This window comes from Lelliottia wanjuensis, from assembly GCF_030238365.1.
GTDB classification, from domain to species: domain Bacteria; phylum Pseudomonadota; class Gammaproteobacteria; order Enterobacterales; family Enterobacteriaceae; genus Enterobacter; species Enterobacter wanjuensis.
In genome coordinates this window covers 1-45,733 of record NZ_JASSOT010000072.1, presented here as the reverse complement: position 1 = coordinate 45,733, position 45,733 = coordinate 1, and the positions used below count along the sequence as shown (strand labels likewise).

Annotated in this window: 31 protein-coding genes and 2 pseudogenes; 21 read left to right on the top strand and 12 right to left on the bottom strand. The window is 56.7% G+C overall.

Going from position 1 to position 45,733, the window contains the following annotated elements; all coding sequences use genetic code 11:
• The 10 genes from QQF33_RS25820 to nepI form a co-directional block, all read left to right on the top strand.
• A partial coding sequence (locus QQF33_RS25820) for an RHS repeat-associated core domain-containing protein (RefSeq protein ID WP_350319016.1) occupies nt 1-948 on the top strand: 948 nt, incomplete at its 5' end.
• Nucleotides 915-1,388: a hypothetical protein gene (locus QQF33_RS22315; RefSeq protein ID WP_285158625.1), complete on the top strand. Its 474-nt coding sequence runs from the start codon at nt 915-917 to the stop codon at nt 1,386-1,388. The genes QQF33_RS25820 and QQF33_RS22315, both read left to right, overlap by 34 nt.
• Before the next feature lie 804 nt (nt 1,389-2,192).
• A complete protein-coding gene (locus QQF33_RS22305) occupies nt 2,193-2,591 on the top strand; it encodes a DUF4019 domain-containing protein (RefSeq protein ID WP_285158624.1) in 399 nt (132 codons plus the stop codon).
• Between the two features lie 256 nt (nt 2,592-2,847).
• On the top strand, nt 2,848-3,441 hold the full coding sequence (uhpA, locus tag QQF33_RS22300) for a transcriptional regulator UhpA (protein ID WP_285146259.1): 594 nt from the start codon (nt 2,848-2,850) through the stop codon (nt 3,439-3,441).
• Nucleotides 3,438-4,937, top strand: coding sequence for a signal transduction histidine-protein kinase/phosphatase UhpB (gene uhpB, locus QQF33_RS22295; protein WP_285158623.1), 1,500 nt, complete (start codon nt 3,438-3,440; stop codon nt 4,935-4,937). The genes uhpA and uhpB overlap by 4 nt, the downstream gene beginning before the upstream one ends.
• Before the next feature lie 9 nt (nt 4,938-4,946).
• The gene (gene uhpC, locus QQF33_RS22290; protein WP_285158622.1) at nt 4,947-6,275 is read left to right on the top strand and encodes an MFS transporter; all 1,329 of its coding nucleotides are present in this window, start codon (nt 4,947-4,949) and stop codon (nt 6,273-6,275) included.
• 137 nt (nt 6,276-6,412) lie between these two features.
• Entirely contained in the window at nt 6,413-7,804 is a 1,392-nt protein-coding gene (uhpT, locus tag QQF33_RS22285; RefSeq protein WP_285158621.1) for a hexose-6-phosphate:phosphate antiporter, read from the top strand.
• A gap of 196 nt (nt 7,805-8,000) precedes the next feature.
• Nucleotides 8,001-9,539 (top strand): phosphoethanolamine transferase, encoded by a 1,539-nt coding sequence (locus QQF33_RS22280; protein ID WP_285158620.1) that lies wholly within the window; start codon nt 8,001-8,003, stop codon nt 9,537-9,539.
• Nucleotides 9,540-9,630: 91 nt separating this feature from the next.
• Complete coding sequence (locus QQF33_RS22275; RefSeq protein ID WP_103950148.1) at nt 9,631-10,083, top strand: DUF1198 domain-containing protein; 453 nt, start codon at nt 9,631-9,633, stop codon at nt 10,081-10,083.
• A gap of 186 nt (nt 10,084-10,269) precedes the next feature.
• Nucleotides 10,270-11,460 carry a purine ribonucleoside efflux pump NepI gene (gene nepI / locus QQF33_RS22270; protein WP_285158619.1) on the top strand — a complete coding sequence of 397 codons (1,191 nt, stop codon included), beginning with the start codon at nt 10,270-10,272 and terminating at the stop codon, nt 11,458-11,460.
• Here the strand turns inward: nepI and QQF33_RS22265 are convergent.
• The 6 genes from QQF33_RS22265 to QQF33_RS22240 form a co-directional block, all read right to left on the bottom strand.
• Entirely contained in the window at nt 11,454-12,356 is a 903-nt protein-coding gene (locus tag QQF33_RS22265) for an EamA family transporter (protein ID WP_285155689.1), read from the bottom strand. The two genes, nepI and QQF33_RS22265, sit on opposite strands and share 7 nt — an antisense overlap.
• A 132-nt stretch (nt 12,357-12,488) precedes the next feature.
• Nucleotides 12,489-13,868: a carbohydrate porin gene (locus tag QQF33_RS22260; RefSeq protein WP_095280046.1), complete on the bottom strand. Its 1,380-nt coding sequence runs from the start codon at nt 13,866-13,868 to the stop codon at nt 12,489-12,491.
• Nucleotides 13,869-14,012: 144 nt separating this feature from the next.
• The gene (locus QQF33_RS22255; protein WP_142503674.1) at nt 14,013-14,315 is read right to left on the bottom strand and encodes a PTS lactose/cellobiose transporter subunit IIA; all 303 of its coding nucleotides are present in this window, start codon (nt 14,313-14,315) and stop codon (nt 14,013-14,015) included.
• A gap of 6 nt (nt 14,316-14,321) precedes the next feature.
• Nucleotides 14,322-15,710 carry a glycoside hydrolase family 1 protein gene (locus tag QQF33_RS22250; RefSeq protein ID WP_285151087.1) on the bottom strand — a complete coding sequence of 463 codons (1,389 nt, stop codon included), beginning with the start codon at nt 15,708-15,710 and terminating at the stop codon, nt 14,322-14,324.
• Nucleotides 15,711-15,731: 21 nt separating this feature from the next.
• Nucleotides 15,732-17,054, bottom strand: a complete 1,323-nt coding sequence (locus QQF33_RS22245) for a PTS sugar transporter subunit IIC (protein ID WP_282492104.1) — start codon at nt 17,052-17,054, stop codon at nt 15,732-15,734.
• 12 nt (nt 17,055-17,066) lie between these two features.
• The gene (locus tag QQF33_RS22240) at nt 17,067-17,381 is read right to left on the bottom strand and encodes a PTS sugar transporter subunit IIB (protein ID WP_285158618.1); all 315 of its coding nucleotides are present in this window, start codon (nt 17,379-17,381) and stop codon (nt 17,067-17,069) included.
• A 294-nt stretch (nt 17,382-17,675) separates the two neighbouring features.
• Here QQF33_RS22240 and QQF33_RS22235 point away from each other — a divergent pair, with 294 nt between their 5' ends.
• Nucleotides 17,676-18,626 carry a LacI family DNA-binding transcriptional regulator gene (locus QQF33_RS22235; RefSeq protein WP_107702567.1) on the top strand — a complete coding sequence of 317 codons (951 nt, stop codon included), beginning with the start codon at nt 17,676-17,678 and terminating at the stop codon, nt 18,624-18,626.
• A gap of 28 nt (nt 18,627-18,654) precedes the next feature.
• Here QQF33_RS22235 and QQF33_RS22230 read toward each other — a convergent pair whose 3' ends face one another.
• From QQF33_RS22230 to QQF33_RS22210, 5 genes are all read right to left on the bottom strand, one after another.
• Nucleotides 18,655-18,951, bottom strand: coding sequence for a YicS family protein (locus tag QQF33_RS22230; RefSeq protein ID WP_282492102.1), 297 nt, complete (start codon nt 18,949-18,951; stop codon nt 18,655-18,657).
• 158 nt (nt 18,952-19,109) lie between these two features.
• The gene (locus QQF33_RS22225; RefSeq protein WP_285158617.1) at nt 19,110-20,474 is read right to left on the bottom strand and encodes an efflux transporter outer membrane subunit; all 1,365 of its coding nucleotides are present in this window, start codon (nt 20,472-20,474) and stop codon (nt 19,110-19,112) included.
• 2 nt (nt 20,475-20,476) lie between these two features.
• Nucleotides 20,477-23,584, bottom strand: coding sequence for an efflux RND transporter permease subunit (locus QQF33_RS22220; protein WP_285158616.1), 3,108 nt, complete (start codon nt 23,582-23,584; stop codon nt 20,477-20,479).
• Nucleotides 23,584-24,705: an efflux RND transporter periplasmic adaptor subunit gene (locus QQF33_RS22215; RefSeq protein ID WP_285158615.1), complete on the bottom strand. Its 1,122-nt coding sequence runs from the start codon at nt 24,703-24,705 to the stop codon at nt 23,584-23,586. Before QQF33_RS22215 ends, QQF33_RS22220 begins: the two co-directional genes overlap by 1 nt.
• A 145-nt stretch (nt 24,706-24,850) precedes the next feature.
• Entirely contained in the window at nt 24,851-25,420 is a 570-nt protein-coding gene (locus QQF33_RS22210; RefSeq protein WP_282492098.1) for a TetR/AcrR family transcriptional regulator, read from the bottom strand.
• 274 nt (nt 25,421-25,694) lie between these two features.
• Between QQF33_RS22210 and QQF33_RS22205 the strand changes: the two genes are divergently transcribed.
• The 6 genes from QQF33_RS22205 to QQF33_RS22180 all read left to right on the top strand — a co-directional run bounded on the left by QQF33_RS22205 (nt 25,695) and on the right by QQF33_RS22180 (nt 42,037).
• Nucleotides 25,695-26,024, top strand: coding sequence for an antitoxin (locus tag QQF33_RS22205; protein WP_324723281.1), 330 nt, complete (start codon nt 25,695-25,697; stop codon nt 26,022-26,024).
• Between the two features lie 2 nt (nt 26,025-26,026).
• Nucleotides 26,027-26,425 carry a type II toxin-antitoxin system VapC family toxin gene (locus tag QQF33_RS22200; protein ID WP_282492097.1) on the top strand — a complete coding sequence of 133 codons (399 nt, stop codon included), beginning with the start codon at nt 26,027-26,029 and terminating at the stop codon, nt 26,423-26,425.
• A gap of 151 nt (nt 26,426-26,576) precedes the next feature.
• Nucleotides 26,577-27,386, top strand: a complete 810-nt coding sequence (gene nlpA, locus QQF33_RS22195; RefSeq protein WP_285158614.1) for a lipoprotein NlpA — start codon at nt 26,577-26,579, stop codon at nt 27,384-27,386.
• 340 nt (nt 27,387-27,726) lie between these two features.
• On the top strand, nt 27,727-29,376 hold the full coding sequence (locus QQF33_RS22190; RefSeq protein WP_285158626.1) for a ShlB/FhaC/HecB family hemolysin secretion/activation protein: 1,650 nt from the start codon (nt 27,727-27,729) through the stop codon (nt 29,374-29,376).
• 14 nt (nt 29,377-29,390) lie between these two features.
• Complete coding sequence (locus QQF33_RS22185; RefSeq protein ID WP_285158612.1) at nt 29,391-41,537, top strand: hemagglutinin repeat-containing protein; 12,147 nt, start codon at nt 29,391-29,393, stop codon at nt 41,535-41,537.
• Nucleotides 41,537-42,037, top strand: coding sequence for a contact-dependent growth inhibition system immunity protein (locus QQF33_RS22180; RefSeq protein ID WP_285158610.1), 501 nt, complete (start codon nt 41,537-41,539; stop codon nt 42,035-42,037). The genes QQF33_RS22185 and QQF33_RS22180 overlap by 1 nt, the downstream gene beginning before the upstream one ends.
• A 54-nt stretch (nt 42,038-42,091) precedes the next feature.
• Here QQF33_RS22180 and QQF33_RS22175 read toward each other — a convergent pair whose 3' ends face one another.
• The gene (locus QQF33_RS22175) at nt 42,092-42,544 is read right to left on the bottom strand and encodes a SymE family type I addiction module toxin (protein ID WP_285158609.1); all 453 of its coding nucleotides are present in this window, start codon (nt 42,542-42,544) and stop codon (nt 42,092-42,094) included.
• Nucleotides 42,545-42,846: 302 nt separating this feature from the next.
• On the opposite strand from QQF33_RS22175, the pseudogene QQF33_RS25900 reads away from it, so the two are divergent.
• The 4 genes and pseudogenes from QQF33_RS25900 to QQF33_RS22160 all read left to right on the top strand — a co-directional run.
• Nucleotides 42,847-43,701, top strand: a pseudogene (locus QQF33_RS25900) (hemagglutinin repeat-containing protein); the annotation flags it as partial.
• A 36-nt stretch (nt 43,702-43,737) separates the two neighbouring features.
• The gene (locus QQF33_RS25895) at nt 43,738-44,610 is read left to right on the top strand and encodes a VENN motif pre-toxin domain-containing protein (RefSeq protein WP_390888487.1); all 873 of its coding nucleotides are present in this window, start codon (nt 43,738-43,740) and stop codon (nt 44,608-44,610) included.
• Entirely contained in the window at nt 44,607-44,873 is a 267-nt protein-coding gene (locus QQF33_RS22165; RefSeq protein ID WP_285146248.1) for a hypothetical protein, read from the top strand. Before QQF33_RS25895 ends, QQF33_RS22165 begins: the two co-directional genes overlap by 4 nt.
• Before the next feature lie 67 nt (nt 44,874-44,940).
• A pseudogene (locus QQF33_RS22160) lies at nt 44,941-45,733 on the top strand (hemagglutinin repeat-containing protein); the annotation flags it as partial.

Below are 45,733 nucleotides of genomic sequence, written 5' to 3'. Positions count from 1 at the left end.
AATCTGGAATGCGAACTGCAGACCGGCCAGCTCAGCGACCACAGCCACCAGTGGCTGGCACAGTGCGGCCTGACGCCGGAGCAGATGAAAAATCAGATGGAGCCGGAATACACCCCGGCCCGGAAAACCCATCTGTACCACTGCGACCACCGGGGGCTGCCGCTGGCCTTAATTAACGAAGACGGCAGCCTCGCATGGAGCGGGGAATTTGATGAATGGGGGAGTCTGCTGCACGAAGAGAACCCGGACAATCTGCAACAGCTGATACGGTTGCCGGGGCAGCAGTACGATGCTGAGACGGGGCTGTATTATAACCGGCACCGCTATTATGACCCGCGGCAGGGACGGTATATCACACAGGATCCGAGTGGGCTGACCGGGGGATGGAATGGGTATCTTTATCCGTCAGATCCACTTTCAGGGATTGATCCATTGGGATTAGTAGAATTTGGCAAGTGGGCCGGTTCTGCAGTAAATGCCGCATCGGAGGGTAATATGTCATATGAAGATACAGCGGCCGCAATAGAGGTGGCTAATGGGCCTCACTATTCTCCTCCTTTATTTTCAATGTCTGTTGATGGTGGTCTTTCTGCATATGGAATTTTTGGTGGTTCAGTATCCGCTGGTGTTACGACGGGAAATGGGGACAAGGGATTAGACCTTTGTACATACTTCACAGCTTGTCAGGGGGCTGGAGCCGGTGCTTCTGCAGGAGCATCAGTTTCAGCTTCTGTTAGTAATGCACCTCCAGGCTCAGGAGTATCATATTATGGTGGTGCAACAACTGATGTTGGGTTTATTGCTAATGGGACAGCAACAGTGTTGAGTGAGATAAATAAAAAGGAAGATCCGACCCATATATCTTTGGGCGTTGCTGGAGGTATTGGTGGCGGTTCATTTAGCGGTGTGGTTACGTGTCAACAAAATACCAAGTGCGTGGTGAATTGAAAATGATTTTTTATAAAAAAAGAGCTTTAGTATTGATGTTTTTTTGTGTTTTAGTGAGTGCGTGCGATGATGCTAAAGTTCAAGAGGCAACGCATGAAGTTGAAAGCTTTCATGAACAATACAACAAAGGTAATTTCAATTATATTTACCAGTATATGGCTTCAAAGGAATTTAAAGATTCAACATCAGCATCTGATTATGCTTCATTCATGGAGAGGAATAAGCAGATACTAGGAATGTATAAATTTGGAAGGCTAATAAAATCAGAAAAAGTTCAAGTACTCATAGGTTACAATAACATTAGATTGACGTACCATGCGACGTATTCAAATTATGAATTGGATGAATTGTTTGTAATAAGGAAAGAAAATGGTAAGAATAAAATACAGCAAATTGTTTATGACATGATGAATGCGGTAAAAATAAAAAAAGATGAATGATTTTACAGTGTTGAATAGGGAATCCAGACGGTGTATCAGCCGGGGCCTTCACCCCGCTGCTGTGTGTCGAAACCGCCACGAATGAACTGACTAAAGCCCTGCGCCGGACGCTGGCAGATTAACTCCAGTAGGACGAAGGGGTAGAGTTTGTTCCGGAACTGATCCCGATGCTGGATAACCTCGGGTTGGAACTGAGGCGCGAAAGACTAAGCGAACACAGCCAGTAGTGGCTGAATTTGTGTGGCCTGACACCAGGGCAGATGAAAAACCAGATAGAGCCGGAATACACCCCGGAGTGAAAACTTCACCTGTACCACTGCGACGACCGGGGACTGCCGCTTGTGTTAATTACTGAAGATGCCATGCCGCCTGGCAGGCTGAGTTTGATGAATGGGGAAATGTGTTGCGGGAGTATAATCCGGACACTTTGCAAAAGCTTATTCGCCTGCTTGGACAGCAGTAGGATGCTGAGACGGGGGCTGTGTTATAACCGGTACCGGTATTATGACCCGCAGCATGGACTATATACGTAGGGTCCGGTTGGGCAGGAAGGGGGGATCCTAGGTCTTTTCAAGTACCAACTGTATTAAATGTTATGTTTGAGCCTCGTTATGCTCGGATAGAAAATGCCGCATCTGTGGATACAAGTATCTCTTCGGATGATATGGGGAGGTTTTACCGGATTAATGACATGTCAAACTTATACCAAGTGCCTAATTAATTGATTGTGATGATATATTAAATTGGTAACTTGGAGTTATAACGTTTTGGTCATGGGATTAACTTTTTACAGGGTTTGGAAGCATGAAAAATATAATATATGTAGTTTTGTTTATTTTTTTATTATCAGATTGCAAAGGTGACAACGTTGATATTGCAAAAAAACAAGTTGGCACTTTCAGGTACATGTACGATATTAATAAATTTAATGATATTTATAAAAACTCAGCGGACAAAATGAAGAGAAGTGTATCCCATGATGATTTTGTAGCATTCATAGTTTCTGAAAAAGCTGAGATTGGGCAGTTAAATAAAGCACAGTTAACAAATTCCAATTCAATTTCCTATGTTATTGGTGAACCTGCCGTAGTATTAACGTACTCATCAGAGTATTCTAAAAATAAGGTCAGGGAAGTATTCAGCTTTGTAAGTGAATCTGGAGAGTTGAAACTATCTGGGTATAGTTATACAACAACAAATTGAGCTGGGTGAGTGAATGGCTTTTGATGCGGTCAGATTAATTTCATAACAAATGTGGTTTTATAGTGGTGTGAAAATAATATAACGTTATATGGTCAAATAGTTAAAAATAGAAAGATGAAGTATGGTGTTGAGAACTATCACAGCGCAGCGTGTTAATTGAGTAACGTCATATCCCAACGAATAACTTGCTCACAGCTTGAACACCTCCGCGCTTATCGTTAAGGTAAGCGCGTTTTCTACCCGCCAGGACACCCACATGACCACCATCGCCCTTATCGACGACCATCTTATCGTCCGCTCCGGTTTTGCCCAGTTGCTGAGCCTGGAGTCCGATTTTCAGGTGGTAGCTGAATTCGGTTCAGGCCGCGAGGCGCTGGCCGGACTGCCGGGGCGTGGGGTGCAGGTGTGTATTTGCGATATCTCGATGCCGGACCTTTCCGGGCTTGAGCTGCTCAGCCAGTTGCCGAAAGGGATGGCGACGATCATGCTCTCGGTGCACGACAGCCCTGCGCTGGTCGAACAGGCGCTCAACGCCGGAGCGCGCGGGTTTCTCTCCAAACGCTGTAGTCCCGACGAACTCATTTCCGCCGTGCGCACCGTCGCCACGGGCGGGTGCTATCTCACGCCCGATATCGCCATAAAACTCGCAGCCGGACGTCAGGACCCGCTGACCAAACGCGAGCGGCAGGTGGCGGAAAAACTGGCGCAGGGGATGGCGGTGAAAGAGATCGCCGTCGAGCTGGGCCTGTCGCCGAAAACCGTTCACGTTCATCGCGCCAATCTGATGGAAAAACTCGGCGTCAGCAACGACGTCGAGCTGGCCCGCCGTATGTTTGACGGCTGGCAATGAGTCCTTACTTCTCGCGGCTGGTCTCCGTCGTCGCCAGCTTTTTTATCTTCTCCGCCGCCTGGTTTTGCCTGTGGAGCATCAGCCTGCATCTGGTCGAGCGCCCGGAGCTGGCGGTGCTGCTGTTTCCGTTTGGCCTGCGTCTGGGGCTGATGCTGCAATGTCCGCGCGGCTACTGGCCAGTATTGCTCGGCGCCGAGTGGATCATGCTGGTGTGGCTGGCGCAGGAAGTGGCGCTGGCGCATCTCCCCTTATTGATGATCGGGGGCGTGCTGACGCTGCTCCCGGTGGCGCTGATCTCCCGCTATCGCCATCAGCGCGACTGGCGCACGCTGCTGCGTCAGGGCGCAGCGCTGATCGCCGCCGCGCTGCTGCAATCCCTGCCGTGGATCGGCAAACCCGACACTCTCACGGCCCTGCTGCTGACCCTCACCGGCGGGCTGACGCTGGCCCCGACCTGCCTCGTGATCTGGCACTATCTCACCAGCACCGTCTGGCAACCGCTCGGCCCGGCGCTGGTCTCCCAGCCGGTGAACTGGCGCGCGCGGCACCTCATCTGGTACCTGCTGCTGTTTGTGGTCAGCCTGTGGTTACAGCTGGGGCTGCCTGCGGAGCTCTCCCGCTTTACGCCGTTCTGTCTGGCGCTGCCGATTATCGCCCTGGCCTGGCACTACGGCTGGCAAGGGGCGCTGATCGCCACCCTGATGAACGCCATCGCCCTGATTGCCAGCCAGACGTGGCACGATCACCCCGTCGACTTACTCCTCTCGCTGCTGGCGCAGAGCCTCACCGGGCTGCTGCTGGGGGCGGGGATCCAGCGTCTGCGCGAGCTGAACCAGTCCCTGCAAAACGAGCTGGCCCGCAACCGCCGTCTGGCGGAGCGATTACTGGAAACCGAAGAGAGCGTGCGCCAGGAAGTGGCGCGCGAACTGCACGACGATATCGGCCAGACCATCACCGCCATTCGCACTCAGGCGGGGATTGTCCAACGCCTGGCCCCGGAAAATATCGGTGTCCGCCAGGGTGGGGCGCATATCGAACAGCTTTCGCTTGGGGTGTACGATTCCGTGCGTCGTCTGCTGGGCCGACTGCGCCCGCGCCAGCTCGACGATCTCTCCCTTGAGCAGGCGGTGCGTTCCCTGATGCGCGAGATGGAGCTGGAAGATCGCGGCATCGTCAGCCACATCGACTGGGCGATCGACGAATCTGGGCTGAGCGAAAGCCAGCGCGTGACCCTGTTCCGCGTCTGCCAGGAAGGGCTGAACAATATTGTCAAACACGCCAGCGCCAGCGCGGTCACGCTCCAGGGCTGGCAGCAGGACGAACGCCTGATGCTGGTTCTCGAAGATGACGGATGCGGCCTGCCGCCCGGCTCCGGCCAGCAGGGTTTTGGCCTGGCGGGCATGCGTGAGCGCGTCACGGCGCTCGGTGGAACGCTGACGATCTCCTGCACTCACGGCACCCGCGTCAGCGTGAATTTGCCGCTGCGTTACTCGTAAGGACCGACGATGTTTACCTTTCTGAAAACGCCCGCCAGCGCCACGCCGATCGGCGACAAGCATGAGATCGACGCGCGCTACCGCTACTGGCGACGCCACATCCTGACCACCATCTGGCTGGGCTATGCCCTGTTCTATTTCACCCGTAAAAGTTTCAACGCCGCCGCGCCGGAAATCCTCGCCAGCGGCGTAATGACGCGCACGGACATCGGCCTGCTGGCGACGCTGTTTTACATCACCTATGGCCTGTCGAAATTCTTCTCCGGGATCGTCAGCGACCGCTCCAACGCCCGGTATTTCATGGGGCTGGGGCTGATCGCCACCGGGGTGGTGAATATCCTGTTCGGTTTTTCCACCTCGCTCTGGGCCTTCGCCCTGCTGTGGGCGCTGAACGCCTTTTTCCAGGGATGGGGCGCGCCCGTTTGCGCGCGTTTGCTCACCGCCTGGTACTCCCGCAACGAGCGCGGCGGCTGGTGGGCGATCTGGAACACCGCCCATAACGTCGGCGGAGCGCTGATCCCCATCGTGGTGGGCGCGGCGGCGCTGCACTACGGCTGGCGCGCCGGGATGATGATCGCCGGAACGCTGGCGATTTTCGCCGGGCTGTTCCTGTGCTGGCGTCTGCGCGATCGCCCAGAAACCGTCGGTCTGCCGCCGGTTGGCGACTGGCGTCATGACGAGATGGAGATCGCCCAGCAGCAGGAAGGCGCAGGCCTGACGCGCAAGGAGATCCTCACCAAATACGTGCTGCTGAACCCGTACATCTGGCTGCTTTCTCTGTGTTACGTGCTGGTCTACGTGGTGCGCGCGGCGATCAACGACTGGGGCAATCTGTATATGTCCGAGACCCTGGGCGTCGACCTGGTGACCGCCAACTCGGCGGTGACGATGTTTGAGCTGGGAGGATTTATCGGCGCGCTGGTGGCGGGCTGGGGATCGGACAAACTGTTTAATGGCAACCGCGGCCCGATGAACCTGATTTTTGCCGCCGGGATTTTGCTCTCCGTCGGCTCCCTGTGGCTGATGCCGTTCGCCAGCTACGTGATGCAGGCGGCGTGCTTCTTCACCACCGGATTCTTCGTCTTCGGCCCGCAGATGCTGATCGGCATGGCGGCGGCGGAGTGTTCGCATAAAGAGGCGGCGGGCGCGGCGACCGGGTTTGTCGGCCTGTTTGCCTATCTCGGCGCGTCCCTTTCCGGCTGGCCGCTGGCGCGGGTGATCGACACCTGGCACTGGAGCGGCTTTTTCGCGGTGATCGCCATCGCGGCGGGGATTTCTGCTTTGCTGTTGCTGCCGTTTTTGAACGCCCAGGCGCCGCGCGAGACTCACGAAGCGTGATACGCCTCACCTTTTTGCCCCGAGTGGGGCAAAACTAGGAAATTTTCCCGGTTTCGCCTGGACGCTGTCTCAGGCCAACGCGACTGCTGATTTTTACAATGCCTGCCATTCGCAGATATTCCTATCAGGAGTTTTTGATGCTGGCCTTTCTCAACCAGGTGCGCAAGCCGACCCTGGATCTGCCGCTCGAGATGCGGCGCAAAATGTGGTTCAAGCCGTTCATGCAGTCCTACCTGGTGGTCTTCATCGGCTACCTGACCATGTACCTGATCCGCAAAAACTTCAACATCGCCCAGAACGACATGATCTCCACCTACGGGCTGAGCATGACGCAGCTGGGGATGATTGGCCTCGGTTTCTCGGTAACCTACGGTGTCGGCAAAACCCTGGTCTCCTATTACACCGACGGTAAAAACACCAAGCAGTTCCTGCCGTTTATGCTGATCCTCTCCGCCATCTGTATGCTCGGCTTCAGCGCCAGCATGGGCGCGGGCTCCGTCAGCCTGTTTATGATGATCGCTTTCTACGCCCTGAGCGGTTTCTTCCAGAGTACCGGCGGGTCGTGCAGCTACTCGACGATCACCAAATGGACGCCGCGCCGCAAGCGCGGAACCTACCTCGGCATGTGGAACATCTCCCACAACCTCGGCGGGGCGGGTGCGGCAGGCGTGGCGCTGTTCGGCGCCAACTTCCTGTTCGACGGTCACGTGATCGGCATGTTTATCTTCCCGTCGATTATCGCCCTGATTGTTGGCTTCATCGGCCTGCGCTACGGCAGCGACTCCCCGGAATCCTACGGTCTGGGCAAAGCGGAAGAGCTGTTTGGCGAAGAGCTGAGCGAAGAGGATAAAGAGGCCGAAGACGAGTCGATGACCAAATGGCAGATCTTTGTTGAGTACGTGCTGAAAAACAAAGTCATCTGGCTGCTGTGCTTCTCCAACATCTTCCTGTACGTGGTGCGTATCGGTATCGACCAGTGGTCCACCGTGTACGCCTTCCAGGAGCTGAAACTCTCCAAAGAGGTGGCGATTCAGGGCTTTACCCTGTTTGAAGTCGGCGCGCTGGTGGGCACGCTGCTGTGGGGCTGGCTCTCGGATCTGGCGAACGGGCGTCGTGCGCTGGTGGCCTGCGTGGCGCTGGCGCTGATCATCGCGACGTTAGGGGTGTATCAGCACGCCAGCAACCAGTACGTCTACCTCGCATCCCTGTTCGCGCTCGGTTTCCTGGTGTTTGGCCCGCAGCTGCTGATCGGTGTTGCGGCGGTTGGATTTGTGCCGAAAAAAGCGATCGGCGCTGCCGATGGGATTAAGGGCACCTTCGCGTATCTGATCGGCGACAGCTTCGCCAAACTGGGTCTCGGGATGATCGCCGACGGCACGCCAGTCTTCGGCCTGACCGGCTGGGCGGGCACCTTCGCCGCGCTGGACGCCGCCGCTATCGCCTGCATCTGCCTGATGGCGATGGTCGCAGTGATGGAAGAGCGCAAAATTCGCCGCGAAAAACGGATTCAGAAATTGAAAGTAGCTTGATGGATTGTGCAGGTAACTTTTTGCCCGGCTTAATGCCGGGCTTTTTTGGATCAGGAGTCTGGGAAATACCAACGAGCTATGAGGTATTTAATAAATAGCAATATCTCCAAATCTTCAATAAAATTAAAAATTCAAGGAAGAACCTTATTGGCTTTAGTTTGGTCAGAGGTTTTCATTATCTCTGGGGCGAGTCTCGATGTCGTTGCGTGGCAATATCAATTCTACAGGCATGTTCATTCTTGCGAGCATGGTGTTTTCGTTTCTTTTCAACTCCGCTTTCGGATATGGCCCGGCGGTGGCATATAGTTTTTTTACATTTATTTTAACCCTGACATTCAGGAATGAAATTGTATATTTCTCAGCAATTACATTAGGGGCAGTCATAGCCTTCCTGTATTGTCCAGTTGGCTTAACCTTTGGTCCTCCAGATCTGAATGCCATGACCTCTGTGGCTTACACAGATAAAGCCGAAACCTTAGAGTTTCTCATGTCTATTTCGGTGTGGAAGTGGTTGATTGCGGTGTCAATTCTGTTCTCTGCAGCATCGTGTTGTCTGCTAAGAAAAAAAACAACATTTGTACTGCCACGCATCCTTTCGCTACTGAGTATTATTTGTTTTTTCAGCATTCCTATTAAGGCTGCATATCAGGAAAGTCAATTCTCACTTCTTGATTCACATTACCCGCCGATCAGATTCGTCAGTGATGCTCGCAATGCTTACAATCAGGTCAATGCGGATAAAGCGTTTTATCAACACAACATGAAAATACCTGATGATTGGGGTGATGATATTCATGGGGGGAATTATAATACGGTGGTGATTATCATCGGGGAAAGCGTGCGGCGTGATTTTATGTCAGCATATGGTTTTCCGATAAATGACACATCATTTATGCAAACAAGACCCGGAATCATTTTTACCAACTATATTTCAAGCGGTCCTGCCACGGTATTATCTTTAACCCATTCATTGTATCGATTTAAAAATGGGAAAATAGAATACAACAACAGCATTGTCAGATTGCTCAGTAAACGCGGTTATCACACTAACTGGATTTCCAACCAGGGGATATATGGTGGCGCTGACAGCCCTGTCTCGCTTGCAGGAAAGCAGGCGGATGAGTTCCATTTTGTGAAGAATGGTTCTTCGAACAAGTTTCTTTACAGCCCGGATGAGAAGATGCTCCCTCTGGTGTCAGAAGCGCTAAACCATAAAGGGAAAAAAGCGATATTTATACACTTGATGGGTTCACATCCAATGGCCTGTGTTCGTACCTCTGGCCAGTACGATACGTTCTTCCGGTCGAAAGAAGAATCCTGCTACGTCCAGAGCATCAAGAATACCGACGCGTTGCTCAGCCACGTTTATGGGATGCTCGGCCAAAATTCTCAGAGTTGGGCAATGATGTACTTTGCCGATCATGGGCTTAGGGTTGTGGATAAAGGGACAAACGAGGAGCGTCAGCAGCACTCGGACAGGTATCAAAATGATTATGATGTCCCGCTTTTCGTGACGACTTCAGGCAGTAAACAGAGTGAGAAAATCACCGCGCCGCGCTCAGGTTTCGATCTGATCCCCCTTATTACGCAGTTGGTGGGTATCAATGAGACTTCTACTGATGTTCAGTGCAATTTGTACTCGGAAGAGGTTTGTCGAAAAGAGCGTCTTGTTTTGAAGAAAGACGGAACACGCGTTCCCTATAACGCACTGCCCAGAGAAGAAGCACTGTATTAGCGGGCTATTTTGCGACTGAGTTTCTCGCGTTGTCCGCTGTCAGCCCCACGCGTTTCCCGATATCATGAGCGGCTTACATTAAGGAGAGCGCATGGTCTGGATAATGCTGGCCACCCTGGTTGTGGTGTTTGTTGTCGGGTTTCGCATTCTGACGTCCGATTCGCGCCGCGCGATCAAGCGACTGAGCGAACGCTTAGGGATTACGCCGGTGCCGCTGGAGTCGATGATTGACCAGTTTGGCAAAACCGCAGGCAATGAGTTTATCCGCTATCTGGAGCGACCGGACGAGGCCCATCTGCAAAACGCCGCGCAGGTGCTGCTGATCTGGCAGGTCTGCATCGTCGATGGCAGCGAAGAGAACCTGCACGCCTGGCACCGGATTTTGCGCAAAGCGCGCCTGGCGGCACCTATCACCGACGCGCAGATCCGCCTGACGCTGGGCTTTATGCGCGAGATGGAGCCGGACCCGCAGGAGTTCAACGCCTTCCAGCTGCGCTATAACCAGCTCTTCCTGCCGGAAGGTGGCGTGTTCTTCCTGCACTAATTCACCACATTGCTATTTTCTGCCGGGCGGCGCTGCGCTTGCACCGGCCTACAAGTCCTGTAGGCCCGGTAAGCGCAGCGCCACCGGGCACAAAAACCCACAAAAGTTGTCAAAACGTTAAATCCGTCACAGTTATGATGATAAACTGCGCGACTTTCCCGCACGTTTTTATCCTCAGGTGACGCCATGACAGAACAGATCCACTCCACGCCCACGATTCACACCAGTGAGGTGCTGCGACCAAACTGGTCGGCGGTTTTCGCCGTGGCGTTTTGCGTCGCCTGCCTGATTACCGTGGAATTTCTGCCGGTGAGCCTGCTGACGCCAATGGCCCAGGACCTCGGGATTTCCGAAGGCGTGGCGGGCCAGTCCGTCACCGTCACGGCGTTTGTCGCCATGTTTTCCAGCCTGTTCATCACCCAGGTCATCGGGACCATCGACCGCCGCAAGGTGGTGATCCTGTTCGCGGTGCTGCTTACCCTCTCCTGCGTGTTGGTCTCCTTTGCCGATAACTTTACTCTGTTGCTGCTGGGTCGCGCCTGTCTGGGGCTGGGGCTGGGCGGGTTCTGGGCGATGTCGGCCTCGCTGACCATGCGCCTGGTGCCTGCGCGCAAAGTGCCGAAAGCGCTCTCGGTGATTTTCGGTGCGGTGTCGATTGCGCTGGTGATCGCCGCGCCGCTGGGCAGTTTTTTGGGCGGGATTATCGGCTGGCGTAACGTCTTCAACGGCGCAGCGATCATGGGCATTCTGTGCATTTTCTGGGTGTGGAAAGCGCTGCCGTCCCTGCCGGGCGAAGCGGCGCATCACAAACAGAATATGTTCAGCCTGCTGAAACGCCCCGGCGTGATGGCGGGGATGACCGCCATCTTTATGGCGTTTGCGGGTCAGTTCGCCTTCTTTACCTATATCCGCCCGGTGTTTATGACCATGGCCGGGTTTGACGTCGATGGCCTGACGCTGGTGCTGCTGAGCTTCGGTATTGCGAGTTTTGTCGGCACGTCGCTCTCGGCACAGTTCCTGAAACGCTCGCTCAAGATTGCTCTGGCGGGTGCGCCGCTTGTGCTGGCGGTCAGCGCCGTGGTGCTGATTTTGTGGGGCAGCGATAAGTGGGTGGCGTCGGCGATTGCAATTATCTGGGGCTTTGCGTTTGCGCTGGTCCCGGTGGGCTGGTCAACGTGGATCACCCGCTCTCTGGCCGATCAGGCGGAAAAAGCGGGTTCCATTCAGGTGGCGGTGATTCAGCTGGCGAACACCTGCGGGGCGGCGATCGGCGGCTACGCGCTGGATAATCTGGGGCTGCTGTCGCCACTGGTCTTATCCGGCACGCTGATGCTGCTGACCGCGCTGCTGGTGGCAGGGAAAGTAAAGGCTCAATGAGCCTGAACGCGTCTGCGTGAATCCATCGAAATCAGCACTACCGACGACACAATCAGTAGCGTCCCCAGCCAGTCCGGCAGGGTAAAGGCCACGCCCAGCAGCAGCACCGACAGCAGGGCGCTGCTCAGCGGTTCGGCGCAGCTCAGGATGCTCGCCTTTGGCCCACCAATCATCTGCGCGCCCTTCAGATACAAACTGAAGGTCAGCGCCGTGCCGATCACCACCAGATAGAAGAAGGCCAGCAGCAGGCTGCCGTCAATCACGAAGGTGGTGCCGCGCCCGGCGTAGAACGGCGTCAGCATCAGTCCTGCAATCAACATACTCCAGCCGACAATCGGCAGCGTGCCGTAGCGGGCGATCAGCGTCGACGGATAGGTGGTGTAAAACGCGGCGGCGAAGGCCGAGGCGATACCGAAGAATAAAGCCTCCGGAGAGATGGACAGCGACGTCGGATCGCCGTGGGTCACCAGTAAAAATGTGCCGATAAGCGACGTCAAAATCGCCGCGAGGACAAAAATCCCAGGCCGTTTTTTTCGCGCCAGCGCGAACCAGGCCACGATAATGGTCGGGGAGAGAAACTGCAGGACCGTCGCGGTGGCGGCGTTGGATTTTTCAATCGTCAGCAGGAAGGTGAGCTGCACCGTGAGTGCGCCAACCAGTGAGAAAATCAGCAGGCTGATGGCGTCTTTGCGATGCCTGATGACCGAGAAAATTTTGTCGCCGTGGACGAAAGAGAGCGTCAGTAAAATCACGCCGGTAAACAACAGACGAATCATGGTCAGATAAGGCGAGGAAATCTGACTCTTCTCCATGATGTACTGCGCGCAAACCCCTGAACTGCCCCATAACACGGCGGCGATCAGGACATTCAGCATCCCTCTTTTTGTGGAACCCATGTTCTCCCCTGCATGCTCGTTTTTTTTCTAGCATATCATGGGAGCATTGCCCGGCGGCGCTGCGCTTGCACGGGCCTACGAAAATAGTAGGCCGGGTAAGCGCAGCGCCACCCGGCAAATGAGAGCACGGTTTTAGAACCACGCCTCCCACATCGCCCCAACGTTAAAGTCGTCGAACGTCTGGTCGTCGGTGCCGTTCACGCGCGCAGTGCGTTCGTTATCCACCTTGCCGCCGGTCACGTAGAAGCGCAGCATCGGACGGAATTCCGGACCCATCGCGATAGACATGTTCTGCGACAGGGTCAGCTTCCAGCCTTTGTTATCGCCGCCGTTGTCGTAATCAACATGCTGCCAGCCCGCTTCCAGCCAGGTCGAATGAACGTCGTTCCACCAGTGCATTGGGCGCACAATCGCGTTGTAGTTTTTGCGATTGTCGGTGCCGTCGCGACTGTTGTCATAGTCGTGGAAGGCGAGGATGTACTCCACCTGGGTCTGCTGGGTGAACTTATGCAGCCCTTCGAAGCTGGCGTAAACCGTGGTCAGGTCTTCGGTTTTGTTGAACACGCTGTTGTCTGAGTTATCCGAGTAGCGGGCGATCACTTTGTTCACGCCGCTGTCGTTGGTGTGGCTCAGGACCACGCCGCCCTGCCAGGCTTTCAGGCGATCGTCGCTCTCGATGGCTTTCGAATCGAAGCCGTAGTTGGCGTAGATTTCCAGATCCAGCGGCCCGACTTTCATGCCGTGGATTTTAGAGGTCGCCGCGTAGTTGCCCTTATCGCCGGTGCCGGAGCCGCCGGTACAGGAGATGCGCGACGGGTTAGAACCGTCGTTTTCCACTTCCGGGTTACAGGACTCCACCGCCGCGACGGTCGCCACATCAAACTGCACGCCGCCGATGTCGAAGTTTTTCACCCCGGCACCCTGGCCGTCGTGGTTCATCCAGAAGTAGTCGTTGATGCCCTGCTGCGGACGCTGGTGGAAGTCACGCCCGGCCCAGAAATAGGCGTTCGGGTTGGAGGCCACAATGTTGGTCACCCCGGCGTAGGCCTTTTTCAGGTTAACTTCGTCGCCCCAGTGGTCGATCATCACGTTGATGTCCCAGATCGCGCCGTTGTCGCCCTTGAAGGCTTTGGAGAGCTGGAATTCGCCGCCGTTGCCTTCGTTACCCAGACGACCAATCGCCGAGCCGCCGTTGTAGGAGCCATCGACCGCGACATATTTCTGATCGCCCGCCTGGAAGTGCGCGCCGTAGCGGGCATAGCCGGTAAATTTCACGCCAAACGGAATCGCCAGATCCGGGGACTGCGCGGCGCTTTGCGGTTCGGTCACCACGTCCACTTTTTTCGCCACCGCGGCGTCCATTTTTGCCTGACGATCGGCCAGGGCTTTATCCACCGCTTTAGCCACAATGGCGTCAATTTGCTCCTGCGTAAAATCTTGTGCGAGGACAGAAATTGGGCAAAGCGCGGCGATAACCGCCATTGTTAATGGAAGTTTTTTAATAATATTCATTGTCATCTCTATTAATTTAAATTTTATTCAGACAATAACCAGCCCGTTCCGATTTGACAGAATATGTCGCTATCATCAGAAGAAGTTGATTTATATTTTTAGTGGTACAGAGGGTTTAATTTAACGTAACGGTATCTCCCTTTATTATCTCTGGTAGAGATGAATAATCTCTTCGGACAATTCACGGGCTAACAGTGAATTCATTAAATGATCCTGGGCGTGCACCATAATTAAGGTCATCGGCTGGCGGGCTTCGCCCGCGTCCTGTTCGATGAGTTTGGTCTGCATATGGTGCGCCTGGCGCGCGTAGCCATCGGCTTCGCGCAGCAGGCTTTTGGCTTCGTCGAGGTTGCCCTGCCGGGCCGCGTGCAGGGCTTCAAAGCACAGGCTACGCGACTGACCGGCGTTGACGATAATTTCCATTACGGCGTCTTCTAATGCAATCATCATTCATTACTCTTTATCAAAGCTGTTATTTAACGAGGTGGCGGCGAACCACTCCCCGCTTTTCTTAATGGTGCGTTGCTGCGTGGTTAAATCCAGCTGGATAAATCCGTAGCGGTTTTTATACGCATTACACCATGACCAGTTATCAATAAATGTCCACATATGGTAGCCAAGGCAATTTGCGCCTTCGCTAATGCCTTTGTGGACCCATTTGAGGTGCTCGGAAATAAAGTCGATACGGTACTGATCGTTAATTTGGCCGTTTTCAATAAAACGCTGCTCGTTTTCGACGCCCATGCCGTTTTCAGAAATAAAACAGCGCGGGTTGCCGTAATTTTCGCGCAGATTAACCAGAATATCGTAAATACCCGGCTCGTAGATTTCCCACCCGCGGTACGGGTTCATTTTGCGCCCTGGCATCTCGTAATTATCAAAGAACCACTCCGGCATAAACGGCGCCTGAGGATTCACCGCGCTGTCGCGACACTTCACGCGGCGCGGCTGATAGTAGTTGATGCCGAGCAGGTCGATAGTCCCTTCGGCAATCAACGCGCTGTCTTCGGGCTGACAGGCAGGCAGCTGATCGTAGGCTTTCAGGAGTGCCACCAGATCCGCCGGATACTCACCGCGAAGAACCGGGTCGAGGAAGCTGCGGTTGAACATCAGATCCGCATAATGCGCGGCTTTCCGATCCTGTGGACTTTGCGAGCGCGGATAGGACGGTGTCAGGTTCAGCACGATGCCGATCTCCCCCGCGTGATGCCCGGCGCGGAAGGCGCGCACCGCCTGAGCATGGGCCAGCACCGTGTGATACGCCACGGTCGCCGCACGGCGGAAATCCACCACGTTCGGATAGTGGAAGTCGTACAGATACCCGCCTTCCACCGGAACGATCGGCTCGTTAAAGGTAAACCAGTGCAGGACGCGATCGCCGAACAGCTCAAAGCAGATCTGCGCGTAGCGGGCGTAGGCCGCCACCACGTCACGGTTTTCCCAGCCGCCGATCTCCTGCATCGCCATCGGCATGTCGAAGTGGAACAGGGTGATGAACGGCGTGATGCCCTGCTCGAGCAGTTCGTCGAAGACCTGATTGTAGAACTCCACCGCCTGCGGATTCACTTCACCGACACCGTCGGGGATCAGGCGCGCCCAGCTAATCGAGGTGCGAAAGCTGTTGTGGTTCAGCTGCTTAAGCAGCTGAATGTCCGCTTTCCAGTTCTGATAAAAGGTCGAGGTATCCTGCGGCCCCACACCCTGATGGAAACGGTTTGGCTGATGGGCGAACCAGTGATCCCAGGTGGTCACTCCTTTGCCGCCGCCCAGGCTTTCCCCTTCGGTTTGCAGCGCCGAGCTGGCGCTGCCCCACCAAAAGTGTTCGGGAAATGAATACTTCATCATGCGTCCTCTTTGACTTAATTAACGTGCTGTTTCAGCGTTACCGACGGTCGCCTGGGCTTTTTGCTCTTCGGTTTTCATCAAAGAGCGCTCGTAGGCGCGCAGGAACGGGAGATACATCAGGGCAGACATCACCATACAAATCACGCACATCACCACCGGGCTGAACGCCCAGTTGGCCGCCCACGACGCGCCAATCGGGGCCGGCGTGGTCCACGGCGTCAGGGAAACCACCTGCGCCAGCCAGCCGAGTTTGGTCGCGGCGTACGCCAGGCAGGCGTTGACCAGCGGCACGAACACAAACGGGATAAACAGCATCGGGTTCATGATAATTGGCGCGCCGAACAGAATCGGTTCGTTAATGTTAAAGAAGCTCGGCACCACGCCCATTTTGCCGATGGTGCGCAGATGCGCCACGCGACTGCGCAGCAGCAGGAAAGCCAGGGGTAAGGTCGAGCCAACGCCGCCGATCAGCAGGTAGTGATCCCAGAAGCCCTGCAGATAGACGTGCGGAAGCGCCGCGCCCGCCGCGAGAGCCGCCTGGTTTGCCGACAGGTTCGCCATCCAGAACGGGTTCATGATGCCGGTGACAATCAGCGAGCCGTGGATGCCCGCGAACCAGAAGATCTGGCACAGCAGCACGGAGAGCAGAATCGCAGGCAGGGAATCCGAGGCGGAGACCAGCGGTTCCAGCAGATGCATAATCGCCTGCGGAATGATCATTCCGGTTTGCGCTTCGATAAACAGGTTCAGCGGATGCAGCGTACCGATCACCACCATCACCGGAATCAGGATCTCAAAGGAGCGCGCCACGCCGGTTGGGACTTCCTTCGGCAGGCGAATGGTGACTTTGTTCTCTTTCAGCCACGCGTAAACGCGGGTGGAGTAGATAGCGGTGATCAGCGCGGTGAAAATCCCCTGGCCGGAGAGATACTGCGTGGAGATTTTGCCGTCAGCGTAAGGTGCTGCCACCAACAGGAACGCCATAAACGCCAGCAGGCCGGACATCACCGGATCGAGATTGAACTGGCGGCCGAGGCTCGCGCCGATACCCACCGAGATAAAGAAGGTCATCACGCCCATGCTGAGGTTAAACGGCAGCATCAGTTGTTCGCGGTAGGTCTGGGAGAAATCGAGCCAGCCGCGGGCAAAACTGTTGGTGGTATCCGCCGAGAACGGCGGGAAGATGAACACCAGCATAAACGAGCCGATGATCATAAACGGCAGCGCCGCGGTAAAACCGTCACGGATCGCAATCACGTACTTTTGCTGTCCGAGCTTTGCCGCCAGCGGGGTAATGGACTGCTCAATAACGGCAACCATTGATTGATATAACGAACTCATGAGAACACCTTCTTAGTGTGCCGCGTCGATGAGCGACAGAGCATAGTCCAGTACCTTATCACCACGCTGCATTCCGTAATCCATCATGTCGATGACCTGTACCGGAATGCCCTGCGTGGCAGCCTTGTCTGCCAGTGTCTTTAACATGTATTTCACCTGCGGTCCGAGAAGCACGACCTGGTACTGCGGAAACTGCGTATCAAATTCGGAAACACCGTACGCATCAATCGTCACCGGCACACCGCGTTCTTCTGCCACTTCAACCATTTTCCTCACCAGCAGGCTGGTGGACATCCCGGCAGAGCAGCACAGCATAATCTTGAACATCGACAACCATCCTCAAAGTGTAAAAAGTTATTGCGGAGGTGATTGGATATCATATGGAAACCGGTTTCCATTTATAAAAGACAGAAGTGTGACACCCATCAAGATCCAGTAGTTACGCGGCTTATTATCACGATGTGGGTCACGAAATTTGGCGATTTGGACATCAAATGGAGCGGAAACGGAAAATCGGTTTCCATGGAAAAGGGAAAACGGATATACTGCGGATTGGCTATAATGTGAGCCGAAGCGGTAATGGGAATTACAGGGCTGCGTGGGTCCTGTCAGGGGAATATGATGTCTACAATCAACGATGTATCACGTCTGGCCGGGGTGTCCAAAGCCACGGTATCACGGGTGTTGAGCGGGTCGCGCGGCGTGAAGGAAGCCAGCCGTGAGGCCGTACTGAAGGCGGTGGATGAGCTGAACTACCGGCCCAACGTCATTGCGCAGTCGCTGCTTAGCCAGTCCACCGGCTGTATCGGCGTCATTTGCGCGCAGGATAATATCAACCAGACCACCGGGTATTTGTACGCGCTGGAAAAGCAGCTCAGCCAGCATCAAAAACATCTGCTGCTGCGTTTCGCTAACACCAAAAGCGAAGTGCTTAACGCGCTCGATGAACTCTCCTGCGGCCTGTGCGACGACATCCTGATTATCGGGGCGCGTTTCCCGCTGCATATCGATCAGGAAAACGTCATCCTGGTGGACTGCATGGAGTCCGACAACGCCAACAGCATCCAGTTTGACCACGCGTTCGCCGCCGAAACCGCCTGTAACTACCTCACCAGCCAGGGCCGTCGGCAGATTGCTTTGATCCAGCCGCAGGGCAGCGGATTCGCCGATCAGGTGCTGCTCGGCTACAAACACGCGCTGGAGAAAAACTTCCTGCCGTTTAACCGCAATCTGGTGTTTATGGACGCCACCTCGTCCTCCGTGGCATTGCAGGAGTTGCTGAACAACGCGACCACGTTGAATTTCAACGCGTTGCTGGTGGCGGATGAGCAGGAAGCGCAGCGCGTGATCCCGCAGCTGCAGGCGTTTAACAAATCGGTGCCGGAAGACATCATGGTCTTTAGTCTCGCCGGTTCGCTGCATCTTCCGGGGATCCCGACCATTCCGGCCATCGAATATTCCATGGATGCGATGGCGGCGCGGATTGTGGCGTGGCTGAATGAAAAAACGCAGATGCTCGGGTCTTACGTCCTGCGCGGGGATCTGATTATCCCGGATATGCGCAAACGCTAATCAAACAAGCGTGAAGCCCGCTTCACGCTTAGTAATCCTCCATGCAGTCCACTTTGCCGACCGCTTCCCAGTAGTTGTCCAGGTTGTCGCGCTCCATCGCCAGCACGGCGTTTTTCACCAGCAGTTTATTGGCTTCCGATGACATGATCATCGCCTGCCACTCCTTGTCCGTCTGTTTGCCCTGAGGCGAGCACACTTTCTTGATATCTTTCATCACGGCCTGCCTGATTTTTTCCGTTTTAACCGGATCTTCCGTCTCCTTTGCGTGGACGAAGGCGGCGAAAAGCAAACAGATAATCAGACAAAACAGGTGAGCAGCTTTCATAGAAACCCCCGGAAAAAAACGCGCATGGTCTTCTGAAATATATCGTTACATTCATCAAAGCGATTCAAGCCGAAAGTATGATTCTGGGCAGACACAGGTATGAGACGTTTTAAGCGTAGCTGGAGTTTTTGCCGGGCATCAGCGCCCGGCAAAAAGATTTATGGCATGCCGCCGCCGAGGGATTGCCACAGCGTGACGCGGTTGGTGAAGTCGGTCTGTTGCAGGGCGATCAGCGATTCCTGCGCCGACCACAGCGACCGCTGTGCGGTCAGCACCGTCAGATAATCTCCCGCGCCGGCCTGATAGCTGCGCGTCGCCACCTCCAGCGTTTTCTCCTCGGCGGCGACGTACTCCCGCTGGGCATCGAGCTGTTCGCTCAGGGTTTCCCGCCGCGCCAGCGCATCGGCCACGTCCTTGAACGCGCTCTGAATGGTTTTCTCGTAGGTGGCGATCAGCCCCTTTTTCTCCGCTTCGGCATAGCGCAGCTGCGCCAGATTGTTGCCCCCGCTGAACAGCGGCAGGGTGATCGACGGTGCAAACGACCACACTTTCAGGCCGTGGCTGAACAGGGACGACAGGGAGTCGCTCCCGACTCCGGCGCTGGCGGTCAGGGAAATGCTCGGGAAGAAATTGGCGCGCGCCGCGCCGATACTGGCGTTGGCGCTCAGCAGATTGTGCTCGGCTTCCTGGATATCCGGACGACGCAGCAGCGCGCTGGAACTCACCCCCGCCGGGATCAGGGTGATGGCGTTGTCGCTCAGGCTCTCCAGCGTGCCGGGCAGGAGGTTGTCCGGCACTGTACCGCCCGCCAGCAGATTCAGGGCGTTTTTGTCCTGCATGACTAACGTCTGATAACTCGCCACGCTGGCGCGGGCCTGCTGATACACCGCCATCGCGGCGCTGACATCCGTCGCCGCTGCCACGCCCACTTCCTGCTGGCGTTTGACGATTTTCAGCGAGTTCGCGGCGCTCTCCATGGTCGATTTCGCCAGCGCCAGATTGCTGTTATCCGCCGCCAGCGTCAGCCATGCGCTGGTCAGCTCGCCGATCATCGTCAGGCGCGTATTCTGCGCGGTGAATTCGCTGGCAAGCCAGGTTTCGCGCGCGGCGCGGGACAGACTCTGGTTGCGGCCAAACAGATCCAGCTCGAAGCTCGACACCGCGCCGTTGGCCTCGTCGCTGGTGGTCACCCCGCTCGCCAGCGTGCGGCTGCGGGTGTGGCTCAGTTCAGCATCGATCGTCGGGAACAGGGACGAGCGCGTTTCGCCATACAGGGCGCGGGCGGCGTCGATGTCCGCAATTGCTTTTTGCACGTCGCGGTTGCTGGTGAGCGCCATCGTCACCACCCCTTTCAGCCGGGCGTCGTTCATCACATTTTGCCACTGGCTCACGACCGCGCTGGCCTCGCCGTGGCTGCCCGGCAGCGTCGCCGGGACAGGGGAGTCGGGGCGCTGGTAGCTGGGGTCCAGCGACACACAGCCTGCGCTCATCAGGGCTAACACCAAAACAGATACACGAAACATGATTACCTCCGGTTTGCGTGCTGACCGGAGAACAGACGCTTCACCAGTACAAAGAATAAGGGGACAAAGAAAATCGCCAGCAGCGTGGCCGCCAGGGTGCCGCCGATGATGCCGGTGCCGATCGCCACGCGGCTGTTGGCGCCTGCCCCGGTGGCGACCGCCAGCGGCGTCACACCGGCGATAAAGGCCAGTGAGGTCATGATGATCGGACGCAGACGGGTCTGGGCGGCGCGCAGGGCGGCACGGGTCAGGGAGTAACCTTCCGCCACTTTGGCCTCGGCAAACTCGACGATCAGAATGGCGTTTTTCGACGACAGGCCGATGGTGGTCAGGAGCGCCACCTGGAAGTAAACGTCGTTGTTCAGACCGCGCATCGTCGCGGCCAGCGCCGCGCCGAGCACCCCGAGCGGGATCACCATGATCACCGAAATTGGCACCGACCAGCTCTCGTACAGCGCTGCCAGACACAGGAACACCACCAGAATCGACAGGGCGTACAGGCTCATCGCCTGGCCGCTGGCCAGTTTTTCCTGCAGCGACAGGCCGCTCCACGCCCAGGTGGTGCCAGCCGGGAGTTTGTTCGCCAGCTGTTCCATGGTGGTCATCGCGCTGCCCGAGCTGGAGCCGCTGGCGTTCTCGCCCTGAATCTCATACGCCGCCGAGCCGTTGTAGCGCACCAGGCTCTCCGGGCCGTATTCCCAGCGGGTGGTGGCGAAGGCGGAGAACGGCGTCATGCTGTCGTCGCTCCCGCGCACAAACCATTTGTTGAGATCCGACGGTGCGGCGCGATAGTCGCTATCGCCCTGGATGTAGACCTTTTTGACGCGGCCGCGATCGATAAAGTCGTTCACGTAGGTTCCGCCCCAGGCGCTGGAGAGGGTGCTGGTCACGTCGCTCAGGGCGAGGCCCAGAGAGACGGCTTTGTTGTTGTCGATATCGACCTGCAGCTGCGGCATCTGCGGCAGATCGTTGGCGCGCACCGCCTGCAGGGAGGCGTCTTTATTCGCCTCACCAATCAGCTGGTTACGCATCGCCAGCAGGGTATCGCGGTCCGTACTGCCGGTCGCCATCAGCTCGAAGGTAAAGCCGTTGCTCTGGCCGAGACCGTCGACGGACGGCGGGGTCATGGCGAACACGGTGGCATCGCGAATGCCGCCCAGCTCCTGGCTGGCGCGCAGGGCGATCGCCTGGGCGGTGTTTTCGCTTCCCTTACGCTCGGACCAGTTTTTCAGCGACACAAACGCCATCCCGGCGTTCTGGCCGCTGCCGCTGAAGCTGAATCCTTCGACGGTGAAGATGACGTTGGTGTTGTCTTTCTCTTTGCTGAGGAACCAGTCGGTGACCTGGCGGCTCACCTCGGCGGTGCGCACGGCGGTGGCACCCGCGGGCAGGGTGTACTGCACCATGATTTCGCCCTGATCTTCCGTCGGCAGGAAGCTGCCCGGTAGTTTCCACATGGTCAGGGCCATCGCGCCGCACAGGACCGCGAAAATCGCCATCATGCTGCCGGAGCGGCGTAACACGCGCAGGACTTTGTGCTGATAGCCCTTTTCCGTTTTGCTGTAAAAGCGGTTAAAGGCGCCAAAAAAGCCTTTCTTGTGCGGCGGCGTGTGGGTAAGAACCGTCCCGCACAGGGCCGGGGTGAGAGTCAGGGCGACGACGACCGAGAGGATCATCGCCGAGATGATGGTCACGGAGAACTGGCGGTAAATCACCCCCGTCGAGCCGCCGAAAAACGCCATCGGCAGGAACACCGCCGAGAGCACCAGGGCAATCGCCACCAGCGCGCCGGAGATTTCACCCATCGATTTTTCGGTGGCTTCGCGGGCGGGCAGGCCCTCGTCGCGCATGATGCGCTCGACGTTTTCCACCACCACGATGGCGTCATCGACCAGCAGGCCGATGGCCAGCACCATCGCGAACAGCGTCAGGGTGTTGATGGAATAGCCGAACAGGGCCAGCACGCCAAAGGTGCCGAGCAGTACTACTGGCACCGCCAGGGCGGGGATCAGCGTGGCGCGGACGTTTTGCAGGAACAGATACATCACCACTACCACCAGGATGATGGCTTCGAAAAGGGTCTGAATCACATCCTCGACGGAGATTTTGATGAACTCGGTGCTGTCTTTCGGGTAGGCCACGTCATAGCCTTCCGGCATCGCGCGTTTGAACTCGGCGATTTTCTCTTTCACTGCGGTGGCGGTGCTCAGGGCGTTAGCCCCTGGCGAAAGCATCACCGCCACGCCTGCCGCCGGATGGCCGTTCAGCTTGGCTGTCGCCGTGTAATCTTCGCTGCCCATCTCGACGCGGGCGACGTCGCCGATGCGCACCACCGAGCCGTTGGCCTGGCTTTTGATGATGATATTTTTAAACTGGTCGACGGTTTGCAGGCGCGACTGGGCGCGGACGGTGGCCGTCAGCTGCTGCGCATTCGACGACGGCAGCGCACCGATTTTCCCGGCGGAGACCTGCACGTTCTGCGCTTCAATCGCGCTCTGCACGTCGGACGGCATCAGCGCGTACGAAGCCAGCTTCGCCGGATCGAGCCAGATGCGCATAGCGTACTCCGCGCCGAACACCTGCAAACTGCCCACGCCTTCCACGCGCGCCAGCGGGTCCTGAACGTTACTCACCAGCCAGTCGGCGATGTCCGAGCTGCTGGCTTTGTCGGTTTTGTCGTACACGCCCATGATCAGCAGGAAGTTGCTCTGGGATTTCACCACCGTAATGCCCGACTGCTGCACCTCGCTCGGCAGGCGCGATTCGGCCTGCTGCACTTTGTTCTGCACCTGGACCTGGGCGGTATCCGGATCGGTGCCCTGTTCGAAGGTGACGTTGATGCTCACGGAGCCGTCGGAGCTGCTGGTGGAGGTGAAATAGAGCAGGTTATCCAGGCCGGTCAGCTGCTGTTCGATCACCTGAGTGACGCTGTTTTCCAGCGTCTGGGCGGACGCGCCCGTATAGGTGGCGGAGATTTTGACCGACGGCGGTGCCACGTCCGGGTACTGCGCCACCGGCAGGGTGCGGATCGCCAGCATCCCGGCGAGCATAATCAGAATGGCGATCACCCACGCAAACACCGGGCGACGCACGAAGAAACGGGAAAACATCAGGCGTTTCCTCCGTCGGTTTTGACCGCTTCGGCTTTCACTTCCTGGCCGGTGGTCACTTTCCCGGAGCCCTCGACGATCAGCTTATCGCCCGCGTTCAGCCCGCTCAGCACCAGCCATTTGTCGCCGTAGGTGTCGCCGGTTTGCAGCGTGCGCTGCTCAACTTTGTTGCTGGCGTTCACCACCAGCGCGGTGGCGTTGCCTTTGGCGTCGCGGGTGATGCCCTGCTGCGGCGCCAGAATCGCGTCGTCCATGATGCCCTCATCCACTTTGGCGCGAACGAACATACCGGGCAGAAGTTGTTGTTTCGGATTGGGGAATACTGCGCGCAGGGTGACGGAGCCGGTAGATTCATCCACCGCGACTTCCGTCAGCGCCAGTCGCCCCTTTTCGCTGTAGGTGCTCCCGTCCTCGAGGATCAGTGACACGCTCAGGGTATCGCTGTTGGTGGACAGGGTTTGCTTGCGTAATCGCAGCAGATCGGCGCTGGAACGGGTGAGATCAACGTACATGGTGTCTAGCCCGCGTATGGTCGCCAGCGCCGTATCCTGCTGAGCGGTGACCAGCGCACCCGGCGTGACGGACGAAATCCCGATGCGGCCGCTAATCGGCGCGGTGACGGTGGTCCAGTTCAGGCTGATACGCGCGCTCTCCAGGGCGGCTTTTTTGGATTCGACGCTGGCTTTGTCCTGCGCACAGGTGGCCTGCGCATCTTCCGCATCCTGACGCGACACGCCGTCGTCCTTCACAAGTTGGGCATAGCGCCGGGCCTTCTGGCAGTCGGCCTGCACCAGCGACTGGGCCTGTTTTAGCGCGGCGGCGGCTTCGTCGTAGCTGGCCTTAAAGCTGGCCGGATCGATCTGATACAGCGCCTGTCCGGCTTTGACCGTATCGCCTTCATTGAACAGCCGTTTTTGAATGATGCCGCCGACCTGCGGACGCACTTCCGCACTCAGCGCAGCGCTGGTGCGCCCGGTTAACTCACTGACCACCGGAACGGGCTGGCTCATGAGCGTGACGATCCCCACTTCCGGGAGTGGGCCTTCTGGCGCGGATATTTGTGCATTATCGCAACCGGTCAGGAGAAATAATGCCGCGATGGAGGTTGTTCTGATTTTCATACTTTTTCCAGGGTGAACGATGCCTGTCCCGTTAATCGCTTAACGAGATGAAATTTATTTAAGGCAAAGGCATGCCGCATCTCCGCGAATGGCGGAAATGAAAAAACGGGAAAGCGTTATTTCCCGATGTTTAATTCAGATTTAATTAATTCACAATGAGAAGCATATTGAGTATTTCCCGATAGATTTTCTCTAATTCAGATGCTGACACTTTTTGTGGGGTTAACCGACGATAGATGGAGCCTTCCATCATCACGGCGGTAATTTCTACGCAGCAGCGGATGCGCTCTTCGCTCAGGTGCGGGCACTGTTTTTTCAGGTGCTCGCATGCGTTGGCGAACATGCGCGCGTCGGCTTCGACCAGCATCGCCGCCACCAGCGGATTGCGGGTCGCTTCGGCGGACATCTCCAGCATCAGCGCATCGTCGTCTTCGCTCAGGGTCTGGCGCCAGGCGAGGATCTGCGGCATGCGGTCGGTCTGGGTTTTGTCTTCCATCTCCGCGATGCGGTAGTCGATGATGCGGCGGATCATCTCTTCGATGATCGCGTCTTTGTTGCTGAAATAACGGTAGATCTGCCCGACGCTGAGCTTCGCCTCACTGGCGATCTGCGACATGCTGGCCCCGTGAAATCCGCTGGCGCGAAAGCAGCGCCGCGCCGCGGTGATAATCTCGTCCTGCCGCTGTTTCTGCCGTTCTTCTAGCTTTGTGCTCATCGTTTTCCCGCCGCGTCAAGAGTGAGAATGATCGTTCTCATTTTTGGTTATTATACGTTTCAGGAAGGTATTGGAAAGCGCTTTTTTTATTTACATATTGAAAGGATATTTCCACAACGAAATAAAGGAGAGAATAAGGAGTTTTTATGAAGATAAAGCTGTGAGAGAGTCAAATTGCGCTGAAAATAAGGAGAGCACGGTTCTTTTCCAATAGGGAAGGCGCTTTGTTTAGCGGGCCTACTATAAGTTGCGAGGCGCTTTCCGAATTTGCATCGTGATGCTTGTCACTCTGCCCCCCGATGGCTCATTCTTTGGCCTGGTCAATAAACCCGCAGAGGTGGCAATGGAACGCACAGTAAAAATCTTCAAAAAGGGCCGTCGTCAGGCCGTCAGACTACCGGCTGATTTTGAATTTGATACGGATAGTGTCTATATCCGCAGAGATGAGTATGGGAATGTGGTGCTGTCTGTGAAGAATCATCGTGAGTACCACAGAGATATCTTTTTAAACCTGTTAAAGCTAACGGATGTCCCGGAATCATTCCTGAGTAAAGAGGAGCGCAATCAAGGGTTCGCAGACAGAGATCCTTTTGAAGGAATGTAGAAATGCGGCATATGCTTGATACAAACATTGTGAGCTATATCGTCAGAAAGCATCCAGATGTGCTTAATAAATATTCCTATACCGCGCTCGAAGATATTTGTATTTCGAGCGTCACTGAAGCGGAACTGCTTTACGGCGTGGCCAAAAAGCAAAGCAGTTCATTAACCGCAAAAATACTGGAGTTTTTGAATACGGTCACCGTATGTGACTGGGATCGTGAAGCCGCGGAAAGCTATGGCACGCTGCGCGCATCAATGGAAAAAGAGGGAAAAGTCATGGGGGCGCTTGATCAACTGCTTGCAGCCCACGCGGTGAGTCGCGGTGCCACTTTTGTCACCAACGATCGCGCCTTCGGCATGGTTCAGGGATTAAACGTAGAAGACTGGACCACGTCTCTGTAACACCTGACGCCCGGTGGCGCTGCGCTTACCGGGCCTACAAAGTCGTCCGTACACATATAACTTTTCCTTCTGGTTGATTCTTTTTCGGTTTTTAGCGTACCGCTTCGTTGTCGATATAGTCGTTTAAACGTTTATCAAAAGGATCTGTCTCGTGAAACTCTCTTTACCTCGATTTGGTGCATTAGTTCTTACGGGTCTGCTGCTGGCGGGCTGTGACCAGGGTGGCAGCGATGCCAAACACATTAAAGTCGGCGTGATTAACGGCGCCGAGCAGGACGTGGCGGAAGTCGCCAAAAAAGTGGCGAAAGAGAAGTACGGCCTTGATGTCGAACTGGTCGGTTTTAGCGGCTCGCTGTTGCCCAACGATGCGACCAACCATGGTGAACTGGATGCGAACGTGTTCCAGCATCGTCCGTTTCTCGCCGAAGACAACAAAGCGCACGGTTATAAATTAGTGGCCGTCGCCAATACCTTTGTCTTCCCGATGGCCGGTTATTCCCGCAAGGTCACAGCCGTATCAGAGCTGAAGGATGGCGCGACCATTGCCATACCAAACGACCCGACTAACCTCGGGCGCGCGCTGTTGCTGCTGCAAAAAGAGAAGCTGATTACGCTGAAACCGGACGTCGGCCTGCTGCCAACGGCGCTCGACATCACAGCCAACCCGAAAAAACTGAACATCATGGAGCTGGAAGGCGCGCAGCTGCCGCGCGTACTGGACGACCCAAAAGTGGATGTGGCGATCATCAGCACCACCTACCTGCAACAAACCGGGCTGTCGCCGGTGCATGACGGGGTGTTTATCGAAGACAAAAACTCGCCTTACGTAAATATTGTGGTAACGCGCGAAGACAACAAAGACGCTGAAAACGTGAAGGAATTTATTCAGTCGTACCAGTCGCCGGAAGTGGCGAAAGCGGCGGAAAAAATCTTTAACGGCGGGGCGGTGCCGGGCTGGTGATACGTGTGGCGGGGCAACCCGCCTTTCACGTTTGATCCGGTGTCCTTGATGTCGCCTGGGCTGTTTGGTGTAAGCCCGGCATAATGGCGAAAAATATTTCGTGCTGAAAATCATTAACAAAATAATATATTTGTTTGATGAATTAACGATTCTATTATTAATAGCCATTAATTGTACGGCAGTCACATATTCAGTAAAAACTGAGTGCTTATCTAAAATTCTATTTACTCGAAATAACGCTCGCCTTATAGTTCTGAAATAATTTGTAATACATCAATCCAGGAACAAAATGAACAGGGTGTTCAGGTTATTTAACGCCATTTCTCTCGTCAATTATCGCATGGCTGTTCTTATTGCAGGCGTGAGCACCTTTACTCTTCAGGCAGCCCCGCTTTCTCCTGCGGACCGCGACACAATCCAACAGCAGCAACAGCAGCTGTTATTACAGAACCAACAGCAACGTGAAGAATTAGAGCGCTCGATCCCTCTGCCAAAACCCACGGCACCAGCGCCTGTCGCAACAGGAACCGGGCCCTGTTTTCGCATCCAGAATATCACCCTGACGGGGGCGACGCTGATCTCCCCTAAAGCTCAGCAGAAGCTGCTGACACCCTGGGAAAATCAGTGTCTGGATATGGCGAAAATCACTGAATTAACAGCACAAATTTCTGACTGGTATATCAGCCGAGGATATATCACCAGCCGCGCTTTTCTCACCGAACAGGATCTCTCTGGTGGTCAGCTCAATATTGCGGTGCTGGAAGGAAAGCTTGCAGATATTCGCCTTGAAGGCGAAACACCCTTAATGCTCAAAATGGCGTTTCCAGGTCTTAAGGGGCGCGTACTTAATTTACGGGATATCGAACAAGGGATGGAGCAAATTAACCGTTTGCGTACCACGCCCGTGCAAATTGAAATTATTCCGGCGTCAGAGCCGGGATATTCAGTGGTTAATCTTACTGCGCAACCCGAATTTCCGTTAAGTGCGACCATCAGTCTGGATAATAGCGGGCAAAAGAGTACCGGTGAGGATCAGCTCAATGGCGGTCTGACCGGGAATAATCTCCTCGGGCTGGCCGATAAGTGGTTTGTGAGCGGCGGGCGCAGCAGCGATTTTGCCACCGCGTATGACGCGCAAAGTTTCCAGGCGGGCGTCAGCGTGCCATTCGGCTATGGCCTGCTGGACTACAGCTATGCGTGGAGCAACTACCGGACCACACTCGATAACATGGGCTACCAGTGGGTCTCGACGGGCGACACCAAAACGCACCGCCTCAATGGCTCCTGGGTGGTATATCGCAACGGCGACGTCAAAACCGGCCTGACGCTGGGCGCGGTACAGCGCTCGAGCCGTAACTGGCTCAACGATGCGCCGCTGCAAAGCAGCACCCGCAACCTCTCCAGCCTGATTGTCGGTATCACCCATACGCAAAAAATGGCGGGTGGCGTGGCGACCTTCAACCCCACCTACAGCCACGGGATGCCGTGGTTCAACGCCGAGACGGATGAAGACAAATCCGGCGATATGCCGCGCGCAGAATTCCGTAAATGGAGCCTCAACGCCAGTTTTCAGCGTCCGCTAACCAGCAATCTCTGGTGGCTGACCAGCGCCTACGGCCAGTGGTCACCCGATCGGTTATACGGCTCTGAGCGCCTGACCCTGGGCGGCGAAAGCTCGGTGCGCGGCTTCAAAGAGCAGTATTTGTCCGGCGATAACGGCGGGTATCTGCGCAACGAACTCGGCTACACGCTGTTTACCCTCCCGGTAATTGGCCAGGTCAGCGCCACGGCGGCGTTCGACGGCGGCTGGCTGGAAAAAGACCGTGAAGATCGCTACGCGTCCGGCACCCTGTGGGGCGCCTCCATTGGCCTCAGCAGCGCCGGGCGCTGGTACAGCAGCCAGGTTTCCGTGGGGACGCCGGTGCACTATCCCGACTGGCTCGGCCCGGACCACATCAGCGTCAACTGGCGCATTGCTTTCGTGCTTTAAGAGAATTGATGACTATGGATACTCGTCACCCCCCTGTTCGTCTCTCACAGCGTCTGATTAGCTGGATGGTTTGCAGCCTGATGGTCTGGCAGCCCGTCGCCCCCGCGTTTGCGGCGGTGATGACGCCTGGCGGAAAGACCACGATGGATCAGGCCGGGAACGGGGTGCCGGTGGTGAATATCGCCCCGCCGAATGGGGCGGGGATTTCACATAACCAGTTCAACAGCTACAACGTTGGCAAAGAAGGGGTGATCCTCAATAACGCCACCGACCGTCTGACCCAGACGCAGCTCGGCGGCCTGATCCAGAACAACCCGAACCTGGTGGCGGGCAAAGAAGCGAAAGGCATTATCAACGAAGTGACGGGCGGCAGTCGTTCTCAGCTCCAGGGCTATACGGAAGTCGGCGGAAAAGCGGCGAGCGTGATGGTCGCCAACCCCTACGGCATCACCTGTAACGGCTGCGGATTTATCAACACCCCGAATGTGACCTTAACCACCGGCAAACCGCAGTTCGACGCGAACGGGAACCTGCTGGCGCTGGATGTCAGCAAAGGGGCGATCACCATTGAAGGCCAGGGGCTGGATGCCAGTCAAAGCGATGCCCTGTCGATCATCGCCCGCGCTACCGAGGTCAATGCGGCGATCCACGCCCGGGATCTGACGGTGACGGCGGGGGCAAACCGCGTCGGCGCAGATGGCAGCGTAAAAGTCATCGCCGGTGAAGGGGTCGCGCCTGTCATCGCGGTGGATACCAGCGCCCTGGGCGGTATGTACGCCAACCGCATTCGCCTGGTGTCGAGCGATAAAGGCGTGGGGGTGAACCTCGGTAATCTGAATGCCCGTCAGGGCGATATTCAGCTGGATGCCAACGGTAAACTGACGGTCACGAACAGCCTCGCCAGCGGAGCGATTACCGCCAAAGGCGCAGGCGTGACGCTCAACGGTAGCCATCAGTCGGGCGGGGCGCTCAACGTCGCCAGCTCGCAGGATATCGCGCTGAATAACAGCACCCTGGTGAGCGGCGGCGAAATGCGCCTGACCAATGATGGCAAACTGCAGATGAGCGGCGGGAGCGCCACCAGTAAAGCGGCGCTGACGGTGAACAGCGGTCAGGATTTGACGCTCAACAACGCGACGCTCGGCAGCGACACGCAGACCACGCTCACCAGCGGCGGCACGCTGGCCGCAACGGGCAGCGCGGTGTCGGCAGGTAAAAATCTTGCGCTTAAGGGACAACAGCTCACGCTGGATAATCGCAGCCGCGCCGATGCGGCGAGCAATATCGATCTCAGCGGTGAGCGCATCACCAGCCAGGGGCAACTTAACGCGGGTGGCGATCTGACGAGCGCCAGCCAGCAGCTGGACAACAGCGGCCTGATGGCGGCGAAGGGGCGCGCCAGCGTACAGGCCGAGGGCCTGACGAACAGCGGCACCTTGCAGGGCAACGGCGTCACCCTTGCCGGGAAAAACATCACCAACAGCGGCACGGTGCAAAGCGGCGGCCAGCTGCAGGTCAGCGCCGGGACGCTCAACCAGCAGGGCACCCTCACTGCCAAAGGCGATGCGGAACTGAACGCCAGCGAGTCTCTTCGCAATAGCGGAAGCGTGGTGGCGGACGGTGCGCTGCGTGCCAAAGCGGGCGCGCTGGTGCAAAACGGCGTGTTCTCCGGGGCAAAAGCGCTGACGGCGGATGCCGACACCCTCACCAGCGGCAAAGATTCACGAACCACCAGCCAGGGCAACATCCAGCTCACCGCCGCCCAGCTCGCCGATCTCAACGGCCAGACGGACGCCGCGGGCGCACTGTCCGTCAGCGGCAAAAATCTCACCACCCGCGCTGACGCGCATCTTCAGAGCGGTCAGGATCTGACCCTGCAAGCAAATAGCGCGGATCTTGGCGGCGTGCAGGCGGCAAAAGGCGCGTTGCGCGCTTCGGCACAGAACCTCGATCACAGCGGCACATCCACGGCGAAAACCCTCTCTTTTGGCGCCACCGACGGCATCACCCAGCGCGGTGAACTCACGGCGAATGCTATCGCCCTCAACGGGCAGCGCATCAACCAGAGCGGCAAAGCGAAAGCGGACAGCATCACCCTCACAGCACCGGACGCGATAGCGAACAGCGGCACGCTGGTGGCCGACGTCCTGACTCTCGATGGCAAACAGATAAGTAACAGCGGTCTGTTGCAGGGAAACACCCTGCTAACCCTGCGGGCGACCACGCTGGATAACCTGACAGGCGGCGCGATTTATAGCGCCCGTAACCTGACGCTCAATCTGCCGGAACTGAACAACAGCGGTCTCATCACCACGGACGCCGATCTGGGGTGGCAGGGCAATGCGCTGACCAATAGCGGCGAAATCAACGGCGTAAATCTGCGTCTTGATGGCAACTCGCTGACTAACCAGACGGCCGGTCGTCTGCTGGCCGACGATGCGTTGAACGTTAAAGGTTCGACGCTACTAAACGACGGTCAGATAGCGGCAAAAAACCTGCAACTGACGGGCAATACCCTGCAAAACCAGGGCGTGATGCAGGGGTATGACATTCTTACTCTCAACGCCGACGAGGTCACGAACGGCGGCGCCATGCGCAGCGACGGCACGCTGACCCTTCGCGGCGCGACGCTGGCGAACAGCGGGGAGCTGAGCGCGACGAACCTGCTGCTCACCCTGTCTCGCCAGATGCAAAACAACAGCAGCGGACAGATTATCGCCCGCAACGGACTGACGCTCGCGACGCCGGAGCTGCTGAACAGCGGGCTGCTGGCCGGAGCGAATGTGCAACTCAACGCGGGGACCATCGCCAACAGCGGTACGCTGCAGGGGACAACTGCGCTAACGGCGACGGGAACGCAGCTCAACAACCAGCAGAACGGCAAAGTGCTCTCCGGCGGGGACGTGCGTCTGCAAAACGACAAATTCATCAACGCCGGTTTGCTGCAGGGCAAAACCCTCAACCTGGCGACCGGCGAGTGGATCAACAGCGGCAACGCGCTGGGCGAAGCGGGCATCACCGCGACGATCGCCAAATCCTTGACCAACGACGGCAACGTGCTGAGCCAGCAAAAGCTGGATCTGAACGCGGCTAACATCAATAACCGCGGGCAGCTGCTGGCGAAAGTACTGACCCTGCGCGGCGACCTGCAAAACAGCGGTCTGTTGCAGGGGAGCAGCGCACTGACCTGGACCGGTGGCGGACTCACCAACCAGACGCAGGGGCAAATTACCGGCGGCGAAACGCTGACGCTCAGCGGCAAATCCTTAAGCAACCAGGGGCAGATTCAGGCGCGCGACGCCTCTGTCACCGCAGACGCCATCAGCAACAGCGGGTCGGTGCAGACGCTGGATCGTCTTACCCTCAACGCTGGCGGACGGCTGGATAATCAGGGCACCCTCCTCAGCCAAAATCTGTTTGAACTGACGGCGGCGCAGCTCTTTAACGACGGGCAGCTGGCGGCGAAAACGCTGACGCTCACTACGCCGCAGCTGACGAACAACGGCATTCTGCAAGGCAACGACGGCCTGACGCTGACCACCCGCTCGCTGACCAACGGCCAAAGCGGACAGCTGGTAAGCGGCGGCGCGCTCGCGATGGATCTTGATAAGCTCGAAAACCACGGCCTGATGCAGGTCAATCAGCGGCTGACAGTTAAGGGCAACGATCTGCTCAACAGCGGCGATATTCAGGCGGATGCGCTGGAGATGACCCTCCACAACGCGCTGAATAATCAGGGCGGGCTGGTCGCCAAAAATGACGCCGCGCTGAACGCCGTCACCCTGACCAATACCGGGACGCTGGCAGGCAAAACCCTCACGCTGGGGGCCACCGATATCCGCAACAGCGGCCTGATTCAGGGCAACGATCGGGCGGAGGCGACGGCGAGTCGGATCAGCAACGACGCGGCGGGTAAATGGCTCTCCGGCGGCGCGCTCACCCTGAACGGCGGAACGCTTAGCAACGCGGGTGCCCTTCAGGGGGAAAACCTGAGCCTGACGGGCTCGTCGCTGGATAACAGCGGGACAGTTAACGGCCTGAAAGGGCTCACCGGCAACCTCAGCGGCAAGATAACCAACACCGGCCTGCTACAGAGCGGCGGCGCGGTGAAGTTCACCGCCGATAGCCTGCTGAACCCAGGCCGCGTGATGGGCAAAACCCTGACGCTAAACGCCCGCGAACTGAACAACAGCGGCCTGTGGCAGGGCACCGACGCCCTCACGCTGACGGGTGATTCGCTCGTCACCGGCGCGGCGTCAAAAACGCTGACCGGCGGGGCGCTGACGCTGGATGCCGGGCAGCTAACCACCCAGGGCACGCTTCAGGGCAACGGCGTAACGGTAACGGCGGACGGCTGGACGCACGGCGGATCGCTCCTCAGCCAGGGGGCGTTAATCGCCAGTGTTGGCGGCACCCTCACCTCAACCGGCGCGCTGATGAGCCAGGGCGACACGGCAATCACCGCGCAGACGCTGGATAACCGGGGCCAACTGCTGGGCGAAGGGGATATGCGGCTCGGCGGCATCTCGCTCAAAAACAGCGGGGCGGTGCAGGGGAAAACCCTCGCACTGCGCCAGACCAGTATCAACAACCAGGGAACGCTGACGGGGCTGCAAAGCCTGACGCTGAAGGCCCAGCAGCAACTGATGGCCCGCATGGCGATGGCTGCGCCGCAGCTGGAGCTGATCAACGGCGCGTCGGGGGCGCTGCTCACGCAGGGCACGCTGAATATTACCTCCGGGACGGTCACCAATAACGGGTCCTGGCAGGGGCAAAACATTCTGCTGGATGCCCAGTCGCTGACCAACAACGGCGCGGTGCAGAGCGCCGACGCGCTGCAAATGACGCTGGCAACTAATCTGACCAACGGCGCGGGCAGCAAAATCACTGCGCTGGGCAGCGCGACGCTGCAGGCGATGTCACTCAACAATCAGGGCCAGTGGGCGGCGAAAAACCTGACACTCAAAGGGACGACGCTCAGCAACAGCGGGGCGATCAGCGGTGTGAACGGGCTGACGCTGGCCCAGACCGGGGCCATCACCCAGCAGCAGAACGGGACGATGCTGACCGGCGGGGCGCTGAATCTCAACGCCGCCTCCCTCGCTAACGACGGAAAAATCCAGGGCGCAACGCTCGGCGTGACCAGCGGCGCATTGACCAACAACGGGCGATTGCAGGGGGATAACGGCGCGACGTTTAGCCTCAGCGGAGCGCTGACCAACAACGCTGGCGGGGAGATCGTCAGCCGTCAGGGGCTGACCGTAACGACGCCCTCTCTTTTCAACTACGGCCTGATGCAGGGCGGCGGCGACACAAACGTCACCGCCAACACTCAGGCACGCAACGACGGCAAACTGCTTTCCGGCGCACGCCTGACGCTGACGACGCCGCAGTTCACCGGCGCGGGCTGGCTTCAGGCGACGAATCTGATCCTCAACGCGGCGACGGCAACTAACGGCGGCACCTGGCTTGCGGATCAGACCACGCTGACGGGCAATACGTTGGTAAACCAGGGCACCACCCAGGCGGGAACGCTGGCGGTGAATTATGACCAGATGACAAACAGCGGGACGCTGCTCGGCAACAGCCAGCTGACGATTGACGCCGATCAGGTCACCCAGAGCGCGGCGGGTAAGTTGCTCAGCGGCGGCGATCTGTGGCTGGAGAGTAAAGGGCTGGATGCGGTCGGCCAGCTGGTTTCGCTGGGCAATCTGACCTTAAAACTCACGAATGCGTTTACCGGTAAGACGGCGATCGCGGCGGGGAAAACCCTCAGTATCAGCAGTAACGGTGCGATCGAAAACCGCAGCGTGATGCAGGGCCAGGCGGTCAATCTGACCGCGGGCGGCGCGCTGACCAACAACGGGCAACTGACCACCGGCAGCGGCGCGAGTGCGCTCTCCGGCAGCACCGTGGCGCTCAACGGTGCCGGGACGATCCAGGGTGGCGGCGATATCGCCATCGCCAGCCGCGGCAATATCACCGTGGACGGTTTCACCGGCACCCGCGGCTCCCTGACGCTCAGCGCGCCAGGGTCGATCGTCAACACCGCCCTGCTCTACGCCGCGAACAATCTGGCGCTGTACGCCAACAGCATCACCAACCAGCGCGGCGACATTCTTGCCGGAAATAATCTGTGGATGCAGAAAGACGCGGCAGGGAATGCGAACAGTGAAGTGGTGAATACGTCGGGGACGATTGAGACGCAGAATGGTGATATTTCAATTAAGACCGGACATTTGCTAAATGAACGTGCTGGATTATCGGCAAGTGTTACCGCAGAAACCGAGATCACCAATCAATATTCATGGCTGACGCAGACAGAGGCTCTCGTACCGCTCAGTTACCTGGATAGTGTTAATTACAATTATGGGTATTACCGCGTTGATACGGGGTGCGCTAACTCTTGTGCAGGGGCATATTGGTCACGACCTGCGCCATATAAAAATGCTGGCGATTTAGAATTCGCGGTATCTCGCTCGCAGGTCGTTGTCAGCAGCGATGGTTCAGCCGCAGCGCGCATATCCTCCGGGCGCGATGCTCTGTTGTCAGCGAATACGATGGAAAATAATGCCAGTAACATTCTGGCGACGAAAAATATCGTACTCAGCGGCGGGACACTGAACAACCAATCCTGGATTGAAAGTGCTCAGACACGCTATATGACATATTCCTATGGCGGTGATGAGTTCGCAAAAGAATCAAAAATAACCTCCCAAAACGGTACCGGCGGTGTGAATTACATCTATTTCACGTCCCGAGGGAATATCCGCACAGAAGGCGTTGATGGAAACGCTTATCGGGCCGTTATCCAGGCCGGTGGCAATGTCGTTGCTAACTTCACCAGTGATATCAGCAATACCACCACCACGGCGAATGTTGGCGGGAATAGCTCAACTATCAAAGCTCCTACGCTCACGACTTTGAGCAACCAAACCATTGATGGTGCTGCACAAAAGCAGAACCTGGCGAACACCGGCGTGGTCGCGGTCAACTCCCCGCAGTGGAACGATCAACTCCAGGGCGCGTTGCAGCAAATCAACGGCGGCGGCGCGCTGGACAGCAGCGGCGCAAGCAGCACCTCGCTCAGCAACATCTCCACCAGCCAAAAAGGCAACGCCAGCCTCGGTCAGCTTAATGAGCTGGCAAAAGCGGGCGTCACCACGGCGGACCTCAACACCGCCAAAGGCGGCGCAACCGGGCAGTATCAGGGCAAAACCGTCGATACCAGCGCCTACCCGCTGCCATCAGGCAACAACGGCTATTTTGTGGTTTCCGATAATCCAAAAAGCCCGTACCTCATTAACGTCAACCCGAAACTGAACGGCCTCGGGCAGCTCGATCCCGCCCTGTTCGCCGATCTCAACAAAATGCTCGGCACGCAGCCGTCGACCAGCGCTCCACAGGAGACGCGCGCCGCCTTTACCGATGAAAAACAGGTGCTCGGGTCGTCCTACATGCTGGGTCGTCTCAACCTGAACCCGGATTACGACTACCGCTTCCTCGGCGACGCGGCGTTTGATACGCGCTACGTCAGCAATACGGTGCTCAACCAGACGGGCAGCCGCTACCTGAATGGCGTCGGGTCCGATCTCGACCAGATGCGCTACCTGATGGACAGCGCCGCCGCAGCGCAGCAGTCGCTGGGCCTGCAGTTCGGCGTCTCTCTGACCGCCGATCAGATCGCCTCCCTCGACCACAGCATCCTGTGGTGGGAAAAAGCGACCATCAACGGCGAAACGGTGATGGTGCCGAAAGTCTATCTCTCGCCGAAGGACGTCACCGTCAACAACGGCAGCGTCATCGCGGGCAACAACGTCAGCCTGACCGGCGGCAACATTACCAACAGCGGCAGTTCGCTGGTGGCGAACAACAACCTGACGCTCGACAGCCAGAACAGCATCAGCAACCTCAACAACGGCCTGATCAAAGCGGGCGGCGATCTCAACCTGAGCGCCATCGGCGATATCAACAACATCAGCTCCACCATCAGCGGCAAAACGGTGCAGCTGGCGAGCCTCGACGGCAGCATCAACAACCTGACGCTGGCGGATCAGATTGATATCAATGCCAAAGGCAAATACAGCAACGTCAGTATTAAAGACACCGTCCTCGGCACCACGGCCTCGATCACGGCGCAGGATTCCCTGTCGCTCGAAGCAGGTAAAAACATCACCGTGACGGGTGCGAACCTCGCCTCGGGCGGCGATATGCTGCTGAACGCGTGGGGCGATATCGCGGTTAACGCCAATCAGATCAACGACGCCTACAGCTCCAGCCAGGCCAAAACCAGCCGTTCGTCCGTGACGTACCAGGGCAGCACGGTAAATGCGGGCGGCAACCTCAGCATCAACGCCGGGAACAACATCGACCTCAGCGCCAGTGACCTGAAAGCCGGCGGCAGCGCCGGGCTGAACGCGGGTAACGATCTGAATCTTAACGCGGAGCAGACCAGCGACAGCAGCCGTAAAGGCAAGAGCGAGTCCCACAGTACCGGCATCGATCGCACGACGATTTCCGCAGGCGACAACCTGGTGCTGAAAGCCGGGCAGGATATTAATTCGCAGGCGGCAGCGCTGGCGGCGGAGAAAGATGTCGGCATACAGGCCGGGCGCGACGTGAACCTTGAAGCGCAGGCGACCGGCGAAGGCGACAGCTACAAATCGAGCAAGAAAACCGTCATCAACGAATCGGTGCGCCAGCAGGGAACCGAAATCGCCAGCGGCGGCAACACGGTGGTCATCGCCGGGCGGGATGTGAACTCCGAAGCGGCGCAGGTGACCGCGCAGGGAGACATTGGCGTTGTGGCGGGTCGCGACGTGAATCTCACTACCGCCACGGAAAGCGATTACTACTACAAAGAGCAGACCAAAACCAAGAGCGGTTTCCTCAGCAAAAAAACCACGCACACCATCGAGGAGAGCAGCGCCACCCATGAAAGCGGCACGCTGCTGAGCGGGGATAATGTGCAGGTCGCGGCGGGGAATAACCTGCTGGTGAAAGGCTCCGGCGTGGTCGGGGATGATCAGGTCACGCTCAGGGCCGGTAACAACGTCGATATTGTGGCGGCGACCAACAGCAATACGGACTGGCGCTTCAAAGAAGAGAAGAAAAGCGGCCTGATGGGGTCGGGCGGCATCGGCTTCACCATTGGCAGCAGCAAATCGACGCACGATCTGCGTGAGAAGGGAACGACGCAAAGCCAGAGCTTCAGCACCGTCGGTTCGACGGGCGGCAACGTGGATATTTCTGCCGGAAACCAGGCGCATATCGGCGGCGCCGATCTGGTGGCCGGGAAAGATTTAAACCTCAGCGGCAGCAGCGTCATCATCGAACCAGGGCACGACAAACGCACCCGCGATGAAACCTTCGAGCAGAAGAAAAGCGGGCTGACGGTCGCGCTGTCCGGCACGGTGGGTGGCGCGATTAATAACGCGGTGAGTGCGGCGCAGGATGCGCATGAGGAGAGCGATGGGCGTCTGGCGGCGTTGCAGGCGACTAAAACTGCGCTGTCCGGTGTGCAGGCCGGGCAGGCGGTGGATATGGCCGCGACCACGGGCGATCCGAATGCGCTGGGGGTCGCCCTCTCACTCACCACGCAAAAATCGAAATCAGAACAGCACGCGCAGAGCGATGTGGTGACGGGCAGCACGCTGAACGCGGGCAATAACCTCTCCATCACCGCGAACGGGAAAGGCCACGGCCCGAACAGCGGCGATATCGTGATTGCAGGCAGCCAGCTGAAAGCGGGCGGCGACACCACCCTGGATGCGCAAAACGATATTCTGCTGAGCGGTGCGGCGAATACTCAGCAGTCGAGCGGCAAGAACAGCAGCAGCGGCGGCGGTGTGGGCGTGAGTATCGGTGGGGGCGGCAACGGTGCGGGCATCAGCGTGTTCGCCAACGTCAACGCGGCCCACGGGAAAGATAAGGGCAATGGCACTGACTGGACCGAAACCACAATAGACAGCGGCAAAACCGTCACCATCAAGAGCGGAAACGATACCGTACTCGACGGAGCGCAGGTCAACGGCAATAAAATTGTCGCCGACGTCGGTCATGACCTGCTGATGAGCAGCCAGCAGGACACCAACAAGTACGACAGCAAGCAGACCAGCGTGGCGGCTGGCGGCAGCTTTACCTTCGGCACGATGTCTGGCTCCGGCTACATCAACGCCAGCCAGGACAAGATGAAGAGCCGCTTCGACTCGGTCGCCGAGCAGACCGGGCTGTTTGCCGGTGACGGCGGCTTCGACATCACTGTCGGCAACCACACCCAGCTCGACGGGGCGGTCATCGCATCCACTGCAACGGCGGATAAAAACAGCCTCGATACCGGGACACTGGGCTTCACTGACCTGCACAACGAAGCCGATTTCAAAACCCAGCACTCAGGCATCAGTCTGAGCGGCGGCGGCAGCTTCGGGGATGAATTCCCGGGCAACATGCCGGGCGGGATGATTTCAGCGGCGGGCAACAAAGGCCACGCGGAAGGCACAACCCAGGCGGCAATCGCTGACGGCACCATCACCATCCGCGACAAAGCCAGCCAGAAACAGGATGTGGCGGACCTGAGCCGCGATACGGAGCATGCCAACGACAGCATCAGCCCAATCTTCGACAAGGAAAAAGAGCAGAACCGCCTGAAAGAGGTGGGGATGATCAGCGACATCGGCAGCCAGGTAGCGGACATTGCGCGGACGCAGGGGGATCTGAACGGACTGAAAGAGGCAAAAGATAAATACGGCGATCTTCCGGCGAATGCGACGGAAGAACAGCGTCTGGCATATCTGGCGAAACTGCGTGCCACACCGGAATACCAGGGCGAGATGAAGAAGCTCGGCACCGGGAGCGATATCCAGCGCGGTATCCAGGCGGCAACGGCGGCGTTGCAGGGTCTGGCGGGTGGCAATATCGGTGGTGCGCTGGCGGGGGCTTCGGCGCCGGAGCTGGCGCATCTGCTGAAATCAACGGAAGGTGATCCGGCAGTCAACGCGATAGCGCATGCGATCCTGGGTGGTGCTGTGGCGGCTATTCAGGGCAATAGTGCAGCGGCAGGAGCCGTGGGTGCGGCATCCGGTGAGGTGATTGCGAGAGCCATTGCCGGGATTTATTACCCTGATGTAAAAATGTCTGATCTGACGGAAGAACAGAAGCAGACCATCAGTTCGCTGGCGAGTATTTCGGCAGGTATAGCAGGTGGGCTTGCGGGTGGCAATACGGCTGGCGCAGCTGCCGGGGCGGGGGCTGGGAAGAATGCGGTTGAGAACAATTTCCTTAGTGCAAGCCAGTCGCTGACCTTTGATAAAGAGCTGTCGGACTGCCGCAAATCGGGTGGTGACTGCCAGTCTGTCATTGATAAATGGAAGAACGTCAGCGACAAACAGAGCCAGCAACTGGATGAAACCCTGAAAGATAACCCTGCTTCCGCACTTGCCTGGGATAAAGAACTGGCCGAAGGTGGTTTGGATATGGCGAGTCGTCCGGCCTGGATGAATAATATTCCGGGTGCAGGGGGAATGAACGATGAGAAGGCCCGCGCATATGTTCAGCAGTGGAACAGCCAGGATCTGAGTAAGATCGATGCCGGTACGCCAGGCTGGATGCAGTTTGCGGCGTTTGCATCAGACCCGGAAAATCAGGCTGCGCTGGGTTCACTGGGACTGCTGGCAAAAGACGTGACGATTGCCGCCGTCTCCTTTATGAGCCGTAATACGGCGACAGCAACGGTGAGCGCTGCTGATATTGGCCTGAAGTGGGGCCAGGGGAACATGAAACAGGGTATGCCGTGGGAGGATTATGTCGGAAATACATTACCGTCAACGACAGATCGTTTACCGGTTGGATTTAGAACGTTTGATTATTATGATGCTTCGACTAAAACGGCATATAGTGTTAAATCTTTAGATACACAGACGATATCTAGACTTAATAAGCCAAATCAGCTCTATAGTACAGTGAAAGGAAATATCGATAAAGCTGTGGGGTTTAAAGATAGCTCCCGTTCAGGCATTAGCCTTGATTCATCAATGATCTCTAACAAAGAAATTCAGTTAGCTGTCCCAGCTAATACAACCAAAACTCAGTGGACAGAAATCAATAGAGCTGTCGAATATGGTAAAACCCAAGGTGTCACAGTGAAGATCACACAGGTGAAATGATGGTATTTAATCAAAATCAGGATTATTGGGCTAACGTTTTTGTAACTGATGAATTTTTGTGCGTTGACACATATTCTGGATTAGGTATGACCGGAAGAGACCCTCTTTTCCCCTCTCATCTTCTCCCTCCTAATGCTGATGATATATCCATTGGCGAAACAATCCTTCTGTCATTATCCAATAGCCGGAGCTTGACTATCCGTGAAGAGCGTGCGGATTTTTTTAATTTGGAACGCAATAAGGAAAACTATAAACAATGGATAGCAATGTTGATGGGAAAATATAATTATAAAACGAAAAGAAAGTTATTCAATAACATGAAAAAATGTGGGGTCCATTTGGTAAATGGACTCATTACTATTTCCCCTTCCCGACATGAAAAACTTGAGGCATGGGGAAGAACAAAAGGCGATGGCATTGAAGACGTTGTATTATCTGTCGATAGTACTCCTGAAGAGATCGGTGCGGGTCTCAGGCTTGCATTAAGTCGCTGTAAATGATAACTAAAGTTTCAGAAGAACCCGCCTTTATCAGGCGGGATTTTTTAATTTCATTCAAACCGCCTCAAGCACCACCTTCGCTGCCACTCCCGTCAAAAACCGCCTCACCTGCTCCTGCTCTTTCTCCGGCAAACTGCTGATCTTGTTCAGGTCTTTCATAAACGATGTTTCTTCCGGGCGAGTGGTGATCACCAGACACCCCGGCATCACCCGCACATCCAGCGGTGTGCCGGTGGTAAACCCGGCTTCTTCCATCCAGTGGCCGTTCAGGCGCAGGCTGGCGCTGCGGGTATAGCGCCGGGTTCTCTCGGTCTTGCGATCGTAGTGGCGGGTACTGACATAACTCACCGTCATACGCCGTACGCTTTTAGAAATCCCTTTTGCTTTCTTTTCAACCGCACGAACGCCATTTTTGCGTACCGCTTCGCGGTTTCTGGAAATATTGGCCAAAGTTTCAGAATCTGTTTTGGCAATAATCACTTCTGGCTTAATATCGCACTTAGCCATATTCAACTCCTTTTTAGTTGTTTGTGGTTAGCGGTGTAAGGGTGCTCTAACACCTTTACATCGCGTTCTTTAATAATCTGAATTTATAGTTTTATGTTACTTTCCTGTTGAGGCCTTATTCTTATCTGTTCCTATTATACCTTGCTGAATAAAAACACAGTAAAAAGTTGACGGGTAATATTGAAAATTGCGAGGCTGCTTCAGAAAATAATATAGATACATGTAACGTTGTGCTTTTAATAATTTAGTTAAGACTTCATCTATTATTTCTTTTCTCAACCCCTATGGTGTCGGTAGCTGGGGGTATCAGTGTATTTGCCAACGGTAACTCTGCCCACGGGAAAGACAAGGGCAACGGCACCGACTGGACCGAGACCACGATAGACAGCGGCAAAACGGTCTCCATCAAGAGCGGAAACGACACCGTACTCGACGGGGCACAAGTCAACGGCAACACAATCATTGCCGACGTGGGTCACGACCTGCTGATGAGCAGCCAGCAGAACAATAACGACTACGACAGTAAACAAACCAGCGTGGCAGGAGGCGGCAGCTTCACCTTCGGTTCGATGTCCGATTCGGGCTATATCAGCGTCAGTCAGGACAAGATGAAGAGTCGCTTCGACTCGGTCGCCGAGCAGACCGGGTTGTTTGCCGGAGACGGTGGTTTTGACATCACCGTCGGCAACCACACACAGCTTGACGGGGCGGTCATTGCATCCACGGCAACGGCGGATAAAAACAGCCTCGACACGGGCACGCTGGGCTTTAGCGATATTCACAACGAAGCGGATTTTAAAACCCACCACGCGGGCGGCTCGTTTAACAGCGGGGGCAGTATCGCCGGGCAGTTTGCCAGCAATGCGGCGAGTACGCTGCTGGCAGGCGGTGGCAACAAAGGCCATGCAGAGGGAACGACGCAGGCGGCAATCGCTGACGGCACGATAACCGTTCGTGATAAGGCTGGCCAGAAACAGGACGTGGCAGATCTGAGCCGCGACACGGAACATGCCAACGACAGCATCAGCCCGATCTTCGACAAGGAGAAAGAGCAGAACCGCCTGAAAGCAATCGGGCTTATCAGCGACATCAGCGTTCAGGCTGCAGACATTGCAAGGACGCAGGGTGAGCTGGCCGGGCGTAAGGCGGCGAAAGATCCGGCATCGCTGGAAGAAGCACGCCAGCAACTGGCCGTGGAAGGAAAAGCAGTCACAGATGCGGCTGTGGCAGATCGTGCGTACAACAATGCGTCGTCATTCTACGGCACGGGCGGTGCGGTTCAGCGCGGTATCCAGGCGGCCACCGGGGCACTGACCGTACTGGCGGGAGGCGGAGATCTGGCGGGTGCACTGGCAGCGGCATCGGCCCCAGAGCTGGCAAATATCATCGGGCATCGTTCTGGCCTGAACAAAGATGACGCGCTGATCGCTCATGCCCTGCTGGGCGGTGTGGTGGCCTCGTTACAGGGTAAGAGTGCGGCTGCGGGTGCTGCAGGAGCGTTGACGGGAGAACTGGCAGCCCGAGCCATAAAAGACCAGTTGTTCCCGGGTAAAGAGATCAGCGATCTGAGCGAAAGCGATAAGCAGTATATCAGCAACCTGGCAACGATTGCGTCAGGGCTTGCGGGGAATATCGTTAGTGGTAACTCAAGCGGGACAACGGCGGGGGCGCAGGCAGGGAAGAATGCGGTCGAGAATAACTCGCTGGGTCGAAATCTCTGCAATGAAGAACCTTGGGCATGTCGCGATAATCCATTAATCGAAGGTGGAGCAGGACCGAGAGGGGCCTATAACCCAACAGGGAGAAATGGCAACCCTATGAATGCAAAGGGTTCAAATACGCCAGCAGTTATTGGGGAGCGTACCTATTCAGCCCATGCAGTTGATCGCATGCAAGGGCGTGGCGTTCCACCTTCTGCTGTTGAGAATACAATTAAGACTGGTGCAACCTATCCGACGAATGCAGGTACTACAGGGTATTATGACGCAACGAACAATCTGCGCGTTATCGTTAACTCTAAAACAGGCGATGTTGTAACCGTAATTCCTGGAGCCCCTACAAAATGAGTGATCGTGTTTTATATGAGAAAGTCAGGACTGTTTTACTGCATGAATGGGATCCTATCGGAATAAAAGATCTCACTGAAGCGGATGATGAATATGATGCATATGTACAACCGATATGTGAAATGCTTCGGGCAGGAAAGAGGGTAGAGGATCTTTGCTATTACTTACATTGGTTGGTTACTGAATATATGCTTTTGGACAGTGATGGCAGTACCGAACGAAAAATCGCTGAAAAACTCATTCACCTATCAAAACTTCAATAGGAAAATCCCGCCCTTAATCCGGCGGGATTTTTTTTCGGTCACCGGTGGTCAACACATACAGCGCCCGTCCCCGCGCTTCAAAGAAGAGAAAAAAAGCGGCCTGATGGGGTCGGGCGGCATCGGCTTCACCATCGGCAGCAGCAAATCGACGCACGATCTGCGTGAGAAGGGAACGACGCAAAGCCAGAGCTTCAGCACCGTCGGTTCGACGGGCGGCAACGTGGATATTTCTGCCGGAAATCAGGCGCATATCGGCGGTGCAGATCTGGTCGCCGGGAAAGATTTAAACCTCAGCGGCAGCAGCGTCATCATCGAACCGGGGCACGACAAACGCACCCGCGATGAAACCTTCGAGCAGAAGAAAAGCGGGCTGACGGTCGCGCTGTCCGGCACGGTGGGTGGTGCGATTAACAACGCGGTGAGTGCGGCGCAGGATGCGCATGAGGAGAGCGATGGGCGACTGGCGGCGTTGCAGGCGACTAAAACTGCGCTGTCCGGTGTGCAGGCCGGGCAGGCGGTGGACATGGCCGCGACCACGGGCGATCCGAATGCGCTGGGGGTCGCCCTCTCACTCACCACGCAAAAATCGAAATCAGAACAGCACGCGCAGAGCGATGCGGTGACGGGCAGCACGCTGAACGCGGGCAATAACCTCTCCATCACCGCGAACGGGAAAGGCAGCGGCCCGAACAGCGGCGACATCGTGATTGCAGGCAGCCAGCTGAAAGCGGGTGGCGACACCACCCTGGATGCGCAAAACGATATTCTGCTGAGCGGTGCGGCGAATACTCAGCAGTCGAGCGGCAAGAACAGCAGCAGCGGCGGCGGTGTGGGCGTGAGTATCGGTGGGGGCGGCAACG

Coding starts and splice junctions, on each gene's coding strand:
- QQF33_RS22230 (WP_282492102.1), bottom strand. CDS start 18,951: ATGAAAGCTGCTCACCTGTTTTGTCTGATTATCTGTTTGCTTTTCGCC.
- QQF33_RS22175 (WP_285158609.1), bottom strand. CDS start 42,544: ATGGCTAAGTGCGATATTAAGCCAGAAGTGATTATTGCCAAAACAGAT.
- QQF33_RS22265 (WP_285155689.1), bottom strand. CDS start 12,356: ATGGGTTCCACAAAAAGAGGGATGCTGAATGTCCTGATCGCCGCCGTG.
- QQF33_RS22215 (WP_285158615.1), bottom strand. CDS start 24,705: ATGAAAATCAGAACAACCTCCATCGCGGCATTATTTCTCCTGACCGGT.
- QQF33_RS22240 (WP_285158618.1), bottom strand. CDS start 17,381: ATGTTCAAGATTATGCTGTGCTGCTCTGCCGGGATGTCCACCAGCCTG.
- QQF33_RS22260 (WP_095280046.1), bottom strand. CDS start 13,868: ATGAATATTATTAAAAAACTTCCATTAACAATGGCGGTTATCGCCGCG.
- QQF33_RS22280 (WP_285158620.1), top strand. CDS start 8,001: ATGTCGTTGCGTGGCAATATCAATTCTACAGGCATGTTCATTCTTGCG.
- nepI (WP_285158619.1), top strand. CDS start 10,270: ATGACAGAACAGATCCACTCCACGCCCACGATTCACACCAGTGAGGTG.
- uhpB (WP_285158623.1), top strand. CDS start 3,438: ATGAGTCCTTACTTCTCGCGGCTGGTCTCCGTCGTCGCCAGCTTTTTT.
- QQF33_RS22200 (WP_282492097.1), top strand. CDS start 26,027: ATGCGGCATATGCTTGATACAAACATTGTGAGCTATATCGTCAGAAAG.
- QQF33_RS22255 (WP_142503674.1), bottom strand. CDS start 14,315: ATGATTGCATTAGAAGACGCCGTAATGGAAATTATCGTCAACGCCGGT.
- QQF33_RS22190 (WP_285158626.1), top strand. CDS start 27,727: ATGGCTGTTCTTATTGCAGGCGTGAGCACCTTTACTCTTCAGGCAGCC.
- uhpC (WP_285158622.1), top strand. CDS start 4,947: ATGTTTACCTTTCTGAAAACGCCCGCCAGCGCCACGCCGATCGGCGAC.
- QQF33_RS22225 (WP_285158617.1), bottom strand. CDS start 20,474: ATGTTTCGTGTATCTGTTTTGGTGTTAGCCCTGATGAGCGCAGGCTGT.
- QQF33_RS22275 (WP_103950148.1), top strand. CDS start 9,631: ATGGTCTGGATAATGCTGGCCACCCTGGTTGTGGTGTTTGTTGTCGGG.
- QQF33_RS22180 (WP_285158610.1), top strand. CDS start 41,537: ATGGTATTTAATCAAAATCAGGATTATTGGGCTAACGTTTTTGTAACT.
- QQF33_RS22165 (WP_285146248.1), top strand. CDS start 44,607: ATGAGTGATCGTGTTTTATATGAGAAAGTCAGGACTGTTTTACTGCAT.
- uhpA (WP_285146259.1), top strand. CDS start 2,848: ATGACCACCATCGCCCTTATCGACGACCATCTTATCGTCCGCTCCGGT.
- QQF33_RS22210 (WP_282492098.1), bottom strand. CDS start 25,420: ATGAGCACAAAGCTAGAAGAACGGCAGAAACAGCGGCAGGACGAGATT.
- QQF33_RS22220 (WP_285158616.1), bottom strand. CDS start 23,584: ATGTTTTCCCGTTTCTTCGTGCGTCGCCCGGTGTTTGCGTGGGTGATC.
- QQF33_RS22235 (WP_107702567.1), top strand. CDS start 17,676: ATGTCTACAATCAACGATGTATCACGTCTGGCCGGGGTGTCCAAAGCC.
- uhpT (WP_285158621.1), top strand. CDS start 6,413: ATGCTGGCCTTTCTCAACCAGGTGCGCAAGCCGACCCTGGATCTGCCG.
- QQF33_RS22185 (WP_285158612.1), top strand. CDS start 29,391: ATGGATACTCGTCACCCCCCTGTTCGTCTCTCACAGCGTCTGATTAGC.
- QQF33_RS22305 (WP_285158624.1), top strand. CDS start 2,193: ATGAAAAATATAATATATGTAGTTTTGTTTATTTTTTTATTATCAGAT.
- QQF33_RS22250 (WP_285151087.1), bottom strand. CDS start 15,710: ATGAAGTATTCATTTCCCGAACACTTTTGGTGGGGCAGCGCCAGCTCG.
- QQF33_RS22245 (WP_282492104.1), bottom strand. CDS start 17,054: ATGAGTTCGTTATATCAATCAATGGTTGCCGTTATTGAGCAGTCCATT.